The sequence below is a fragment of the Variovorax sp. YR266 genome (assembly GCF_900107295.1).
GTDB lineage: Bacteria > Pseudomonadota > Gammaproteobacteria > Burkholderiales > Burkholderiaceae_C > Variovorax.
In genome coordinates this window covers 278,676-332,934 of the sequence record NZ_FNPM01000007.1, presented here as the reverse complement: position 1 = coordinate 332,934, position 54,259 = coordinate 278,676, and the positions used below count along the sequence as shown (strand labels likewise).

General features: G+C 66.5%; 60 protein-coding genes (1 of these 60 running past the window's edge). 29 read left to right on the top strand and 31 right to left on the bottom strand.

Annotation, left to right across the window (positions count from 1 at the left end; all coding sequences use genetic code 11):
* From BLW48_RS20200 to BLW48_RS20175, 6 genes are all read left to right on the top strand, one after another.
* Positions 1-283, top strand: the 3' portion of a protein-coding gene (locus tag BLW48_RS20200) for a DUF1330 domain-containing protein (RefSeq protein WP_093050941.1). 8 nt of this gene lie to the left of the window's left edge; the window shows 283 of its 291 coding nt (coding positions 9-291); its start codon lies beyond the left edge, outside the window; the stop codon is at positions 281-283.
* A gap of 48 nt (positions 284-331) precedes the next feature.
* Positions 332-1,615, top strand: a complete 1,284-nt coding sequence (gene eno, locus BLW48_RS20195) for a phosphopyruvate hydratase (protein ID WP_093050943.1) — start codon at positions 332-334, stop codon at positions 1,613-1,615.
* 19 nt (positions 1,616-1,634) lie between these two features.
* Positions 1,635-1,913 (top strand): cell division protein FtsB, encoded by a 279-nt coding sequence (gene ftsB, locus BLW48_RS20190; protein WP_093050946.1) that lies wholly within the window; start codon positions 1,635-1,637, stop codon positions 1,911-1,913.
* A gap of 165 nt (positions 1,914-2,078) precedes the next feature.
* Positions 2,079-2,672: a nicotinamide riboside transporter PnuC gene (pnuC, locus tag BLW48_RS20185; RefSeq protein WP_371127352.1), complete on the top strand. Its 594-nt coding sequence runs from the start codon at positions 2,079-2,081 to the stop codon at positions 2,670-2,672.
* Positions 2,669-3,340 (top strand): AAA family ATPase, encoded by a 672-nt coding sequence (locus BLW48_RS20180; RefSeq protein WP_093177124.1) that lies wholly within the window; start codon positions 2,669-2,671, stop codon positions 3,338-3,340. The genes pnuC and BLW48_RS20180 overlap by 4 nt, the downstream gene beginning before the upstream one ends.
* A 30-nt stretch (positions 3,341-3,370) precedes the next feature.
* Positions 3,371-4,345 carry a hypothetical protein gene (locus tag BLW48_RS20175; protein ID WP_093177122.1) on the top strand — a complete coding sequence of 325 codons (975 nt, stop codon included), beginning with the start codon at positions 3,371-3,373 and terminating at the stop codon, positions 4,343-4,345.
* Between the two features lie 25 nt (positions 4,346-4,370).
* Here the strand turns inward: BLW48_RS20175 and BLW48_RS20170 are convergent, their stop codons facing one another.
* Together BLW48_RS20170 and BLW48_RS20165 are read right to left on the bottom strand one after the other, a co-directional pair.
* A complete protein-coding gene (locus BLW48_RS20170) occupies positions 4,371-5,369 on the bottom strand; it encodes an Hsp33 family molecular chaperone HslO (RefSeq protein ID WP_093050955.1) in 999 nt (332 codons plus the stop codon).
* A gap of 37 nt (positions 5,370-5,406) precedes the next feature.
* Positions 5,407-5,931 carry a gamma carbonic anhydrase family protein gene (locus BLW48_RS20165; protein WP_093177120.1) on the bottom strand — a complete coding sequence of 175 codons (525 nt, stop codon included), beginning with the start codon at positions 5,929-5,931 and terminating at the stop codon, positions 5,407-5,409.
* Positions 5,932-5,972: 41 nt separating this feature from the next.
* Here BLW48_RS20165 and BLW48_RS20160 point away from each other — a divergent pair, with 41 nt between their 5' ends.
* Together BLW48_RS20160 and BLW48_RS20155 are read left to right on the top strand one after the other, a co-directional pair.
* Positions 5,973-6,785: a ferritin-like domain-containing protein gene (locus BLW48_RS20160; RefSeq protein WP_093177119.1), complete on the top strand. Its 813-nt coding sequence runs from the start codon at positions 5,973-5,975 to the stop codon at positions 6,783-6,785.
* Positions 6,782-7,468: a pentapeptide repeat-containing protein gene (locus BLW48_RS20155; protein ID WP_093177117.1), complete on the top strand. Its 687-nt coding sequence runs from the start codon at positions 6,782-6,784 to the stop codon at positions 7,466-7,468. The genes BLW48_RS20160 and BLW48_RS20155 overlap by 4 nt, the downstream gene beginning before the upstream one ends.
* Positions 7,469-7,470: 2 nt before the next feature.
* On the opposite strand, the gene BLW48_RS20150 is transcribed toward BLW48_RS20155, so the two are convergent.
* The 6 genes from BLW48_RS20150 to BLW48_RS20125 all read right to left on the bottom strand — a co-directional run bounded on the left by BLW48_RS20150 (position 7,471) and on the right by BLW48_RS20125 (position 12,844).
* Complete coding sequence (locus tag BLW48_RS20150) at positions 7,471-7,950, bottom strand: MaoC family dehydratase (protein WP_093177116.1); 480 nt, start codon at positions 7,948-7,950, stop codon at positions 7,471-7,473.
* Positions 7,951-7,988: 38 nt separating this feature from the next.
* Positions 7,989-9,122 carry a thiolase family protein gene (locus tag BLW48_RS20145; protein WP_093177114.1) on the bottom strand — a complete coding sequence of 378 codons (1,134 nt, stop codon included), beginning with the start codon at positions 9,120-9,122 and terminating at the stop codon, positions 7,989-7,991.
* A gap of 94 nt (positions 9,123-9,216) precedes the next feature.
* A complete protein-coding gene (locus BLW48_RS20140; protein WP_093080027.1) occupies positions 9,217-9,792 on the bottom strand; it encodes a TetR/AcrR family transcriptional regulator in 576 nt (191 codons plus the stop codon).
* 55 nt (positions 9,793-9,847) lie between these two features.
* A complete protein-coding gene (locus tag BLW48_RS20135; RefSeq protein WP_093177113.1) occupies positions 9,848-10,840 on the bottom strand; it encodes a Bug family tripartite tricarboxylate transporter substrate binding protein in 993 nt (330 codons plus the stop codon).
* A gap of 50 nt (positions 10,841-10,890) precedes the next feature.
* Positions 10,891-11,799, bottom strand: a complete 909-nt coding sequence (xerD, locus tag BLW48_RS20130; protein ID WP_093177112.1) for a site-specific tyrosine recombinase XerD — start codon at positions 11,797-11,799, stop codon at positions 10,891-10,893.
* A gap of 70 nt (positions 11,800-11,869) precedes the next feature.
* Positions 11,870-12,844 (bottom strand): tripartite tricarboxylate transporter substrate binding protein BugE, encoded by a 975-nt coding sequence (locus tag BLW48_RS20125; RefSeq protein WP_093050982.1) that lies wholly within the window; start codon positions 12,842-12,844, stop codon positions 11,870-11,872.
* A gap of 107 nt (positions 12,845-12,951) precedes the next feature.
* On the opposite strand from BLW48_RS20125, the gene BLW48_RS20120 reads away from it, so the two are divergent.
* Entirely contained in the window at positions 12,952-13,869 is a 918-nt protein-coding gene (locus tag BLW48_RS20120; protein ID WP_177142369.1) for an AEC family transporter, read from the top strand.
* Positions 13,870-14,453: 584 nt separating this feature from the next.
* Here BLW48_RS20120 and BLW48_RS20110 read toward each other — a convergent pair.
* The gene (locus tag BLW48_RS20110) at positions 14,454-15,203 is read right to left on the bottom strand and encodes a sulfite exporter TauE/SafE family protein (RefSeq protein WP_093177110.1); all 750 of its coding nucleotides are present in this window, start codon (positions 15,201-15,203) and stop codon (positions 14,454-14,456) included.
* A 43-nt stretch (positions 15,204-15,246) separates the two neighbouring features.
* A complete protein-coding gene (locus tag BLW48_RS20105; RefSeq protein ID WP_093050988.1) occupies positions 15,247-16,509 on the bottom strand; it encodes an MFS transporter in 1,263 nt (420 codons plus the stop codon).
* An 89-nt stretch (positions 16,510-16,598) separates the two neighbouring features.
* Between BLW48_RS20105 and BLW48_RS20100 the strand changes: the two genes are divergently transcribed.
* The 4 genes from BLW48_RS20100 to BLW48_RS20085 all read left to right on the top strand — a co-directional run bounded on the left by BLW48_RS20100 (position 16,599) and on the right by BLW48_RS20085 (position 19,823).
* Complete coding sequence (locus BLW48_RS20100; RefSeq protein WP_093050991.1) at positions 16,599-17,480, top strand: AraC family transcriptional regulator; 882 nt, start codon at positions 16,599-16,601, stop codon at positions 17,478-17,480.
* An 87-nt stretch (positions 17,481-17,567) separates the two neighbouring features.
* On the top strand, positions 17,568-18,230 hold the full coding sequence (locus tag BLW48_RS20095; RefSeq protein ID WP_093177109.1) for a phosphatase PAP2 family protein: 663 nt from the start codon (positions 17,568-17,570) through the stop codon (positions 18,228-18,230).
* A 145-nt stretch (positions 18,231-18,375) separates the two neighbouring features.
* On the top strand, positions 18,376-18,618 hold the full coding sequence (locus BLW48_RS20090) for an acyl carrier protein (protein ID WP_093050999.1): 243 nt from the start codon (positions 18,376-18,378) through the stop codon (positions 18,616-18,618).
* Complete coding sequence (locus BLW48_RS20085) at positions 18,615-19,823, top strand: beta-ketoacyl-[acyl-carrier-protein] synthase family protein (RefSeq protein ID WP_093177107.1); 1,209 nt, start codon at positions 18,615-18,617, stop codon at positions 19,821-19,823. The genes BLW48_RS20090 and BLW48_RS20085 overlap by 4 nt, the downstream gene beginning before the upstream one ends.
* Here the strand turns inward: BLW48_RS20085 and BLW48_RS20080 are convergent.
* Positions 19,820-20,728, bottom strand: coding sequence for a LysR substrate-binding domain-containing protein (locus BLW48_RS20080; protein ID WP_093177106.1), 909 nt, complete (start codon positions 20,726-20,728; stop codon positions 19,820-19,822). The genes BLW48_RS20085 and BLW48_RS20080 overlap by 4 nt on opposite strands.
* 124 nt (positions 20,729-20,852) lie before the next feature.
* On the opposite strand from BLW48_RS20080, the gene BLW48_RS20075 reads away from it, so the two are divergent.
* The 4 genes from BLW48_RS20075 to BLW48_RS20060 all read left to right on the top strand — a co-directional run bounded on the left by BLW48_RS20075 (position 20,853) and on the right by BLW48_RS20060 (position 25,458).
* Entirely contained in the window at positions 20,853-22,208 is a 1,356-nt protein-coding gene (locus BLW48_RS20075) for a M20/M25/M40 family metallo-hydrolase (RefSeq protein ID WP_093177104.1), read from the top strand.
* Positions 22,209-22,303: 95 nt separating this feature from the next.
* Positions 22,304-22,756 carry a DUF2501 domain-containing protein gene (locus BLW48_RS20070; RefSeq protein WP_256216807.1) on the top strand — a complete coding sequence of 151 codons (453 nt, stop codon included), beginning with the start codon at positions 22,304-22,306 and terminating at the stop codon, positions 22,754-22,756.
* Between the two features lie 82 nt (positions 22,757-22,838).
* A complete protein-coding gene (locus tag BLW48_RS20065) occupies positions 22,839-24,560 on the top strand; it encodes a SulP family inorganic anion transporter (RefSeq protein ID WP_093177103.1) in 1,722 nt (573 codons plus the stop codon).
* A gap of 13 nt (positions 24,561-24,573) precedes the next feature.
* Positions 24,574-25,458: a LysR substrate-binding domain-containing protein gene (locus tag BLW48_RS20060; protein ID WP_093051019.1), complete on the top strand. Its 885-nt coding sequence runs from the start codon at positions 24,574-24,576 to the stop codon at positions 25,456-25,458.
* A 26-nt stretch (positions 25,459-25,484) separates the two neighbouring features.
* Here the strand turns inward: BLW48_RS20060 and BLW48_RS20055 are convergent, their stop codons facing one another.
* Positions 25,485-26,066 carry a DUF3299 domain-containing protein gene (locus BLW48_RS20055; protein ID WP_093177101.1) on the bottom strand — a complete coding sequence of 194 codons (582 nt, stop codon included), beginning with the start codon at positions 26,064-26,066 and terminating at the stop codon, positions 25,485-25,487.
* A gap of 128 nt (positions 26,067-26,194) precedes the next feature.
* Here BLW48_RS20055 and BLW48_RS20050 point away from each other — a divergent pair, with 128 nt between their 5' ends.
* Complete coding sequence (locus BLW48_RS20050; protein ID WP_093177100.1) at positions 26,195-26,728, top strand: DUF2306 domain-containing protein; 534 nt, start codon at positions 26,195-26,197, stop codon at positions 26,726-26,728.
* Here the strand turns inward: BLW48_RS20050 and arfB are convergent.
* The 4 genes from arfB to clpB form a co-directional block, all read right to left on the bottom strand.
* Complete coding sequence (gene arfB, locus BLW48_RS20045) at positions 26,697-27,104, bottom strand: alternative ribosome rescue aminoacyl-tRNA hydrolase ArfB (RefSeq protein ID WP_093177098.1); 408 nt, start codon at positions 27,102-27,104, stop codon at positions 26,697-26,699. The genes BLW48_RS20050 and arfB overlap by 32 nt on opposite strands.
* A 5-nt stretch (positions 27,105-27,109) precedes the next feature.
* A complete protein-coding gene (locus BLW48_RS20040; protein WP_093177097.1) occupies positions 27,110-28,294 on the bottom strand; it encodes an acetyl-CoA C-acyltransferase family protein in 1,185 nt (394 codons plus the stop codon).
* Between the two features lie 108 nt (positions 28,295-28,402).
* Positions 28,403-28,732 carry a hypothetical protein gene (locus BLW48_RS20035; protein WP_256216808.1) on the bottom strand — a complete coding sequence of 110 codons (330 nt, stop codon included), beginning with the start codon at positions 28,730-28,732 and terminating at the stop codon, positions 28,403-28,405.
* A 9-nt stretch (positions 28,733-28,741) separates the two neighbouring features.
* Positions 28,742-31,363, bottom strand: a complete 2,622-nt coding sequence (clpB, locus tag BLW48_RS20030; RefSeq protein ID WP_093177095.1) for an ATP-dependent chaperone ClpB — start codon at positions 31,361-31,363, stop codon at positions 28,742-28,744.
* Between the two features lie 140 nt (positions 31,364-31,503).
* Here clpB and BLW48_RS20025 point away from each other — a divergent pair, with 140 nt between their 5' ends.
* A complete protein-coding gene (locus BLW48_RS20025) occupies positions 31,504-32,499 on the top strand; it encodes a Bug family tripartite tricarboxylate transporter substrate binding protein (RefSeq protein WP_093077650.1) in 996 nt (331 codons plus the stop codon).
* Positions 32,500-32,505: 6 nt separating this feature from the next.
* Here BLW48_RS20025 and BLW48_RS20020 read toward each other — a convergent pair whose 3' ends face one another.
* Positions 32,506-32,982, bottom strand: coding sequence for a molybdenum cofactor biosynthesis protein MoaE (locus BLW48_RS20020; protein ID WP_093177094.1), 477 nt, complete (start codon positions 32,980-32,982; stop codon positions 32,506-32,508).
* Between the two features lie 258 nt (positions 32,983-33,240).
* Here BLW48_RS20020 and dapA point away from each other — a divergent pair, with 258 nt between their 5' ends.
* Positions 33,241-34,137, top strand: coding sequence for a 4-hydroxy-tetrahydrodipicolinate synthase (dapA, locus tag BLW48_RS20015; RefSeq protein WP_093177092.1), 897 nt, complete (start codon positions 33,241-33,243; stop codon positions 34,135-34,137).
* Here the strand turns inward: dapA and moaD are convergent.
* The 7 genes from moaD to BLW48_RS19980 are packed head-to-tail and all read right to left on the bottom strand — an operon-like array spanning position 34,124 to position 41,239.
* Positions 34,124-34,375, bottom strand: a complete 252-nt coding sequence (gene moaD, locus BLW48_RS20010) for a molybdopterin converting factor subunit 1 (RefSeq protein WP_093177091.1) — start codon at positions 34,373-34,375, stop codon at positions 34,124-34,126. The genes dapA and moaD overlap by 14 nt on opposite strands.
* 8 nt (positions 34,376-34,383) lie before the next feature.
* Complete coding sequence (gene glp, locus BLW48_RS20005) at positions 34,384-35,670, bottom strand: molybdopterin molybdotransferase MoeA (protein WP_093177090.1); 1,287 nt, start codon at positions 35,668-35,670, stop codon at positions 34,384-34,386.
* On the bottom strand, positions 35,663-36,208 hold the full coding sequence (mobB, locus tag BLW48_RS20000; RefSeq protein WP_093177088.1) for a molybdopterin-guanine dinucleotide biosynthesis protein B: 546 nt from the start codon (positions 36,206-36,208) through the stop codon (positions 35,663-35,665). Before mobB ends, glp begins: the two co-directional genes overlap by 8 nt.
* An 18-nt stretch (positions 36,209-36,226) precedes the next feature.
* A complete protein-coding gene (thrC, locus tag BLW48_RS19995) occupies positions 36,227-37,642 on the bottom strand; it encodes a threonine synthase (RefSeq protein WP_093177087.1) in 1,416 nt (471 codons plus the stop codon).
* Entirely contained in the window at positions 37,639-38,961 is a 1,323-nt protein-coding gene (locus BLW48_RS19990) for a homoserine dehydrogenase (protein WP_093077660.1), read from the bottom strand. The genes thrC and BLW48_RS19990 overlap by 4 nt, the downstream gene beginning before the upstream one ends.
* 14 nt (positions 38,962-38,975) lie before the next feature.
* Entirely contained in the window at positions 38,976-40,010 is a 1,035-nt protein-coding gene (locus tag BLW48_RS19985; protein WP_093051063.1) for a DUF1176 domain-containing protein, read from the bottom strand.
* A complete protein-coding gene (locus BLW48_RS19980; RefSeq protein WP_093177085.1) occupies positions 40,007-41,239 on the bottom strand; it encodes a pyridoxal phosphate-dependent aminotransferase in 1,233 nt (410 codons plus the stop codon). Before BLW48_RS19980 ends, BLW48_RS19985 begins: the two co-directional genes overlap by 4 nt.
* A gap of 133 nt (positions 41,240-41,372) precedes the next feature.
* Between BLW48_RS19980 and BLW48_RS19975 the strand changes: the two genes are divergently transcribed.
* From BLW48_RS19975 to BLW48_RS19940, 8 genes are all read left to right on the top strand, one after another.
* Positions 41,373-41,756, top strand: a complete 384-nt coding sequence (locus BLW48_RS19975) for an Mth938-like domain-containing protein (RefSeq protein WP_093077666.1) — start codon at positions 41,373-41,375, stop codon at positions 41,754-41,756.
* Between the two features lie 149 nt (positions 41,757-41,905).
* Entirely contained in the window at positions 41,906-42,382 is a 477-nt protein-coding gene (locus BLW48_RS19970) for a peroxiredoxin (RefSeq protein ID WP_007830801.1), read from the top strand.
* Positions 42,383-42,593: 211 nt separating this feature from the next.
* Entirely contained in the window at positions 42,594-44,375 is a 1,782-nt protein-coding gene (locus tag BLW48_RS19965; RefSeq protein WP_093177084.1) for a PhoH family protein, read from the top strand.
* Positions 44,376-44,528: 153 nt separating this feature from the next.
* Positions 44,529-44,906, top strand: a complete 378-nt coding sequence (locus BLW48_RS19960; RefSeq protein WP_093177082.1) for a VOC family protein — start codon at positions 44,529-44,531, stop codon at positions 44,904-44,906.
* A 7-nt stretch (positions 44,907-44,913) separates the two neighbouring features.
* The gene (locus BLW48_RS19955; protein WP_093177081.1) at positions 44,914-45,363 is read left to right on the top strand and encodes an EVE domain-containing protein; all 450 of its coding nucleotides are present in this window, start codon (positions 44,914-44,916) and stop codon (positions 45,361-45,363) included.
* A 13-nt stretch (positions 45,364-45,376) separates the two neighbouring features.
* A complete protein-coding gene (locus BLW48_RS19950) occupies positions 45,377-45,826 on the top strand; it encodes a GyrI-like domain-containing protein (protein ID WP_093077673.1) in 450 nt (149 codons plus the stop codon).
* Positions 45,823-46,290 carry an MGMT family protein gene (locus tag BLW48_RS19945; protein WP_093177079.1) on the top strand — a complete coding sequence of 156 codons (468 nt, stop codon included), beginning with the start codon at positions 45,823-45,825 and terminating at the stop codon, positions 46,288-46,290. Before BLW48_RS19950 ends, BLW48_RS19945 begins: the two co-directional genes overlap by 4 nt.
* Positions 46,290-47,039, top strand: coding sequence for a helix-turn-helix transcriptional regulator (locus BLW48_RS19940; RefSeq protein WP_093177078.1), 750 nt, complete (start codon positions 46,290-46,292; stop codon positions 47,037-47,039). The genes BLW48_RS19945 and BLW48_RS19940 overlap by 1 nt, the downstream gene beginning before the upstream one ends.
* 17 nt (positions 47,040-47,056) lie before the next feature.
* Here BLW48_RS19940 and dnaB read toward each other — a convergent pair whose 3' ends face one another.
* From dnaB to ppsA, 7 genes are all read right to left on the bottom strand, one after another.
* A complete protein-coding gene (dnaB, locus tag BLW48_RS19935) occupies positions 47,057-48,463 on the bottom strand; it encodes a replicative DNA helicase (protein ID WP_093051090.1) in 1,407 nt (468 codons plus the stop codon).
* A gap of 169 nt (positions 48,464-48,632) precedes the next feature.
* A complete protein-coding gene (gene rplI / locus BLW48_RS19930; RefSeq protein WP_093051094.1) occupies positions 48,633-49,085 on the bottom strand; it encodes a 50S ribosomal protein L9 in 453 nt (150 codons plus the stop codon).
* Positions 49,086-49,097: 12 nt separating this feature from the next.
* On the bottom strand, positions 49,098-49,379 hold the full coding sequence (rpsR, locus tag BLW48_RS19925) for a 30S ribosomal protein S18 (protein ID WP_007830781.1): 282 nt from the start codon (positions 49,377-49,379) through the stop codon (positions 49,098-49,100).
* A gap of 21 nt (positions 49,380-49,400) precedes the next feature.
* Positions 49,401-49,715: a primosomal replication protein N gene (priB, locus tag BLW48_RS19920; protein ID WP_093051097.1), complete on the bottom strand. Its 315-nt coding sequence runs from the start codon at positions 49,713-49,715 to the stop codon at positions 49,401-49,403.
* 4 nt (positions 49,716-49,719) lie between these two features.
* A complete protein-coding gene (gene rpsF, locus BLW48_RS19915; RefSeq protein WP_093051100.1) occupies positions 49,720-50,094 on the bottom strand; it encodes a 30S ribosomal protein S6 in 375 nt (124 codons plus the stop codon).
* 116 nt (positions 50,095-50,210) lie between these two features.
* On the bottom strand, positions 50,211-50,708 hold the full coding sequence (locus BLW48_RS19910) for a hypothetical protein (protein WP_093177076.1): 498 nt from the start codon (positions 50,706-50,708) through the stop codon (positions 50,211-50,213).
* 123 nt (positions 50,709-50,831) lie between these two features.
* Positions 50,832-53,225 carry a phosphoenolpyruvate synthase gene (ppsA, locus tag BLW48_RS19905; RefSeq protein WP_093177075.1) on the bottom strand — a complete coding sequence of 798 codons (2,394 nt, stop codon included), beginning with the start codon at positions 53,223-53,225 and terminating at the stop codon, positions 50,832-50,834.
* Between the two features lie 177 nt (positions 53,226-53,402).
* Here ppsA and BLW48_RS19900 point away from each other — a divergent pair, with 177 nt between their 5' ends.
* The gene (locus BLW48_RS19900; RefSeq protein WP_093051109.1) at positions 53,403-54,230 is read left to right on the top strand and encodes a posphoenolpyruvate synthetase regulatory kinase/phosphorylase PpsR; all 828 of its coding nucleotides are present in this window, start codon (positions 53,403-53,405) and stop codon (positions 54,228-54,230) included.
* Positions 54,231-54,259 lie beyond the last annotated feature (29 nt).

The following is a 54,259-nucleotide window of genomic DNA, read 5'->3' as shown; positions in this document are numbered from 1 at the left end:
CGGCTACGTCATCGCCCACGTCGAGGTGACCAACCCGACGCAGTACGAGGAATACAAGAAGTGGTCGACCGTCGCCATGCAGGCGCACGGCGCCGAAGTGTGCGTGCGGGGCGGCCAGATTCAACCGCTCGAAGGCGATTGGAAGCCCACGCGCATCGTCATCCTCAAGTTCGCCAGCTTCGAGAAGGCCAAGGCCTTCTACGAGACACCCGAGTACCTCAAGGCACGCGAAGCGCGTGCCGGCGCGGCAATCATGAACATGATCGCCGTCGAAGGCCTCTGATCCCAATTTGTTCATCCGCCAAAGAGACCAGAAAGAGAAAGACAAAAGATGAGTGCAATCGTTGACATCGTCGGCCGCGAAATTCTCGACAGCCGAGGCAACCCCACCGTCGAATGCGACGTGCTGCTCGAATCGGGCACCATGGGCCGCGCAGCCGTGCCTTCGGGCGCATCGACCGGTTCGCGCGAAGCCATCGAGCTGCGCGACGGCGACAAGAGCCGCTACCTCGGCAAGGGCGTGCTCAAGGCCGTGGAGAACATCAACACCGAGATCTCGGAAGCCGTGCTCGGCCTCGACGCCAGCGAACAGGCCTTCCTCGATCGCACGATGATCGACCTCGACGGCACCGACAACAAGGGCCGCCTGGGCGCCAACGCCACCCTCGCCGTCTCGATGGCCGTGGCCCGCGCAGCAGCCGAAGAGTCGGGCCTGCCGCTGTACCGCTACTTCGGCGGCATGGGCGGCATGCAGATGCCGGTGCCGATGATGAACGTCATCAACGGCGGCGCGCACGCCAACAACAGCCTCGACCTGCAGGAATTCATGATCATCCCCGTGGGCGCCAAGAGCTTCCGCGAGGCCGTGCGCTATGGCGCCGAAGTGTTCCATGCACTGAAGAAGATCCTGGGCGACCGCGGCATCAGCACGGCGGTTGGCGACGAAGGCGGCTTCGCCCCCAGCGTCGAGAGCCACGAAGCGGCCATCCAGCTGATCCTCGAAGCCATCGACAAGGCCGGCTACACCGCCGGCGAGCAGATCGCCCTGGGCCTGGACTGCGCGGCCAGCGAGTTCTACAAGGACGGCAAGTACGTGCTGTCGGGCGAAAACCTCTCGCTCACGGCCGAAAGCTGGACCGACATGCTCGCGACCTGGGTCGACAAGTACCCGATCATCAGCATCGAAGACGGCATGCACGAAGGCGACTGGGACGGCTGGAAGCACCTGACCGAACGCCTGGGCAAGCGCGTGCAGCTGGTGGGCGACGACCTGTTCGTCACCAACACCAAGATCCTGCAGGAAGGCATCGAGAAGGGCATCGCCAACTCGATCCTGATCAAGATCAACCAGATCGGCACGCTGACCGAGACCTTCGCTGCCATCGAGATGGCCAAGCGCGCGGGCTACACGGCCGTCATTTCGCACCGCTCGGGCGAAACCGAAGACAGCACCATCGCCGACATCGCCGTGGGCACCAACGCCGGCCAGATCAAGACCGGCTCGCTGTCGCGTTCGGACCGCATCGCCAAGTACAACCAGCTGCTGCGCATCGAAGAAGACCTCGGCGACATCGCCGTCTACCCGGGCCGCGGCGCGTTCTACAACCTGAAGTAACGCCCGGACGCCACGCGGCATGCGCGCCCGCCTCGTTCCACCGATCGTCCTGCTGCTCCTGTTGGCCATCCTGCAGTGGCAGCTGTGGAACGGGCGCGGCAGCGTGCGCGACGTGACGCAATTGCGCACCAAGCTGGCCGACCAGAAGGAAGCCAACGCCAAGGCTGCGCTGACCAACGAGCGCCTGACCTCCGAGGTCAACGACCTCAAGGACGGCCTAGAAATGGTCGAGGAGCGTGCACGCGCGGAACTCGGCATGGTGAAGCCGAACGAAGTGTTCGTACAGATCGCACATTAGGATGACCCCCAGTCTTCGCGCACTTCGTGTCGCTTCGCCAAACCCCTTCCAGGGGGCGACACCAGCGGCCCGGCAAAGCCGGTTCCGCGGTGTCCCACGCACAGACTGCGACGGTGCCCTCCGGGGGAGAACCTGATCCTCGAGCTTCTCTCGGCCCCTGCATTTCTGCTGTGGGGCTCTCCTGTCAGCTGGCTCGAGCTCGTGGCCTCGCTCCTGGCGCTCGCCATGGTCGGCTGCAACATGCGCGAGATTCACTGGGGATGGCCGCTGGCCATCGTCAGTTCACTGCTCTACGTGGCGGTATTCGCCAAGGCGCGCATCTACGGCGACGCCTCGCTCCAGGTCTTCTTCGCTTTCGTCGCGCTATGGGGCTGGTCGCAATGGCTGCGTGGCCATCGTGCCGACGGCAGCGCCTTGCATGTCACCCGGCTCTCGCCGCGCGGCATCGCGCTCACACTTGCTGCCTGCGCACTGGCGTGGCCGGCCGTCGCCCTCTTCCTGCGCCGCTTCACCGACACCGACGTGCCCTGGTGGGATGGTTTCGCCACCGGCCTGAGCCTTGTCGGGCAGTTCCTGCTCGGGCGCAAGTTCATCGAGAACTGGCTGATCTGGCTGGCCGTGAATGTTGTGAGCGTGGGCCTGTTCATCCACAAGGGGCTGTGGCTCACCGTGGGCCTGTATGCGGTGTTCGCCGTGCTCAGCGTGGCCGGCTACATCGCGTGGCGGCAGCGCATGCCCGCGCAGGCGGTACGCGCATGACGCCCACGCTTCCGACCGGCTGCGTCATCGCACTCGTGGGCGCCGAGAGCACCGGCAAGACCGAGCTGGCCCGTGCCATCGCGCAGCGCCTGCAGGACCGCGGCACGCCGGCCACGCTGGTGGGCGAGTACCTGCGGGAGTGGTGCGAGCGTGAAGGCCGCACGCCACGCCCCGACGAGCAGCAGGCCATCGCCGACGAGCAGACCCGCCGTATCGACGCCGCGGCCGCCACCGGCGTGGTGGTGGCCGACACCACCGCACTCATGACTGCGGTCTACAGCGAGCAGCTGTTCGCCGACACCAAGCTCTACGAAAGCGCCCTGGCCGCGCAACGGCGCTATGCCATCACGCTGCTCACCGCGCTCGACCTGCCCTGGGTGGCCGACGACATGCGCGACGGCCCGCATGCTCGCCAGCCGACCGACACACTGGTGCGCGCCGCGCTCACGGGCGCGAAGCTCTCGTATGCCGTGGTGCACGGCATGGGCGGCGAACGGCTTGCCAATGCCTGGAACGCCATCAATTCCATCGCGGGCAGCGAAGGCCGTCCGCGTACGCGCGTCCAGTCCGACGCGAAGCCCGCCTCATGGTCGTGGCCTTGCGAGAAATGCTCCGACCCGGAATGCGAACATAAGCTCTTCAGCGACCTGATCGCGCGCCGCGAGTAGCAGCGCGCCTCACCTCTTACCGGAGACCCGATGCCCCTTTCGACCGTCGCACGCGTCACGCTTCTTCCCGGCGCTCTGGCCGCCCTGCTGCTGGCCGCTGGCCAGGCTACCGCAGCCCCCGTTGCCGCCACCGTCGAGAACGGCACCACCACCACCGCCTGCGCCGAGGAAGACAACGTCTCGCTGACCCTGCGCGGCGACGGCATCCGCCACATGCGCATCGAGGCGCTGCAGCCTGACTATCTCGACAAGATCGGCAACGACGTCACCAAACCCGACTTCTCGGGCTGCAATTTCGACGGCGGCGCGCACCCGACCGACCCGGCACACCGCTTCCGCAAGCGCACCGTGGTGCTGATGGACAACGCCCAGTGGCGCATCGTCGGCATGACGCTGCCGACCTTCTGGCGGCCGCAGCGCGTGCCTGTGCAGGTGGGCAAGCGCAAGGACAGCGGCTTTCACCTGCTGCAGGTGTTCAAGAAGGAAAACGGCAAGGCGCTCGAAGCGATCGTGCTCTACCCGTCCGACGGCTACTGGCGCATCAAGCCGCTGCCCGAAGCCCGCTTCGGCGATGGCGTGTACGGCTCGTCGTTCCTGCTCGGCCCGGTCGAGGCGGCCGCGCGGCCGGTGGTGAACATCGCGTCGATCCGCATCGTGCCGCGGCCGCTGGCCATTAACGTGCGCTTCACCGACGGCGGCAGCGCCGCGGTGCGCGTGGACGAAATCAGCCGCGCGCGCACCGCGCTTGACGTGACGCTGTCGAAGCCCACCGCGAGCGCACAGCCCTTCGCTGTGCTGCGCTCGATGTACGTCACGCCCGACAACGCCGACGTGAGCGAAGTGCGCTGGCAGGCATCGCCTCAAGCGGCGCTGCAGGTGCTGCCGTTGCCCGAGGTGAAGACGCTGCAGGCCACGCAAGTGCGCTTCGGCCGCAGCCTGCCGTCGAAGCACAACACGAGCGCGCCCGACATAGCTTTCAGCGAATTCGACGACGGCGCGCGCTGAGCCTGCCCAGCCCGGGCACCCAGGACTACTGAACGACCGGACTACCCGGAATCTGGTCGCCCAGCGGCTTGAACAGCTGCGCCGCATCGACCGCGTCGAAGCGGTACTGCTTGCCGCAGAAGTCACAGCCCACCTCGATGTCGCCGCGCTCGGCGAGGATGCTCTCGGCCTCCTCGACGCCCAGCCCGCGAATCATCTGCGCCACGCGCTCGCGGCCGCAGGTGCACGCGAAGTGCGGGCCCAGCAGGCCGGCCTGCGGCTCGAAGCGCAGCAGCTTTTCTTCCCAGAACAGGCGGCGCAGGATGGTCTCGATGTCGAGCGTCAGCAGCTCGTCGCGCGTCAGGCTAGACGCGAGGATCGAGATGCGGTTGTAGTCCTCGTTGCGGCCGATCTGGTCTTCGTTGGCCTGGTCGTGATCCTTGTCGGAGGTGCCTTCGAGGTTGCCCTCGCCCTTCACAGGCAGGCGCTGGATCAGCAGGCCGGCAGCCACCTTGTCGTCGGCTGCGAGCACCAGCGTGGTGTCGAGCTGCTCGCTCTGCAGCATGTAGTGCTGCAGCACGTCGCTGAGCTTGCCGAGCTTCTCGCCCTCGTCGCCGAAGAGCGGCACCACGCCCTGGTAGGGGGTGGCGCCCGGCAGCTTGTCCTTGGGGTCGAGCGTGATGGCGCAGCGGCCCTTGTTGTTCACGTTGACCATGTCGGGCAGGCGCGCATCGGCCGGCAGGTCGCCGATCACCTTGGCGGTGGCGCGCAGGCTCAGGTCGGGTTTGGCCTCGGCCACCGCGACCTTCACGGGACCGTCGCCGAAGATCTGCAGGATCAGCGCGCCATTGAACTTGATGTTGGCCTGCATCAGCGTGGCGGCAGCCGTCATCTCGCCGAGCAGTTCGGCCACGGGCGGCGGGTAGGCGCCGGTGGCGGTGTTGGAGGCGCGCCGCGCAAGGATCTCCTGCCACGCATCTGTCAGGCGCACGATCATGCCGCGCACCGGCAGGCCATCGAACAGGAATTTGTGCAGCTCGCTCAAAACGTCTTCTTTCTCTGTGTGCCTGCCACCGGGGCGGTCAGGCGATCTTTTTCAGGCCCTTCGCGAAGCGACGGGCGTTCAACACATAGTGCTCGGCGCCCTGTCGCAGCTTGGCGGCCGCCGCGTCGTCGAGGGTGCGCACCACCTTGGCTGGCGAGCCCATGATGAGCGAGTTGTCCGGGAACTCCTTGCCCTCGGTCACGACGCTGCCGGCGCCAACGATCGAATTGCGGCCAATCCTCGCGTTATTCAAGACCACCGCCTGGATGCCGATCAGCGTGTTGTCGCCGATGGTGCAGCCGTGCAGCATCACCTGGTGGCCGATGGTCACGTTGTCGCCAACGATCAGCGGGCAGCCGATGTCGGCGTGCAGCACCGACAGGTCCTGGATGTTGCTGTTGCGCCCGACGGTCAGCAGCTCGGTGTCGCCGCGCAGCACGGCGCCAAACCACACGTTGGCGTTGTCCGCCAGCTTGACGTTGCCCATGACCTCAGCGCTGTCGGCCACCCATGCTCCTTCGCCCATCTGGGGGGCCACGCCGTCGAGTTCGTAGAGCGCCATTGCTTTCAGTCCATGGAAGGTCAAAACCTAGAATTGTAGGGATGCACCCCCGATTGAGCGCGCTCGCCGCGCTACGCCTGACAGACCCCGACGAAAAGGTGGCCGCAACGCGCGCCATATCTTTGTCCGGCGCTACCGATTCCATAGCAACCGACCCGATCCGCACCGCCGGCGACGATGTTGGCGTGCCGGGCCGCCCCGAACGGCCGCTGCGCGTGGCCGCCACCGCCGTGCAAAAGCGCTCGCCCTTCACCACCGAAGGCCGTGCCGCGCTGATCCATTCGATCTGCCACATCGAGTTCAACGCGATCAACCTCGCGCTCGACGCCGTGTGGCGCTACGACGGCATGCCCGAGACCTACTACCGCGACTGGCTGCGCGTGGCCGACGAAGAGGCGCTGCACTTCACCCTGCTGCACACGCACCTGCAGGACATGGGCTGGCGCTACGGCGACTTCCCCGGCCACGACGGCCTGTGGAACATGTGCGAGAAAACGAAGGACGACGTGCTCGCCCGCATGGCGCTGGTGCCGCGCACGCTGGAGGCACGCGGCCTCGACGCCACGCCGCTCATCCAGGGCAAGCTCAAGCGCGTGAACACGCCCGATGCGCTGCGCGCGGTGGAGATCCTCGACATCATCCTGCGCGACGAAGTGGGCCACGTGGCCATCGGCAACCACTGGTACCGCTGGCTGTGCGATGGCGCGGGCCTCGATGCGGAGGCGACCTACCCCGCGCTTGTGGCGCGCTATGACGCACCGCGCCACAAGCCGCCTTTCAACCTCGAGGCACGCAGCCGGGCGGGCTTCAGCCCCGAAGAATTGCGTGCGCTGACCGACTCGCGCCCCGAATGAGCAATGTGATTTCCGACCAGACCTGGTCACGCCCCGACCTGCTGGCCTGCCTGCAAAACCGCAAGGGCGCCGAGCCGCTGCATTTTGAACGCTGCGATTTCGACGAGGCCGACCTGTCCCGCCTCGACCTGCGCGGCGCGCAGTTCACGCTCTGCAACTTCGCCGAAACCTCGTTCGACCGCGCACTGCTGTCGGAAACCCGCTGGGCCGGATGCAGGGCACGCCAGGCCGACTTCGGCCTCGCGGACCTGACGAACGCGCGCTTCCAGGACTGCGACCTGAACAACACGCAGTGGACGCGCACCAAGCTGGCATCGGCGTTCTTCACCGGCGTGAAGCTCACGGGCGCGCACTTCGGTGAAGTCTCAGCGCTGGGCATCGGCTTCAAGGATTCGCTGCTGGTGGATGCGCACCTGCGCGGCATGTCGTTCCGCAAGCAGAAGCTCGAACAACTCGACTTCTCCGAGGCCGACCTGTCGGGCTGCGATTTCCGCGAGGCGGTATTCGAGGGTGGCAGCCTGCGCAACGCACACCTGAAGCTTGCGCGCTTCGAAGGCGCGGACTTGCGCGAGGTCGACTTGGGCGGGCTGCGGCTCGCGAACGCGGCCCAGTTCAAGGGCGCCACCATCTCACACCGGCAGGCCGCCTCGCTGGTCGAGGAACTGGGCCTGCGCGTGGTCTGAACTCAGGCCGATGCTGGCCTGCTGTGCACCACCAGCTTCGGCGTGAAGGCCTGAAGCACTTCGCCGCGCTGGTTGAGCGTCTGGCAGCGCATCGTCACCATCGCGCGGCCAGGCTTGGAGCGCGAGGGCGTGATCTCGACCACCTCGCTCACCACGTGCAGCACGTCGCCGGGGCGCGTCGGCCTGGGCCATTGGAGCTCGCCGCCCGAACCGATGATGCCGTCGGCCAGGGGGATGCCGCTGTCGACCAGCAGCTTCATCGTGAGGGCGGCCGTGTGCCAGCCGCTCGCGGCGAGGCCGCCAAAGAAGGTGGCTTTGGCGGCCTCTTCGTCGGTGTGGAAAGGCTGCGGGTCGAACTGCTGCGCGAAGGCCTTGATCTGCGCCACGTCCAGCACGTGCTCGCCGCTCTGGAAGCGGTCGCCTACCGCCAGGTCTTCCAGGTACAGCTTGCGCTTCGCGCCGGCTTCAGTGCTTGCCGTCATCGGGTCTCCTTGTGGTTTCTGCCCGCATTCTCGGACGCTCAGACCCGCTCGAGAATCGTCGCGATGCCCTGCCCGCCGCCGATGCATTGCGTGGCCAGCGCATAGCGGCCCTTCTCGCGCGCCAACAGCGATGCAGCCTTGCCGGTGATACGCGCACCCGTCGCGCCCAGCGGATGGCCGATCGAAAGCCCACCGCCGTCGAGGTTGATCTTCGCCGGGTCGAGCCCGAGGTCGCGGATGCAAGCCAGCGCTTGCGAGGAGAAGGCCTCGTTGATCTCGATCACATCAAGGTCGGCCGCGCTCAGGCCGGCGCGCGCCAGCGCCTTGCGGGTCGCGGGAATCGGGCCGATGCCCATGATGGCCGGGTCGACGCCCACGGTCGCGAACGACCTGATGCGCGCCAACGCCTGCAGGCCATGCTTCGCCGCGAAGGCATCGCTGGTGACGAGCACCACGGCCGCGCCGTCGGTCAGCGGCGACGAGGTGCCGGCCGTCACGACGCCATCGGGGCGAAATGCGGGCTTGAGGTTCGCCAGTGCCTCGGCCGAAGTCGTGGGCCGGATGCAGCCGTCGGCATCGACGATGTCGCCCGATGCCAGGCGCACGGGCACGATCTCGCCTGCCAGGCGCCCCTGCGCGCGCGCCTCGGCCGCCTTGCGGTGCGACTCGACCGCAAAGGCATCCTGGTCGGCGCGGCTCACGTTCCAGCGCTGCGCCACGTTCTCGGCCGTCTCGCCCATCGAGATGTAGGCGTCGGTGTTCTCCTTCAGCTCGGGGTTCGGCGAGAAGTTGAAGCCGCCCTGCGGCACCATCGTCATCGACTCCACGCCGACGCACAGGAAAGCGTCGCCCATGCCCGCCTCGATCTGCGCGGCGGCGATGTGCACGGCCTGCATCGACGAGCCGCAGAAGCGGTTCACCGTCATGCCGCCCACCTCGTGCGGCAGGCCGGCCAGCAACCCGACGATGCGCGCGAGGTTGTTGCCCTGCGAGGCCTCGGGGTACGCGCAGCCGAGGATGACGTCTTCGAGCAGTGCAGGGTCGAGGTCGGTGCGCTGCAGCAGGCCGCGCACCACGCCGGCGGCGAGCGTGTCGGGCCGCACTTCGGCGAGTGCGCCTTTCTTCGAGAAGTGGAAGGGGGAACGGGCGTAGGCGGAAATGACGGCTTTCATGGGTGTGCTCCAACAGGTTTGTCTACCATCCAATCGGTAGGCTACGAGGTCAAAAAATAGGCACGCCGAAACGTGCCTGCATCAGGCCTGGCGGTCAGCCGGGCAGTGAACTCCTGAGTTGCGCGACGGCTTCGTCGAAGTCGTCCACGCGCCCTGTCATGCGCGCCGACAGCAGCGCGCCTTGGCAGACCGAAAACACATAGGCGGCCAGCGAAGCGACCGACGCGCCCTTTTTCCGCGCCGGCATCAGCGCGCCCAGCACACCGGTGAGCCACGTCACCTGCGTGTTGCGCAACTCCTGCACGGCCTGGCGCAGTTCGTCGTTGATGACGCCCCAGCCGGGCGCCAGCGCACCGGCGGGACACATGCCCGAGCCGGCCCTCAGCGTGTTGCGGTACATGCGGAAATACGATTCGAGCGCGTCCTTCGGCTCGCGCGCCCGGGCGGCGTCCCAGTCCTTGAAGCCCTGCGTGGCCGCGCGGATCACCGCGACACCCAGCGCCTCCTTGGTCGGGAAGTGGTGGTACAGGCTGGCTTTGCGCACGCCGACCGCGTCGGCCACGTCCTGGAAGCTGAAGCCCAGGTAGGAGCGCGTTTCGATGAACCCGCGCGCCACCGCGAGGATCTGCTCGCGGGTGCTGCCGGTGGCAAGGGCTGTGGCGCTGGTCATCCACCTACTATAAGGTAGGGAAATTCACACTGCAAGCCGAGGTGTCATCCAGGCGTCAGTCGGCCTTGATGCCCGCGGCCTTCACGATGCGGCCGTTGCTTTCGAACTCGCTGGCGATCTCTTTCGCGAACGCAGCCGCGGTGCCGCCGGTCGGCACGTTGTCGGTGGCCGTGAGCTTGGCGCGCAGCTCGGGGCTGGCCAGCGCCTTGTTGATCTCGGCGTTGTACTTCGCAACCAGAGCGCTCGGCGTGGCTGCGGGCGCGAACACGCCGAACAGTGAATTGATGTTGGCCGCCTTGTAGCCCAGCTCGTCCAGCGTGGGCACCTGGGGCAGGCTCTCGAGGCGCGCGGGGGCGCCCACCGCCAGCGGACGCAGCTTGCCCGACTGGATGTGCGACGACAGCGTCGGGCTCGCGTTGGTCGACAGGATCTCGAACTGCCCGCCGATCGCATCGTTGAGCTGCTGGCCGCCGCCCTTGTAGGGCACGTGCGTGATGTCGACGCCCGCCGCCGCACGCAGCTGCTCCAGCACGATGTGCCCGAGCGAAGCCGGCCCCGACGTGGCCCAGCGCACCGCACCCGGATGCGCCTTGGCGTCGTCGATCAGCGCGCGGAAATCCTTCGCCTTGCTGGCCGGCGTAGCGATCAGCAGCACCGGCGAATACATCACGCTGGCCACCGGTGCCACGTCTTTCAGCGGGTCGAAGGGCAGCTTGCCCAGGTGCGGGCTCAGCACCAGCGGGCTGATGGCCGAGAAGCCCAGCGTTGCGCCGTCGGGCGCGGCCTTGGCGACGGCGTCCATGCCGATGGCACCGCTCGCGCCGGCGCGGTTGTCCACGATCACCGTGATGCCCATCTGCGCGGCGAGCCGGTCGCCCAGTGCGCGCGCGACCACGTCGCTGACGCCGCCCGCCGGGTAGGCAACGATGAGCCGAACCGTCTTGGGCAGGGCCTGCGCGTGCGCGCCGGAAGCGGCGCACAGCGCGGCGGCAGCAAGAAGGCGGGTCGCCATGCGGTGCGAGGGCTTCGAGGAAGCAAGGAAATTCATGGTGTCTGTCGTTCGTCTGCGAGGGTTGCGTCGCTTCTCATTGTCCGCCTTCATCCACGCGGATGGTGCTGCGCATGCAGCTGCTTCAGGCGCTCGCGCGCCACGTGCGTGTAGATCGTCGTCGTCGAGATGTCGGCATGCCCCAGCAGCAACTGCACCGCGCGCAGGTCGACCCCGTGGTTCAGCAAGTGCGTGGCGAAGGCATGGCGCAGCGTGTGCGGCGACAGCGGCACGTGGATGCCGGCCGCGGTGGCGTGCTTCTTCACGATGATCCAGAACATCACGCGCGTCATGCCCGCACCGCGCGCGGTCACGAACAGGTCGGGCGTCTGCTGCCCATCGAGGATGGCGGGTCGCGACTCCTCCAGGTAGCGCTCGATCCAGCGCCGCGCTTCGCCGCCGAAGGGCACGAGCCGCTCCTTGTTGCCCTTGCCCAGCACGCGCAGCACACCGTCGTTCAGGCTCATGTCGATGGCCTTGAGCGCCACCAGCTCGCTCACGCGCAGGCCGCTCGCATACATCAGCTCCAGCATCGCGCGATCACGCAGGCCGAGCGGCGACTCGACGTCGGGCGCGGCCAGCAGGTCGTCGACCTGCTTTTCCGACAGCGTCTTGATGGCGCGCGGCATCTGCCGCGCGGGCGCGAGCCGGATGCTCGGGTCGGCCACGATGCGGCGCTCGCGCAGCGCCCAGCGGTAGTAGCGCTTGAACACGGTGAGGCGGCGGTTGGCCGAAGTGGCCTTGCCCTTGGTGGACAGGCGCGCGCCCATGTAGGCCTGCAGGTCGGACTCCTTCGCGGCATCGAGCCCGGCGCCGCTGCGCTGCGCGTGCAGCCACTGCGCGAACAGCGCGAGGTCGCGGCGGTAGGCGGCCAGCGTGTTCTTCGACAGCCCGTCTTCGAGCCAGAGGGCGTCGATGAAGTCGTCGATGTCGGGTGTCTGCGTGGCTGCCTCGGTCATGCCTTGCAAGATAACAAAAGAAAAAGCCGCCCGGCATGCGAGCGGCTTTCTTTCGTGCGAAGAAGAGTTATCAGTCGAGCTTCAGGTTCTGCTTCTTCACGACCTGCTTGTAGACCTCGTACTCGGCCTTGATCTGCGCGGCGAACTGCTCGGGCGAGTTGGCCACGATCAGCGAGCCCGTGTCCTCGATGCGCTTGCGGACCGCCGGTTCTTCCACGGCCTTCTTCACGCCAGCGCTGATCTTTTCGACCACTTCCTTCGGCAGGCCCTTGGGGCCGAGGATGCCGTAGTAGGCCATGCGGTTCACCGGCTCCAGGCCCACTTCCTTGAAGGTCGGCACATTGGGCAGCGCGGCCAGGCGCTGCGGCGCCGACACCACGATGGGGATCAGCCGGCCGCTGGTGATGAAGGGCATGGCCGAGGGAATGTTGTCGAACATGATCGGCACCTGGCCGGCCACCACGTCGTTCAGCGCCGGGCCCGCGCCGCGGTAGGGGATGTGCGTGACGAAGGTGTTGGTCAGGCTCTTGTAGAGCTCCATCAGCAGGTGGCCGATGCCGCCCGTGCCCGACGAGGCGTACGAATACTTGCCGGGGTTCTTCTTCAGCTCGGCCACGAACTCGGCGTAGTTCTTGGCCGGAAAGCTCGGGTTGACCGCAATGATGTTCGGCGTGGCCGCGATGTTGATGATCGGCGTGAAGTCGTTGATCGGGTCGTACGGCGTCTTCGGGTTGATGGCCGGGTTGGCCGCCGTGCTCGACACGGTGGCAATGCCGAGCTTGTAGCCGTCGGGAGTGGCACGCGCCGTTTCGGCCGCGCCCACGATGCCGCCGCCACCGGCGCGGTTGATCACCACCACGGGCTGGCCCAGCACCTTGCCCAGCGGATCGGAGATCACGCGCGCCACGATGTCCGTCGTGCCGCCCGGTGCAAAGGGCACGCTCAACTCGACGGGCTTGTTGGGGTACCCCTGCGCAAAGCTCTGACCCGCGATGGCGACCAGTGCGGCGCCTCCCACCAGCGCGCTCCATTGACGACGTTGCATCGAAAACTCCTTGGTATTTGAATGAATGATGTCGAAAAACGAAGCCCGGATGCTAGCGGTTCAGGAGCGCTCTCCATGCTGTGGATTACCCATGGTCAAGCGGGTTTATCCTCGAAGCGGTGAATTACGCTCAGCTGCTTTTCCCCGACTTCTCCCTCATCGCCATCGGCTGGCTCCTGTGCCGCTACACCGCGCTCGACCGCCGCGTGTGGGATCAGGTCGAGAGCCTCGTTTACTACTTTCTTTTTCCCGTACTGCTGTTCCATTCGATCGTGCGCAGCCCGCTCGACTTCGGTGCGACGTCGAGCCTGCTCACGGCGGGCGTCGGCGTCGGTGCCTGCGGCATCGCAATGGCCTATGCCCTGCCCTTCGTTCCGGGCCTGCGCACGCACATCGACCGACGCGACCACGCGGCCAGTGCGCAGGTCGCGTTCCGCTTCAACTCGTTCATTTGCCTGGCGTTGGCGGAGCGGCTGGCCGGGGCCGAGGGCCTGCTGCTGATCGCGGTGCTGATCGGTGTGTGCGTGCCCATCTTCAACATCGCGGCCGTGTGGCCGATGACGCGGCATGCGCAGACCGGGTTCGTGCGGCAACTGGTGCGCAACCCGCTGATCGTCGCGACGGTGGCAGGGCTGCTGGCGAATGTGCTGGGCCTGGCTGTGCCTGCCTGGGCGACGCCTACGTTGACGCGTATCGGGGCTGCGTCGCTGGCGTTGGGGTTGCTGGCCGCGGGGGCTGGGATGAAGTTCTCCACGCTGGGGGCGGGGAAGGTGCTGGCTGTTTCGGTACTGGCGATACGGCATCTGTTCTTGCCGCTGGTCGCATGGGGGTTGGCGCTTTGGTTGCGGCTGGATGCGACGCATGCGGCCGTGTTGATGGCTTTTTCTGCTGTGCCTACGGCTTCCAGTGCTTATGTGCTGGCTGCTCGGATGGGGTACAACGGGCCTTATGTGGCGGGGTTGGTGACGTTGTCTACCTTGCTGGGGGTTGTTAGTTTGCCGTTTGCCTTGGCGCTGCCTCGGTGAAGCCTTGCTGGTTTAGTGCGTTCCGGGGCCGGGTCTCGGCCCGGCGGCCGACTCACTTTCTTTTGCTTCGCCAAAAGAAAGTAAGCAAAGAAAAGGCGACCCTGCTGTCTGCGTCCCTCCGCTTCGCTACGGGCAACCTGCGGTGCTCGACGTAGACGGGGGTCCGCAGAACTCGCTTCGCTCAAACAGCTGCGGCCCTGATCCCGTCTACGTCTGCGCTCCTCGGCGCAGCCAGAAGGGATTGGGGAGCCCAACAGGCCATCGCTGCGCTCGGCCTCTGAACAGCCGACACCAAGCCGAGCGAAGCAAAGGCCCGTTCCGTCTCCCCTCCCCTCTGGCTGCGCCGAGGAGCGCAGCGTTTCGCGGATAAGGGCTCGCCCTTGTCTGAGCGAAGCGAGTTTGGGCGAGACCCCGCGAAACGCGAGCACCGCAGGTTGCCCCTTCGCTACGCGAAGGGGTCGCAGACAGTGGGGTCGCCTTTCTTTTGCCTACTTTTCTTTGGCGAAGCAAAGAAAAGTAGGTCGCCCGCCGGGGCGAGTCCCGGCCCCGGGGAAACAACCCCTCATCACCACTCAAAAAGAACTTCAGCGCCGCAACAAAGCAGGCACTGCAGAAGCCAACAAAGCCACCCCAGAAGCAGTCAACAACCCCAACACCAGCTTCCGAAACGCCACCTCACTGATCCCGATATAAAGCCGAGCCCCCAGCAACACAGGCACAGCAACAGCCAGAGCAACAAGCCCCAGCAGAGGCACCACAGAACGCCCGATGCTCCCGCTGAAAACATGAATGGCAAACGCCACCATCAACATCGACAGATTGAAGTTCTGGATCACAGCCCGCTGCGTATCGCGCTGAAAGCCGCGCAACGTGCACCACAACGTGGGAAGGGTCCCCGAGAACCCGCCGATGCCCGCCATCGCACCACCCATGGCACCCACCACGCCATCAGCCCAACGCCCACCGAACGAAACCTTCGGCAGATGCTGCGACATCAGCATCGCCGGGCACCACAGCACCAGCAGCACGCCAAGACACAGCTTGAAGACGACAAGATCGAGGTGCGGCAGCAGCCAGACACCGAACGGCACCCCGACCAGCCCACCGAGCACAAAGGGCCAGAGAACACTCTTGTCGAAAGACCGCCGCACCGTGACCGCCGCGATCACCTGCCCCGTCAACGCGCCAAAGAGAGCAAGCACCGCCGCGAGTTGCGGCTCCAGTGTCCACGCCCAGACTGACATGGCCACCAGCCCGAACGCAAAGCCCGACAGGCCCTGCACGAAACCCGCCAATACAGCACCGGCGATCACATAGACATACAAGGCTTGCATGCGGCCGATGATATCGACCGCACTTCGATCAAAAAGAAGGGACTCAGGCCGAGGCAGGCACCAGCGCCGTGCGCCGCACACGGCGCACGTTGAACGCGCTGGCGATCAGGACACCCTGCACCAGCGCCAGCCCCACGATCACGCTCGTGTACTGCCCATGGTCCATCAGTCGCCCGAACACCAGCGGCGCCAGGGCCTGTCCGATGTCGAGCCCCGCATACACCACGCCGTAGACGCGCCCGGTCGCATTGGGCGGCGTCGACTTCTTCACCAGCAGGTCGCGCGACGGCCCGGCGACACCCGAGACGAAACCCATGGCCCCGAACAGCACCGGCACCACGACCGGCGGAAAGCTCGCGAACGCCAGCACCAGCGCCAGCGCGGCCGCAATGCCGAAGCCCGCGCCCACGATGCGCTCGCAGCGCGTCGGATCGGAGGCCAGGAAGCCACCCACCACCATCCCCGCGGCGCTCGCCACCATGTAGACCGTGAGGCACACCGCCACCAGCGCCACCGGCACCGCATGCAGGTGTCCCGCGGCCACCGGGGCGAAGGTCTGCACCACGCTGATCACCGCTGCATAGAAGAAGAAGAAACCGAAGCACATCCACACGGCCGGAATGCGCAGGAAGTCGAACTCGCCGCCGACGGGTGCGGGCTCGCCCTGCCCCGTGGCCTTGTGCACGGCGGCCGCGTCGAGCGACAGCACGCTGCGATACGCCCACAGCACCAGCAGCACCACGAGAGCCACCACGCCCGCCGAAGCCAGCGCCACGCGCCACGAGAAGGCGATGGCGATCGGCACCACGAAGGCCGGCGCCAGCGCCCAGCCCAGGCTGCCGGTGATGCCGTGCACGCTGTAGGCATGGCCCAGCCGCGTCGGCGCGACCTTGCGGTTGAACAGTGTGTAGTCCACCGGATGGAACACGCCGTTGCCGATGCCGCCGACCACCGCGCACAACAGCAGCATCCAGTAGCTCTGCGCCGCGGCGTAGCCGAAAGCCGCCAGCCCCAGTGCCCCGAGCCCGACGAACAGCACCGGCCGCGGGCCCAGCTTGTCGACGATGAAGCCCGAGGCCGCCTGCACGATGCACGAGACCACGAAGAACACCGTGAGCACCGCGCCCAGCTCCACATAGCTCACGTTGAACGCGTCCTTCAGCCACGGGAACAGCGGCGCCAGGATGAGCTGGCTGAAATGGCTGACCGCATGGGCCAGGCCGACCAGCCCGATCAGCTTGGCGTCGGTGCGCAAGGTGTTGTTGTGAGGAGGAGAACCAGCGCTCGCGGACGAAGTGGAAGACATGGATTGCTACAAAAAAACGGGGCAGGCATCGATGCTATGCGCCGGGGACGCGGCAGAATGGCGATACAGCGACAACATTTGTCGAAACCATGCCAAGCGCCGCCTCACCCACCTCCAGGAGCGCCGCGCCCGCCAGGCCGCGCGGCGCGCTCCCCGCCCCGATCACCAGCGTTGCCTCTCTCACGCCGCACCTCTACGCCCCCGACGCGGTGCGTCCGCTGCGCGCCAAGGAGCATTTCCTGAGCGCGGACACGCTGGTCGAACTGCACGAGCACCCGTGGCCGCAGCTCACTTTTTCCACACGCGGCGTGATCCGCCTGAGCACGCAGGACGGCAGCTACATCGTGCCGCCCTCGCGCGCGCTCTGGGTGCCGGCCAACATGCCGCACAGCATCACGCTGATCGAAGACGCCGAACTGCGTACCGTCTACCTGCACGCCTGGATCGCGCCCACCTGGGAAAAGTGCGAAGTGCTGGAAATCAGCCCGCTGCTGCGCGCGCTGATGCTGGCTCTCGACACCACGCCCGACGGCCTGCCGCCGACCGATCCGCACGCACCGCAGCGCGAGCGCATGATCGCGCCGCTGCTGGTCGACGAGGTGGAGCGCGCCACGCAGATCCGCATCGATGTGCCGCTACCCACCGACAAGCGCCTGCGCCAGCTGTGCGAGGCGCTGCTGCGCAACCCGGCCGACCGCGCCACGCTGGCCGAGCGCGCCGCCACCATCGGCGCCAGCGAGCGCACGGTGGCGCGCCTGTTCCGCGACCAGCTCGGCATGAGCTGGCAGCAGTGGCGCCAGCAGGCCGTGATGGCACATGCGCTGCCGCTGCTGGCGCGCGGCATGGCCGTGAGCCAGGTGGCGGCCGCCAGCGGCTATGCCACCGACAGCGCGTTCTGTGCGATGTTCAAGGCCGCCACGGGCCGCTCACCCACTTCGTTCCAGCACCGCAAGCGGCCCACCACCCCCTGATGCAGCGGGGCATCGCGGGGGATGCTTCATGGTGCTCTGGCAAGATCGGCGACCGACAACACCATGCACTCACCGATCCCCCTGCACATGGCGCCCGACGCCCGGCCCCCCACGTGGACCGCCGAGATCTGGTTGCGCGTGCGCCGCCATTTCCTGCTGAAAGCGGTCGGCACCACCGTCTTCACTTGGCTGTTCTTCATCGGCTACTTCCACCTGCTGCGCAACCCGGCCTTTCCGGTGGCGGTGATGCCGCTGACGCCGCTGGACCACCTGATTCCGTTTCAGCCCTACACGCTGGGCGCGTACCTCTCGCTCTGGGTGTACGTGGGCATCGCGCCGGGGCTGCAGCTCACGTTCCGCGAACTGGTGGTCTACGGGCTGTGGATCGGCGCGCTGTGCATCACCGGCCTGAGCCTCTTCTACTTCTGGCCGACCCAGATACCCCCTATGGCCATCGACGGCATCGGCTACCCCGGTTTCGCGATGCTGCAGGGCGTGGACGCGGCGGGCAACGCCTGCCCCTCGATGCACGTGGCCGTGGCCATCTTCACCGCCATCCGCGTCGAACACGTGCTGCGCGAGGCGCGCACGCCGGCCCTGTGGCGCGTGCTGAACTGGGCCTGGTTCGCCGCCATCGCCTATTCGACGCTGGCGGTCAAGCAGCACGTGGCACTGGACGTGGCGGCCGGCGCGCTGCTGGGTATGGCCTTCGCACTACCCTCGTTGCGCTGGCGCCCGGGGGCGCGTTAGCGAGGGGATGCCCCTCGGGTCGGAGCGGATATCATCTGCAATCACTGACCACACTCACCACTGGCCGACGAGGAAGGGATCGATTCAATGGCAACCACCACACGGTGGCAATCGATCAACGGCACATGACGACAGGCATTGCACGATGAGTTCGCTGAAGGAATTGCAGGACCTGATCCACGAGAAGTACGGCATCGAACCGTCGAAGCTCGACCCCCACGCCTCGATGCGGGAAACCGGCGGACTCGATTCGCTGGCCCTCGCCGAGTTTCTGTTCGCCATCGAAGACCACTTCGGCATCACCATGCCCGACGAGGACGCGAGCATCGACACCCTGGCCGAACTCGCGCTGCTGGTCGACAAGGTACGAGCCGCGAAAGTCGCGTGAACCACGAGGTCGCAGTCACCGGACTGGGCGTCATGGCGCCGCACGGCGGCGAGCCCGACGCGCTGTTCCAGGCCCTGCTGCAGGGCCGATCGGCCATCCAGCCCATCTTTGCGGATCTGCCCAAGCCGGCCGCCGCAGCCACCGTGGCCTTCGATGAAACCCGCTGGTTCACCAAGCTGCAGCTGGCGGGTGTCGACCGCGTGAGCCAGCTGGCCGTGGCCGCCGCCGACATGGCGATGCGCGACGCGGGCCTGGCCGTTGCCGACGCCGACGCGGAGCGCGTGGGCGTCTTTGCCGGCTGCGGCATGGGTGGCGCCGCAGCGCTCGAAGCGGCCTACCGCGGCAATGGCCGCGTGTCGCCGCTCACCATTCCCGCCTTCATGCCCAACGCGCCGGCCGCCCATGTGGCAATGCGCCAGGGTGTTCAGGGCCCGGTGCTCACCTACTCGGTCGCCTGCGCTTCTTCTTCGGCGGCGATTGCCGAAGCGGCCAAGGCCGTGCAGCGCGGCGAGGTCGACATCGCCATCGCCGGCGGCAGCGAAGCGCTGATCGTGCCGGGCGTGGTCGTGGCCTGGCAGGCCATGCAGACGCTGGCCACCTTCCAGCCCGGCGAAGCTGCGGGCGCGGTACGGCCCTTTGCCGCCGACCGCAGCGGCTTTGCGCTCGGCGAAGGCGCGGCCTTCCTGATCCTCGAATCCGCCGAGCGGGCACGCGCACGCGGCGCCCGCAGCTACGCCACGCTGGCCGGCTGGGGGCTGAGCAGCGACGCCACCCACCTCACCAAGCCCGATGCACCGGGCCAGGCCCGAGCGCTGCGCACCGCCCTGCGCCAGGCCGGCCTGCAGCCGCGCGACGTGGGCTATTGCAACGCCCACGGCACGGCCACGCGCATCGGCGACGTGGTCGAGCGCAATGCGCTGGCCGATGTATGGGGCGACGAGCTCGACACGCTGCGCGTGAGTTCGACCAAGGCACTGCATGGCCACCTGCTGGGCGCGGCGGGCGCGCTCGAAGCGCTCATCACCGTGCTGGCTCTGCACCAGCGGCAACTGCCGCCCAACGCCAACTGCCGCGAGACCGATGCAGACTGCAGGCTGAACCTGGTGACGCAGGACGACGCGGCGGCGCCGTCGCTCGAAGCTGCCATCAGCAACTCGTTCGCCTTCGGCGGCACGAACTCAGTGCTTCTCTTCCGCCGCGCCTAGGCAGGCAAAGTTTCTGGCAGTGCGGCCGCCGCGCACAGCCATGCCACGAAAGCGCTGACCAACGGATCGTCCGTGCGGCTCGGCGCCACGAACACGCTGTAGCCCCGGCTCGACGGCGCCCGATGCGGACATGCCAGCACCAGTTCGCCCGAACGCAACTCGCGCTCGACGAAGTACTCGGGCACCAGCCCCACGCCCAGGTCGGCACGCACCGCTGCAACCAGCGACGAGAACAGGTCGAAGCGGTGCCCCGTCACCAGGTTTTCGGGCCGCTGCGCATGTGCCGTCTGCCCAAACCACTCTTCCCAGGCGCCCACACGCGTGCGCAGTTGCAGCAGCGACGCTGCGCGGAAATCGCCCCGCGCCATGGCCGCTCGCCCCTTTGCCTGTGGCGAGCACACCACCACGCAGGACTCGCCCATCAACGGCAGCGCATTCGCGCCGGGCCACACCGCATCGTCGTACTGCACGCCCACGTCGAAGGACATGTCTTCCATGTAGAGGTGCGTCGGGAACACCTGAAGGTGCAGGCTGCAGCCCGGGTGCCGCGCGATGAATTCCGGCAGCCGCGGCGTCAGCCAGCCCTCGGCCAGCACCGGCACCGCACCCACCAGCAGGCGCAGGCCGTCGGTGCGCTGTGCCATGGCTTCGAGCGTGTGGTTCTGCAGCCGCAGCAGGTCGCCTGAAATCTGCCCGTGGTAGCGCCGCCCGGCTTCGGTGAGCTCGGTGCCGCGCGCCGTGCGCTGCACCAGCCGCACGCCGATCTGGGTTTCCAGCAGCCGCAGCTGCTGGCTCACCGCGCTGTGAGTGAGGCACAGCTCCTCCGCGGCCTTGCCCACGCCATGGTGGCGGGCCACCGCGTCGAAGATCAGCAGCGCTCGGGTGCTGGGGATGTGGCGGCGCATGGCGGGCATTGTTAGAAAAACTGACGACGCCGAAGATTAAACCAGAGCGCACGGCTAACACAGCCGTAAGAATCGCTGAAGACGCCGCGTCGGCGTTGCTCGCCTACAAGGACATCCCCGCACCATGCCCCGCCTCGTGTCGCTTCGCCTCGCCCCGCTCGTTATTGCCCTGGCCTCCGCAGCCGCCGGCCTCGTGCACGCCCAGAGCGGCAGCGTCGCGGCCACGCCCACGCAGGTGCGGCCCGATGTGGATAAGGCCTACACACAGCTGATGGCCTCCCCCGCTATCCAGAAGCTGCTCGACGCGGTCAAGGCCGACCACGATCGCTCGGTCGAAGACCTGAAGATGCTGACCGAGATCGAGGCGCCCCCCTTCAAGGAACAGAAGCGCGCCGAAGCCTTTCTCGCCCGCATGAAGGCCCTGGGCCTGACGGACGCGAAGATCGACGCCGAAGGCAACGTCGTCGGCCTGCGCAAGGGCACGGGCAACGGCCCGAAGCTGCTGATCTCCGCCCACCTCGACACCGTGTTCCCCGCCGGCACCGACGTGAAGGTGAAGGAGCGCGACGGCAAGCTCTATGCGCCCGGCATCTCCGACGACACGCGCGGCCTGTCGGTGCTGCTGTCGTGGCTCAAGGTGCTGAACGACAACAAGATCCAGACGGTGGGCGATCTGCTGTTCGTGGGCAACGTGGGCGAAGAGGAACTCGGCAACCTGCGCGGCATCAAGGCCATCTTCCGCGACAACCTCGACATCGACGGCATGGTCGGCCTGGAGCCTGCGCCGGACGGCTCGGTGCTGATGCTGGGCACGGGCAGCCACCGCTACGAAGTGACCTTCAAGGGCCCGGGCGGCCACAGCTACGGTGCCTTCGGCCAGGTGCCCAGCGCCATCCACGGCATGGGCCGTGCCATCGCCAAGATCGCCGATATCCGCACGCCGAGCTTCCCGAAGACCACCTTCACCGTCGGCACCGTGGGCGGTGGCACCTCGGTCAACACCATCGCGCCGGATGCCCGCATGGCGGTCGACATCCGCTCCGACGAAATGGCGCCGCTGCTCGAAACCGAAAAGAAGATCCTGGCCGCCATCGACGAAGCAGTGGTCGAAGAAAACAAGCGCTGGAACGTGAGCACGCTGAGCGTGAGCACCAAGCTCATCGGCGATCGCCCGGGTGGCCGCACGCAATCAGACACCGTCATCGTCGAAGCCGCCACGCGCGCGAACAGCGCCTTCGGCCACAAGACGCTGCTGACGGGCGCGAGCACCGACGCCAATGTGCCGATGTCGCTGGGCATCCCGGCGATCATCATCGGCGGCGGCGGCAAGACCGGCGGCTTCCATGCGCTGTCCGAGTGGATCGACGTGACCGACGGCTGGAAGGGTGCGCAGAACTCGCTGGTGACGGTGCTCGGCCTGGTCGGCGTGCAAGGCACCAGCGCGCCGTTGCTCGAGAAGCGACCGCCCCGCGCGAAGTAAGCAGGCAAGCGGGCGTGCACCGAGGGGGTGCGCCCATGGAAGTCTCCGGTATGCTGGTGGCCGCTTTCCATCACGCTGACCGACAGGAGGACACCATGCACGCTCGTTCCACCCTCATCGCCCTGGCTCTGCTTGCGGCAGGCGCCTCGGCGCAAGCCAACGACCTGCTCGACCAATTGAAGGAAAAGGCCGGCGAAGCGGCTACCTCCAACTCGCAAGGCAGCGCAGGCGGATCTGCGCTCGGCAGCCTCGGCAGCAACCTGGGCTTCAAGATGCCCGCCATCGGCTCCAGCACCATGGGCAACGCAGCCGGCGTGCTGCAGTACTGCGTGAAGAACAACTACCTGGGCGGCGACGCGGCCTCGGTGAAAGACAAGCTGCTCGCCAGGATCACCGGGCAGAAGAAGCAGGAAACCGGCTTCGCCAGCGGCGCCAAGGGCCTGCTGCAGGGCGGCGACGGCAAGTCGCTGAACTTCAAGGGCCTGTCGTCGAAGGTGAAGGAAAAGGCTTGCGACTACGTTCTGAAGAACGCGAGTTCGCTGATCTGATCCCGACCCGCATTCCACATCGCTCCCGCGCGGCGCACCGCGCATGCGTTTGCAGTTTTCCCCAGTGCGCCCGCAAATCTCCATGACCCCGGCTGCCCCCTCTCCCTCCCTGCGCCAGCGCCTCGCGCGCTGGGTTCCCTGTCTCGCCTGGCCGCGCCCTTCCGCCGCGCTGCTGCGCAACGAGGCGATGGCTGGCATCACCGTGGCGCTGATGGTCATTCCGCAAGGCGTGGCGTATGCGGCACTGGCGGGCATGCCGCTGGTCACGGGCGTGTACGCGGCGCTGTTCCCGGCGCTGATCGCGGTGATGTTCAGCTCGTCGCAGCGGCTGTCGGTCGGGCCCACGGCGCTCACCAGCCTGCTGGTCGGCGCCTCGCTCGCGCCGCTGGCGGTGGCGGGCAGTGCCGAGTGGGTGGCAATGGCGGTGTGGCTCACGCTGATGTCGGGCACGATCCAGATCGTGCTCGGCGCGGGGCGCTTCGGCTGGCTGCTGCGGCTGGTCAATTCGCCGGTGCTCATCGGCTTCACGCAGGGCGCGGCGGTGCTGATCGCCATCTCGCAATTGCCCGCGCTGCTCGGCTTCACGGGGCGCACCATTCCGCAAGTGCTGCAGGGCGGACCGCTGCCCGATCTCGTGGCCATCGCCTTCGGGCTCGGCAGCATCGCGGTGCTATGGCTGGGCAAGCGCGCACTGCCGCGCTTTCCGACCACGATGGCGCTGGTGGCCGGCGCTGCCGCCATCAGCTGGGTCATCGACTACGCGCTGCGCGGCGGCGCGGTGGTGGGCAGCCTGCCTTCGGGCCTGCCCTCGTTCTACTGGCCCGGCTTGCTGCCGGTGAGCACCTTCAGCGCGCTGGTGCTGCCGGCGCTGATGATCACGCTGGTGAGCTTTCTTGAAACCGCATCGAGCGCCAAGGTCGACAACGCGCGTGCCGGCACGCTGTGGAACGAAAACCAGGACCTGATCGGCCAGGGCCTGGCCAAGCTGGCCTCGGGCTTCACGGGTGCGTTTCCCACCAGCTCGTCTTTCTCGCGCTCGGCCATCACGCTCTATGCGGGCGCGCAGACCGGCTGGGCCACGCTGTTCAGCGTGGTCGTCGTGGCCGGCGCACTGCTGTGGCTGATGCCGCTGCTGTATCACGTGCCGCAGGCGGTGCTGGCTGCGGTGGTGGTCACGGCCATCCTCGGGCTGGTGAAGCCGGCGAGCTTCACCGCGCTGTGGCGCATCTCACGCATCGAGGCGGGCATTGCCTTCGGCACCTTCGTGCTGACCATCGCGACCGCACCCAGCATCTACTGGGGCGTGCTCGGCGGGCTGCTGGCCGCCCTGGCGCACTACATGTACCGGCACCTGCACCCGCGCATCATCGAAGTGGGCCTGCACCCCGACGGCAGCCTGCGCGACCGCAACCTCTGGAAGCTGCCGCCGCTGGCGCCGCAGCTCTATGCGCTGCGCATGGATGCCGAGCTCGACTTCGCCTCGGCCTCCACGCTCGAACGCGCGCTCACCGTGGCGCTGGCCGAGCGGCCCGAGCTCACCGACGTGTGCCTGTTCGCGCAGCCCATCAACCGAATCGACATCACCGGCGCGGAGGTGTTCGGCTCGATCCGCCGGATGATGGAATCCAAGGGCATACGCCTGCACCTGAGCGGCCTGAAGCTGCCCGCGATGCAGGTGCTGGAGCGCGCCGGCCTGCTGGCGCCGGGGCCGATGCTGTTCAGCTACCGCACCGACGGCGAAGCGCTCGCGGCGCTGATGCCGCGCATCGACGGCATACCCGCGGTGCAGGAAGCAGAAGCCTGACCCGCCAGCGCCCATGAAGACCACCATCGAAGAACTGGTCGCGTTCCGTACGGTGGTGGACACGGGCTCGATCACGGCCGCGTCCGAACAGCTGGCGCAAACGGTCTCGGGCATCAGCCGCGCCCTGAGCCGGCTCGAACAGAAGCTCGACACCACGCTGCTTCGCCGCACCACGCGGCGGCTCGAACTCACGGAAGAAGGCGCGGCCTTCCTGCAGCGCACGCGCGCCATCCTCGATGCCATCGATGACGCCGAAGAGCAAATGGCCGCGCGCCGCCAGCAGCCGGCCGGCCGGCTGCGCGTGAACGCGGCCTCGCCCTTCATGCTGCATGCCATCGTGCCTCTGGTGCCGGAGTTTCGAAGGCTCTACCCGCAGATCAGCCTCGAACTCGACACCGACGACCTGCCCATCGACCTGCTGGAGCGCCGCACCGACATCGCGATCCGCATCGGCCCGCTGCGCGATTCCACGCTGCATGCGCGGCCACTGGGCACGCACCGGCTGCGCGTGCTCGCGAGCCCGGCATACCTCGAAGCGCACGGCAAGCCGCGCAAGGTGGCCGACCTGGCCGAGCACGCGCTGCTGGGCTTCACCCAGCCCGAGTCGCTGAACCGCTGGCCCCTGCGCGGCGTGCATGGCGACGAATGGAACATCGCGCCGACGCTGATGGCGTCGAGCGGCGAAACGCTGCGCCAGCTGGCGCTGGCCGGCGTAGGCATCGTCTGCCTGTCGGATTTCATGACGGGTGCCGACCGCGCCAGCGGCGCGCTGGTGCAAGTGCTGGCAAAAGAAACGGCGGACGTGCGCCAGCCGGTCAACGCGGTGTACTACCGCAACACGCAGTTGACAGCGCGGATCACGTCGTTCCTGGACTTTCTGTCGCAGCGCATGGCCTGAGCTGCGCGGCCGGCAATTACCGCGGCTTACTGCGGCTGCTTGGCCACGAAGCGCTCGACCGCGGCCGACTTGATCTCGTAGCCGCTCACGCCCATGTCCACCGACGAATAGCGCGCCGCCTTCAGCGTGCCGCTGACGTACACCGTGTCCATCGCGTGCAGGTCCTTCACGGTGGTGGCCGCGATCACGTGAACGATCTGATTGGCGGGCGGCGGCGGGGTGTGGATGCAGGCGCCGAAATACGGCACCAGCAGGAATTCGCGGATGCCGTCCTGCGTGCTGTCGAGTGGCACGACGAAGCCCGCCAGCTTGGCCGGCTTGTCGTCCAGCGCCACGTTGACCGGTGCGTTGTCCCAGACGGCGCGCATCTCGTCGAGCATCTGGATCGCGCGCGGGTCGTTGTCGCGCAGCGCTTCGAGGCTGATATTGCGGTAGCGCTTGGTCGGGTCCCAGCTCTTGGGAATCAGCTCTTCCCACTTGAGCTCGGGGGCCGGCGCGGCGCTCGCGGTCTGCTGCGCCGCCACTCCCGGACCGCAGCCGGTCAGGAGCGCCGCGGCCGGCACAAGCAGGAGCGCAGCCAGCACGGCGCGCGAAAAGAGCCTTCTCATGACCACGATTGTGCTTGGGAGATGTTTCAGGCCCGTAAAGCAGAGCCTTTTGCACTCATTTCATCCCAGATTCCACAAATTTGATGCAACGCGCCAAAATGCCGCACCACGATAACGAGGGGATCCGCATGGCACCGACAGGATGGCTGGGACTCACGTCCCTGGGCACAGTTCATACCGCGATCAGCCTGATCGCCGTCGCCGCAGGGCTGCTGGCCCTGTTCCGCTACAAGGAGATCACGATGCGCACCGGGCTCGGCCAGGTCTTCGTGTGGACCACCGTGCTCACCTGCCTCACGGGCTTCGGCATCTTCCAGCACGGCGGCTTCGGCAAGCCGCATGCGCTGGGCATCATTACGCTGCTGGCGCTGGCCGTGGGCACGCTCGCGGGCCGGGGCGTGCTCTTCGGCAAGTCGGCGCGCTATGTCGAGGCCATCGCGTTCTCGGCCAGCTTCCTGTTCCACTGGATTCCGGCCTTCACCGAAACGCTGACGCGCCTGCCGCTCAGCACCCCGCTGCTGCCGAACGCCGACGCGCCGGAGCTCAAGGCGATCACCGGCGTGCTGTTCGTGCTGTACCTGATCGGCGTCGGCCTGCAGATCCGCCGGCTGCGCGGCAGCGCTGGCGCGCTCAGTCCCGCACCGGTCCGCGCAGGTTCTTGATCTGCGCGCGCTGGCTCTTGCCTTCGAGCCGGCGCTGCTTCGAGCCGTAGGTCGGCTTGGTGGCGCGCCGCACGCGCGGCGGCGTGGCCACGCTGTCAATCACCGCCTGCAGGCGCGCGAGCGCGTCGGCGCGGTTCATCTCCTGCGTGCGGTGCTGCTGCGCCTTCAGCACGAACACGCCTTCCTGCGTGATGCGGCTGTCGCGCAGCGCGAGCAGCCGCTCCTTCACGTCGGCCGGCAGCGAACTGGCGTGGATGTCGTAGCGCAGGTGCACCGCGCTCGACACCTTGTTGACGTTCTGCCCGCCCGCACCCTGCGCACGGATGGCGCTGAAGTCGACCTCGTCGGGGTCGATCAGGATGGGCGGACGGAGCATGTGGGTCAGACTCTTTCGAGGACGGCGGCAATGCCCTGGCCGCCGCCGATGCACATCGTCACCAGCGCGTAGCGGCCGCCCGTGCGATGCAGTTCGGCAATCGCCTTCGTCGTGATGATCGCGCCGGTCGCGCCGACGGGGTGACCCAGTGAAATGCCCGAGCCGTTCGGGTTCACCTTGGCCGGATCGAAGCCCAGCTCCTTGATGACCGCACAGGCCTGCGCCGCGAAGGCTTCGTTCGACTCGATCACGTCGAAGTCGCTCACCTTCAGGCCGGTGCGCTCCAGCACCTTGCGCGTGGCCGGCACCGGGCCGATGCCCATGTATGCGGGCTCGACACCGGCGTGTGCGTAGCCGACCAGCCGCGCCAGTGGCTTCAGGCCCCGCGCCTTGACGCTCTCGCCGCTCGCCAGCACCACCGCGGCGGCGCCGTCGTTAATGCCCGAGGCGTTGCCGGCGGTGACGAGGCCGTCCTTCTTGAAAGCGGGCTTCATCTTCGAGAGCGCGTCGACGGTGGTGTCGGCGCGCACGTGCTCGTCGGTGTCGAACAAGACGATGCCCTTGCGCGTCTTCACTTCGACCGGAACGATCTGCTCTTTGAAGCGTCCTGCCTCGATGGCGGCTGCCGCGCGCTGCTGGCTGCTTACGGCCAGTTCGTCCATCTGCCCGCGCGTGATGCCGTAGCGGGCAGCCACGTTCTCTGCAGTGATGCCCATGTGGATCTTCTCCCACGGGTCGTGCAGGATGCCCAGCATGTAGTCGACCAACACCGCATCGCCCATGCGCGCGCCGTAGCGCGCCGAGGTGTCGAAGTACGGGCCGCGGCTCATCGATTCCGAGCCGCCGCCAATGGCGATGTCGCAGTCGCCCAGCGCGATGGCCTGCGCCGCCGACACGATGGCTTGCAGGCCCGAGCCGCAGAGGCGGTTGACGTTGAAGGCCGGCGTCTCGATGGGGCAGCCGGCGTCAATGGCGGCCACGCGGCTGAGGTACGCATCCTTCACGTCGGTGGGAATCACGTTGCCCATGACCACATGCCCAATGGCATCGGCGGCGAGACCGCTGCGCTCGATGGCGGCCTTGACGGCGGTGGTGGCAAGCTGGGTATTGGGCACGTCCTTCAGCGCGCCGCCGAAGGTGCCGATGGCGGTGCGGGCAGTGCCGACCACGAAGATGTCGCGCGATGTCATGGAATGTCTCTCCTGATGAAAGCGAAAGCCGCACTCAGCGGCGGCTGCAGGAGGACGATTCTGACGGCGAAAGGCGCGACGGGTTGTCGCGCCTGAAATAGCAGTGGCTCAGCCGCGCGAGACCGATTTCGGCGACACGTCGGTCACGTCGCTGGCGCTGCCGCGAATGCGCACCGGACGCTCCACCGATTCGCCGCGTGCCCGCGCGTTGGCCACGTCGGCGGCGGTCGGTTCGGCCGGCTGTGCCGCATTACGAAATTTATCGAAGCCGGAGCGGGGATTGAAGCGCATGACCCAAGGCGTCACGGGCTTGCCCGTGAGACGCCCCCAGGCGTAGCGCACACCCCACACAGCCGCCAGCAGCATGACCGCCACGGCCAGGCTGGCCGCGAAAACCAGCCCCAGGAGCAGAAGAATGACGCGAAAAATGAAGTTCATCATCCAACTTTAGGCCGAAGCCGCCGCCGTTGGTTCCCCGGCCTTGGCGAACGAGAACTTGCCCGGCGACTGGATCGGGTCGGTCGTGACCTCGATCGTGTCCTTCGGCCCGAAACTGCCGTCGAGCAGCAGCTTCGAGAGCGGGTTCTCGATGCGCTGCTGAATGGCACGCTTCAGCGGACGCGCGCCGAACACCGGGTCGAAGCCAACCTTGGCGATCTCGGCCAGCGCTGCCGGCGACACCTCCAGGCCCAGATCCATCTTCGCGAGCCGCGCCTTCAGCACCTTGAGCTGGATCGCCGCGATCGATTCGATGTTCTTCGCGTCGAGCGCATGGAACACGACCGTCTCGTCGATGCGGTTCAGGAACTCGGGGCGGAAGTAGTTCTTCAGCTCGTCCCACACCGCTTCCTTGATCTCTTCCGAAGGCTTGCCCACCATGGCCTGGATGATGGGCGAGCCGATGTTGCTCGTCATCACGATCACGGTGTTCTTGAAGTCCACGGTGCGGCCCTGGCCGTCGGTAAGGCGGCCATCGTCGAGCACCTGCAGCAGCACGTTGAACACGTCGGGGTGGGCCTTCTCGACCTCGTCGAGCAGCACCACGCTGTAGGGCTTGCGGCGCACGGCTTCGGTGAGGTAGCCGCCCTCCTCGTAGCCCACGTAGCCCGGCGGCGCGCCGATCAGGCGCGCGACCGAATGCTTCTCCATGAACTCGCTCATGTCGATGCGGATCAGGTGGTCTTCGCTGTCGAACAGGAAGCCCGCGAGCGCCTTGCACAGCTCGGTCTTGCCCACGCCCGTCGGGCCCAGGAACAGGAACGAACCGGTCGGGCGGTTCGGGTCGGAAAGGCCCGAGCGCGAGCGGCGGATCGCGTTGGCGACCGCACCGATGGCCTCGTCCTGGCCGACCACGCGCTCGTGCAGCTTGTCTTCCATCACGAGCAGCTTGTCGCGCTCGCCCTGCATCAGCTTGGCGACCGGAATGCCGGTGGCGCGCGCCACGACCTCGGCGATTTCTTCCGCGCCGACCTGGGTGCGCAGCAGCGTGGGCGCGCTGGACTTGCCCTTGTTCGCCTCGCTGGCCTCGGCCTCCTTCAAGCGCTTTTCGAGCGCGGGCAGCTGGCCGTACTGGAGCTCGGCGACCTTGTTGAAGTCGCCCTTGCGCTTCCACTCTTCGATCTGGAACTTGATCTTGTCGACGTCTTCGCGCACTTGTGCGCTGCCCTGGGCCTGGGCCTTCTCGGCCTGCCAGATCTCGTCGTAGTCGGCAATTTCCTTCTGCAGCTTCTCGATCTCGTCCTCGATCAGGCCGAAGCGCTTCTGCGAGGCCTCGTCCTTTTCGCGGCGCACGGCTTCGCGCTCGATCTGCAGCTGGATGAGGCGGCGATCGAGGCGGTCCATGACCTCGGGCTTGGAGTCCATCTCGATCTTGATCTTGGCCGCGGCCTCGTCGATCAGGTCGATGGCCTTGTCGGGCAGGAAGCGGTCGGTGATGTAGCGGTCAGACAGCTCGGCCGCGGCCACGATGGCCGGGTCGGTGATCTGCACGCCATGGTGCACTTCGTATTTTTCCTGCAGGCCGCGCAGGATGGCGATGGTGGCCTCGACGCTGGGCTCGCCCACGATGATCTTCTGGAAGCGGCGCTCCAGCGCGGCATCTTTCTCGATGTACTTGCGGTATTCGTCGAGCGTGGTGGCGCCCACGCAGTGCAGCTCGCCGCGAGCGAGTGCGGGCTTGAGCATGTTGCCGGCGTCCATCGCGCCTTCGGCCTTGCCGGCGCCGACCATGGTGTGCAGCTCGTCGATGAAGACGATGGTCTGGCCTTCGTCCTTCGCGAGTTCGTTCAAGACGGTCTTCAGGCGCTCTTCGAACTCGCCGCGGAACTTGGCGCCCGCCAGGAGCGCGGCCATGTCGAGAGACAGCACCCGCTTGCCCTTGAGCGAATCGGGCACTTCGCCCGCAACGATGCGCTGTGCGAGGCCTTCGACGATGGCGGTCTTGCCCACGCCGGGTTCGCCGATGAGCACGGGGTTGTTCTTGGTGCGGCGTTGCAGCACCTGGATGGCGCGGCGGATTTCCTCGTCGCGGCCGATGACCGGGTCGAGCTTGCCCAGGCGGGCGCGCTCGGTCAGGTCCATGGTGTATTTCTTGAGCGCTTCGCGCTGGCCTTCCGCATCGGCGCTGTTCACGCCCTGCCCGCCGCGCACGGCGTCGATGGCGGCTTCGAGCGACTTGCGGCTCAGGCCGTTTTCGCGGGCGGTCTTGCCGATGTCGGCCTTGCTGTCGGCCAGCGCGAGCAGGAAGAGTTCGCCGGCAATGAACTGGTCATTGCGCTTGAGGGCTTCCTTTTCGGTGGCCTGCAGCAGCTTGCCCAGTTCGGGGCCGACCTGAACGATGTCGTGGCCCTGCACCTGCGGCAGCCTCTTGATGGCGGCCTCGGCCGCCTGCGTCAGGCCAGGTACGTTGACGCCGGCACGCTCCAGCAGGGCGCGTGGGCCGTCGTCCTGGCGCAGCATCGCGACCAGCAGGTGGGCCGGTTCGATGTAGGCGTTGTCGCTGCCCAGCGCGAGCGTCTGGGCATCGCCCAGCGCTTCCTGAAATTTGGTGGTGAGTTTGTCTTGTCGCATGGTGGTATTCCTGCATCCAAAATAGGGCTGTTCGGGCACGATTCAAGGCTGCCGGCTACGCCGGTGCCGTGGGCACGGCTATTGCACAAGATCCGTTTCCCCTGCCCGTAGGCATTTCCCTCTCTCGAATGGAGTCGATCATGGTTTTTTCAATGCAGCGCGTTCAACCGGTGCGCCGGGCGATCAGCGTGGGCCTCTTTCTAGCCGCCATGGGCCTGTCCGGCCTTGCGCAAGCGCAAAGCGGCACCCCCATCCGCCTGCTCGTGGGCTTCCCCGCCGGCGCCGGCACCGACGCCATTGCACGCACGCTGGGCGAAAAACTCAAGGACGTGCTGGGCGTGCCCGTGGTGGTCGAGAACCGCGCCGGTGCGGGTGGGCAGATTGCCGCAACGGTGCTGAAGTCCTCCCCGGCCGATGGCCACACGCTGTTCCTGTCGCACGACCACACCATCTCGATCCTGCCGCAGGTGGTGAAGAACCCGGGCTTCAACCCCGCCACCGACTTCGTGCCCGTGGCCGGCTTCGCCACCTTCGCCAACGTGCTGGCGGTGTCGGGCGGCACGCCGGCCAAGAGCATCGACGAGTATGTGAAGTGGGTCCGCACGCAGAAGGGCGGCAAGGAAACCATCGGCATCCCGGCGCCGGCCTCGATCCCCGAGTTCCTCGTGAAGATGATTTCGGACAAGTACAAGATCGACGTGCAACCCGCGCCCTACCGCGGCAGCGCGCCCATGACGGCCGACATGCTGGGCAACCAGATCACCGCAGGCATCGCCTCGGTGCCTGACTTCATCGAGAACCACAAGGCGGGCAAGGTGCGCATCGTGGCCTCCATCGGCGCCAAGCGCCAGGCCGTGATTCCGAACGTGCCGACCTTCACCGAACTGGGCTTCTCGAACCTGGAAGACCTGCCCTACTACGGCATCTTCGCGCCGGTGGGCACGCCGCAGCCGATCATCGACAAGTACGGCGATGCGCTGCAGAAGGTGCTGGCGATGCCTGACGTGAAGCAGAAGCTCACGACGATGGGGCTGACGGTCGGCTACGAGCCGCAGGGCCAGTTCGCGGGCCGCGTGCGCACGTACACGCAGACCTGGGAGCGGATCATCCAGGCGAGCGGCTTCAAGCCCCTCTGAGCGTCTTCAGGCATTCGGGGCGCTGATGCCCCAGCGCGCCAGCGCCGCGTCGTCGGCCACGCGCGCATCGACCCAGCGGGCGCCTTCGGGCGTCTGCTCTTTCTTCCAGAACGGCGCCTGAGTCTTGAGATAGTCCATCAGGAACTCGCAGGCCTCGAAGCTCTGGCCGCGGTGCGCCGACACCACCGCCACCATCATGATCTGGTCCAGCGGCTGCAGCAGCCCGACGCGATGGATCACGCGCGCGCCGAGGATGTCGAAGCGCCTGTGCGCCTCGTCGATCATGGCCTCGATGGCCTTTTCGGTCATGCCGGGGTAGTGCTCCAGCTCCATCGAGGCGACGGTGCTGCCGTCGTTGCGGTCGCGCACGGTGCCCACGAAGCTGCAGACGGCGCCCACGCGTTTGTCGCCGTCGCGCAACGCAGCAACCTCCTGCGAAAGGTCGAAATCGGCCGTCTGGATCGAAACACGCGCAACGCTCATGTCCGAATTGTGGCATCGCGATAGACTGCCGCAATGCCTTGTCTCGCCACGCTCTTCCCGGTGCCTTCGCACCCCGAAGGCCGCCGCGCGCGCCAAGGCAGCAACAAAGCCAAAAAACCAAAGCTCGTCTGACCGGAGCCGAGGTTCCGTCGTCGGATGAGCGACGGAACCTGCCAAGGTTTTTTTGGCCCTCTCATGGGTTTCGCGCGCATCGGACGGTGGTTCTTTCCATCGGTCGATTCCTGAAAGGAAACCCGCGTGCCTCATCAACAACCAAGCTCCACCACCCCTGACTTCTCCGGCTTCTGGGTGGCCCTCGTCACACCGTTCCGCGACGGCGCGGTAGACCATGCCGCCCTCGCCGCGCTGACCCGGCGGCTCGCCGACGACGGCGTGACGGGCTTCGTGCCCTGCGGCTCCACTGGCGAGGCCGCCGCGCTCGACGAGGCCGAGCAACTGGCCGTGCTCGACACCGTGCTGGCCGCGGCCGGCGGGCTGCCGGTCGTCATGGGCATCTCCGGCTACCACCTGGGCAAGGCCACGGCCTGGGCGCGCAAGCTCTCGGAACGCCCGCTGGCGGGCCTTCTGGTGTCCGCGCCGAACTACATCCGCCCGTCGCAGGCCGGCCTGCTCGAATGGTTCCGCGCCATCGCCGATGCGAGCACGGTGCCGGTGCTGGTCTACGACATTCCCTATCGCACGGGCGTCACCATCGCCCGCGACACGCTGCTGGCGCTGGCCGGGCATCCGCGCATTCACGGCATCAAGGACTGCGGCGGCGACATGGCCAAGACGCGCGCGGTGATCGCCGATGGGCGGCTGCAGGTGCTGACAGGCGAAGACCACCAGATCTTCGGCACCATGGCCGAAGGCGGCGTGGGCGCCATCGCGGCCAGCGGAAACGTGCAGACGCGCCGCTTCGTCCGGCTGGTACGCCTGCTTGCGGAAAACCGGCTGCCCGAGGCGCGCGCCGAATGGCAGGCGCTGCAACCGCTGGTGGAGATGCTGTTTGCCGAGCCGAACCCGGGCCCGCTGAAGGCATTGCTGGCGCACATGGGTGAAATGCGCGACGAGTTGCGCTCGCCGATGACCCGCGCGTCCGACGGCCTGCGCGAGCGCCTCGTGGCGCTGGATGCCCGGCTCAACCGCCCGTGACAGGCGGAAAGAAAGCGACTTCGCAGCCTTCGCTCAAGGCGGCGGCCTCGTCGCTCATGGACTGATCGAGCGCCATCCGCACCGCCTTGCCGCGCGCAAGCGCGGTGGCGTAGGCGCTGCCCCTGGCGATGAGTTCGTCGCGCAGGGCCGACAGCGTTTCGGCTTGCGTGTCGACGGTTTCGCCGCTGCTGGAAAGTGCCTCGCGCACCGAGGCGAAATAACGGACCTGGATCTTCATGACGGGATTCAGCCCAGCAGCGATGCGAACGGAATGAAGTTGACGGTGTCGCCCGACTTGATCGTCTGGCCCGACGGGTTGTCGACCACGCCGTCGCCCCAGACCATCGACGTGAGCACGCCCGAACTCTGGTTGCCGAACAGGTCGAGGCCGCCGGCCGCATTGCGCCGCGCGCGCAGGAACTCGCGGCGCTTGTCGGCACGCAGCCAGTCGAAATCGGCGCGCATCTTCACCGCCTCCGGCGCGACGCGCGTGGCACCCTGCAGCGTCAGCAGGAAGGGCCGCACCAGCATCAGGAAGGTGAGGAAGCTCGACACCGGATTGCCTGGCAGCCCCGTCACATGGCATGCGCCCTGCCCGTAGCTGCGCGCAATGGAGCCATAGGCAAAAGGCTTGCCGGGCTTCATCGACAGCGACCAGAGCTGCAGCTCGCCAAGCGACTGCAGCGCCGCGCGGATATGGTCTTCTTCGCCGACGGAGACGCCGCCGGTGGTGATGATCAGATCGCTGGCCTCAGCCGCGTTGCGCAACGCGGCGATGGTGGCTTCGCGGTCGTCGGGCACGATGCCCAGGTCGTTCACCTCGCAGCCCAGGCGGTGCAGCAGGGCCCGCATGAAGAAACGGTTCGAGTTGTAGATGGCGCCGGGCTTCATCGCGTCGGGCGCAACCTCGCCGGGCATCACCAGCTCGTCGCCGGTGGAGAGCATGGCCACGCGCGGCTTGCGGGCCACCTGCAGCTTGTGAAAGCCGACGCTGGCCGCGAGGCCGAGTGCGGCTGGCGTGAGGCGTTCGCCCTGCTTCAGTACGACGTCACCGGAGGCCACGTCTTCGCCGGCACGGCGAATCCACTGCCCGGCCGCCGGAACGATGGCGATGCGCACCGAGCCCAGGCTGCCTTCCTGCGGCGTGGCCGTGGTGTCTTCCTGCATCACGACCGCGTCGGCCCCCTCCGGGATCTGTGCACCCGTGAAGATGCGCGCCGCGGTGCCGGTCGCGAGCGGCGTGCCGACCGTGCCTGCAGGAATGCGCTGCGCCACTGTCAGCTCGGCGCCCGGCGCGACGCAGTCGGCGATGCGCACGGCATAGCCGTCCATCGCGCTGTTGTCGCGCGGCGGCACCGTGAGGCCGGAGACGAGGTCTTGCGCCAGCACGCGGCCGTCGGCGTCGAAGGTGCCGACGCTTTCGGTGGGCAGCTTCGGCTGCGCCTTCGCGAGCAGGACCGCGATGGCCTCGTCCAAAGGCATCAGCGGCGGGCGCGAAGAAGAAGCGGAAAAAGGAACGGGGGATTCAGCCATGGTGATCGGGGTTGTATTCGAAGCGGTCGCCGCTGTCGATCAACCACTTCGCAATGGCCTCGGCGTCGTTGAGGTCGAACAGCGGCCGTTCGGTCGGCGACGGCAGGCTGGCCGGCGCGTCGGTGGCCACGGCGGTGACGAAGGGATCGTTGGTGTACAGCACGGGCCGCGAAGGCTCGCCCGCTTCCGGCTCGCGCCAGACCTCGATCTTGAGCACGTCGCTGTGCCGGAAGCCTTCGACCAGCACCCAGTCGGCCGCCGGGTGCACCTCGGCCAGCAACTGGTGCACGCTGAGTTCAACGGAAACTTCGAATTCGCGCATCACGGCCAGCCGCTTGTCCGACGCCACGACCACCTCGAAGGCGCCGGCCTCGCGATGGCGGTAGGTGTCCTTGCCCGGATGGTCGATGTCGAACTTGTGGTGCGCATGCTTGACCACCGACACGCGCTGGCCGAGCCGCTTGAGTGCCGGAATCAGGCGCTCGAGCAGCGTGGTCTTGCCCGCGCCCGAATAGCCGGCAAAACCGACGACCTTCATGCGGGAGCCCGGCCGTGATCAGTCACAGTTCTCTGCGATGTAGGCCTTGACGGCCTCCGCGTCGGCCGGCAGCTTGACGACGCGCTTGGGCAGCGCCTCGATGCCTTCGAATTTCTTCGGCCGCGCGGGCTCTTCGCCGAGCGCCTCGACCAGCGTCGCGGCGAACTTGATCGGCAGCGCGGTTTCGAGCACCACCATCGGCACGCCGGGCGTGATCTGCTCGCGCGCGGCCTTGAGGCCGTCGGCCGTATGCGGATCGATCAGCGTGGCAAAGCGCTTCTCGGTGTCGCGGATGGTGGCCAGGCGATCGGCGTGCGTGCTGCGGCCGCTGCGGAAGCCGAAGCGCCCCGCGGCCTGCTTGAACGCCGGGTCAGCGCTCAGGTCGAAGCTGCCCTGCAGGCCCAGGTCGTCCACGAACAGCTGGCGCAGCCTGGCGGGGTCGCGGCCCACCAGGTCGAACACGAAGCGCTCGAAGTTGCTGGCCTTGCTGATGTCCATCGACGGACTGGAGGTTTCGTGCGTATCGACGGCCGCGCGCACGCGGTACACGCCGGTGCGGAAGAACTCGTCGAGCACGTCGTTCTCGTTGGTGGCGACCACCAGCGTCTGGATCGGCAGGCCCATCATGCGCGCCACGTGGCCCGCGCAGACGTTGCCGAAGTTGCCCGAGGGCACGGTGAAGCTCACCGGCTTGTCGTTGCCCGCCGTGGCCTGGAAGTAGCCCGCGAAGTAGTAGACGACCTGCGCCAGAAGGCGCGCCCAGTTGATCGAGTTGACCGTGCCGATGCGGTACTTGCGCTTGAAGCCCAGGTCATTCGACACCGCCTTGACGATGTCCTGGCAGTCGTCGAACACGCCGGTGATGGCGATGTTGTGGATGTTGGCGTCCTGCAGGCTGAACATCTGCGCCTGCTGGAACGGGCTCATGCGGCCGTCGGGCGAGGTCATGAAGACGCGCACGCCCTTCTTGCCGCGCATGGCGTATTCGGCCGCGCTGCCGGTGTCGCCGCTGGTGGCGCCGAGGATGTTGAGCTCGGAGCCGCGGCGGGCCAGTTCGTACTCGAACAGGTTGCCCAGCAACTGCATTGCCATGTCCTTGAAGGCCAGCGTGGGGCCGTTGGACAGGGCTTCGAGGTACACGCCGTCTTCGAGCTCGCGCAGCGGCACGATCTCGTCGGTGCCGAACACTTCGGCTGTATAGGTCTTCGCGCAGATCGCCTTCAGGTCGGCCGGCGGAATGTCGTCGATGTAGAGCGAGAGGATCTCGAAGGCCAGCTCGGCGTACGGCAGCGCGCGCCACTTGGCGAGCGTGGCGGTGTCGACCTGCGGATACGTTTCGGGCAGATAGAGGCCGCCGTCGGGCGCGAGGCCTTCAAGAAGGATTTCGCAGAAGCGCTTGCGGTCGGGGTGGCCGCGGGTGCTCAGGTAGTTCACTTCAGCTCTTCCTTGCGGATGCGCACGATGGGTTCGAGCACGGTCGGCAGCGCCTGCAGCTCGGCAATGACGTCATTGACGGTGCCTTCGCGCGCATCGTGCGTGAGGATGATGAGGTCGGTCTGCGTGGAGCCCTCGCCGCCCACTTCGTCGGCTTCGCGCTGCAGCACGGCGTCGATGCTGATACCGGCGGTGGCCAGCAGGCCAGTGACCTTGGCGAGCACGCCGGCCTGGTCGGCCACGCGCAGGCGCAGGTAGTAGCTGGTGACGACTTCCGACATCGGCAGCACCTTCAGGTCGCTCATCGCGTCGGGGTGGAAGGCCAGGTGCGGCACGCGGTGCGCGGCGTCGGCGGTGTGCAGGCGGGTGATGTCGACCAGGTCGGCGATCACGGCGCTGGCCGTGGGCTCGCTGCCGGCGCCCTTGCCGTAGTAGAGCGTGGTGCCGACGGCGTCGCCGTGCACCACCACCGCGTTCATCGCGCCTTCGACGTTGGCCAGCAGGCGCTTCGACGGCACGAGCGACGGATGCACGCGCAGCTCGATGCCCTTGGCGGTGCGCTTGGTAACGCCCAGCAGCTTGATGCGGTAGCCCAGCTGTTCGGCGTACTTGATGTCCTGCGCGGCGAGCTTGGTGATGCCTTCGATGTGGGCCTTGTCGAACTGCACCGGAATGCCGAAGGCAATGGCGCTCATCAGCGTAACCTTGTGGCCGGCGTCCACGCCTTCGATATCGAAGGTCGGGTCGGCTTCGGCGTAGCCCAGGCGTTGCGCCTCCTTGAGCACGGTCGCGAAGTCCAGGCCCTTGTCGCGCATCTCGGACAGGATGAAGTTGGTGGTGCCGTTGATGATGCCGGCCAGCCACTGGATGCTGTTGGCAGTGAGGCCTTCGCGCAGCGCCTTGATGATCGGGATGCCGCCGGCCACCGCAGCCTCGAAGGCCACCATCACGCCCTTGGCGTGCGCGGCCGCGAAGATCTCGGTGCCGTGCACCGCGAGCAGCGCCTTGTTGGCCGTAACCACGTGCTTGCCGGCCGCGATGGCCTCGAGCACCAGTTGCTTGGCAATGCCATAGCCGCCGATGAGCTCGATGACGATGTCGATGTCGGGGTTGGCGATGACTTCGCGCGCGTCGCTGACCACCTTGACGCCTTCGCCGACCACTTCGCGGGCGCGGGCGGTGTCGAGGTCGGCCACCATGGTGATCTCGATGCCACGGCCGGCGCGGCGCTTGATTTCTTCCTGGTTGCGCTGGAGCACCTTGAAGGTGCCGCTGCCGACCGTGCCTGCGCCGAGCAGGCCTACTTGGATGGGTTTCATTGGGAGAGTCGCGTTCATGGTTTGGATGGGGTGGCTGACGGCGTGGAAGTCACGACGCGGCTGACGTAGCGGGGCAAGGTCCAGGCGCCGCCGGCAAAGCCGCGGCACATGCCGTCGCCTGTGGAGCCGGTGCGCACGAAGTCCTTGCCGTTGAAATGCCAGGTCTCGCTCGACCAGCAGTCGCCGATGCCTCGGCCTTTCATGGCAGAAGTGACGCTGCCTTCCTTCTCGTCGAAGTCGCCATTCGCCTCGATGGACACCGGCGCATAGGGCGGTTTGTCGTTGGCGATCCAGAGCAGGCTGGAATAGTTGTAGGCGCCCATGCCGCAGCCCAGCGACAGCAGCACCTTCCGGTCGGTCAGGCGCGAGACGGTCAGCGACTTGGCGTTGATGTCTTCGCGGTTGTTGCAGTCTTCCTTGGCGCTGTCCAGCTTCAGGAACGGGAAGATGCGCGCGGCGAGTGCGTCGTCGCCGGGGTGCGCCTTCGGCGGCACGACCACGTTCACGACGGGGGCCGTCACCGGCGGCAGCACCGAAGACTCGGGCTTGCTGCCGCGGCGCACCAGCGCACCCGGCGTGCCGACGCGGCCCTGGGCTTCGTCCATCTTCAGCAGCACGGCGTTGAGGCCGGCGAGCGAAAGAGTCCACTTCTTGCCGCCGTTGGCGGTCACCGTGGCGTCGTCGCCCTTGAGCAGCTCGGGCAGGACGGTACGGACCTGGCTGTCGTCGAAGCTGGCGGTGCCCGCAGCCAGGCCCGAGACGGTGGCCTTGCCGACCTTGAAGCGCAGCGGGCCCTTGACGCCGTCGTCATCGCCGATCTGCAGCTGGATGTCTATTGCCGTGCCGGGCCCGGCCTTGCGGGTGATGAGCATCGACACCGGCTCGCTCGCCCCGCTGTCCGGCTGGTAGCCGGCGGCGCGGCAGGTGCGCGTGTTGTCGCAGGCCAGCTCCCAGTCGTTGTGCGAGAACGAGACAAGCTCCTTGTCGGCGGCTCCGGCGGACAACGCGGCGAGCGACAGCGCCGCAGCAGCGATGCAGGCAGATTTCATGAGCGCGACTTGCGGCGCAAACGGTACTGCTCCAGGAACTTCGCGATGCGGTTGATGGCCTCGCGCAGGTCGTCTTCATGGGGCAGGAACACGATGCGGAAGTGGTCCGGCGTGGCCCAGTTGAAGCCGGTGCCCTGCACCAGCATCACGCGGGTTTCCTTCAGCAGCTCGAGGAAGAACTGGCGGTCGTCCTCGATCGGATAGACCTCGGGGTCGAGCTTGGGGAACATGTAGAGCGCTGCGCTCGGCTTGACGCAACTCACGCCCGGAATGGCGGTGATCAGCTCGTAGGCCAGGTCGCGCTGGCGGCGCAGGCGACCGCCCTCGCACACGAGGTCGTTGATGCTCTGGTAGCCGCCGAGCGCGGTCTGGATGGCCCACTGGCCCGGCACGTTGGCGCACAGGCGCATGTTCGAGAGCATGTTCAGGCCCTCGATGTAGTCCTGCGCGCTGCGCTTGTCGCCCGACACCACGAGCCAGCCGGCGCGGTAGCCGCACGAACGGTAGCTCTTGGACAGCGAATTGAAGGTGAGCGTGAGCACGTCGGTCGACAGGCTGGCAATGGCCGTGTGCTTGACGCCGTCGTACAGCACCTTGTCGTAGACCTCGTCGGCAAAGATCACGAGGCCATGCTCGCGCGCGATGGCAACGATGCTCTTGAGCAGGTCGTTCGAGTACAGCGCGCCGGTCGGGTTGTTCGGGTTGATGACCACGATGCCCTTGGTGCGCGGCGTGATCTTGGCGCGGATGTCGTCGAGGTTGGGCATCCAGCCGTTGGCCTCGTCGCACAGGTAGTGCACCGGCGTGCCGCCCGACAGGCTCGTGGAAGCAGTCCACAGCGGGTAATCAGGGGCCGGCAGCAGCAGTTCGTCGCCGTCGTTGAGAAGCGCGTTGGTGGACATGGCGATCAGCTCGCTGGCGCCGTTGCCAAGGTAGATGTCGTCGAGGGTGACGCCCGCAATGCCCTGCTTCTGCGTCTCGTGCATCACCGCCTTGCGCGCGGCGAAGACGCCCTTGCTGTCCGAATAACCGGCCGAGGCGGGCAGGTTGCGGATCATGTCCTGCTGGATTTCCTCGGGGGCATCGAAGCCGAACACGGCCAGATTGCCGATGTTGAGCTTGATGATCTTCTGGCCGTCCTCTTCCATCTGCTTGGCGGCGTCCATGATGGGACCGCGGATGTCATAAAGAACGTTGGCCAGCTTGGCCGATTTCTTGAGCTGCTTCAAAAGGCCCTCCCGGGCGCGGGTTACGGAGTTGCTTGGATGCGCTTGATGCGGGGTCACCGCGGAGTCAAAGGCCCTTGCGAGCCCCGTGGCACTAGGGAAAACCTATAATTTGACCACAGTTCCCAGTGCCCAGATGAAGCTCCAGCCCGACAAATCCGACGCTCAGTCCCTCACCGCACACGGCCCCGGCTGGGTGGCAATCAACAACGAAAAAGTCGAAGGCAGCGTAGTGGTTGGCTCGCGCGGCGAGCGCTTCGAATGGAATTGTTCAAGCTTCGACCAGCTCGGCGCCGAACATTTCGCGCAATTGGCGACCCTGGGTGCGGAATTGATCATTTTCGGCAGCGGAAACCGTATCCGCTTCCCCCAGCCCGCATGGCTGAAGCCCCTGATGGCTCAGCGCACCGGCGTCGAGACCATGGACACCGCAGCGGCCTGCAGAACCTACAACATCCTGGCCGGAGAAGGCCGGCACGTGATTGCCGCCCTGCTGGTCGAGAGCCCGGCGGGTGGCTGAGAGAGGTATTTTCGGGGTAAAATACCGGGTTGCGAACAGGCCCGCTACCCCAAAGTTAGCAACGACCAATCCTCCATTCCTTGAGCAAGTCCCGTCCGAAACGGGACGAGAGGGCTCGGGAACGGAATCTAACGGAGAAAACAAGTTTCATGGCGATCGTTGTCAACAAACCCATTCCTGAATTCGACGCCAACGCCACGGGCGGCCTCAAGGTCTCGAATACCTCGCATCTCGGCCACGTGCTGGTCATGTATTTTTACCCGAAAGATAACACTCCGGGTTGCACCACCGAAGCCATGCAGTTTCGCGACCGCTACAAGGACTTCGAAAAGGCCGGTGCCACGGTGTTCGGCGTGTCCCGCGACAACATGAAGTCGCACGACGAATTCAAGGCCAAGCTCGAGCTGCCCTTCGAGCTCATCGCCGACACGGAAGAAAAGATGTGCCACATGTTCGGCGTGGTCAAGAACAAGATCATGTACGGCAAGAAGGTCAAGGGCATCGAGCGCAGCACCTTCCTGATCGGCGCCGACGGCATCCTGAAGGCCGAATGGCGCGGGCTCAAGGTTCCCGGCCATGTCGACGACGTGCTCAAGGCCGTCAAGGCGCTCAAGAAAGCTGCCTGACCGCCGCCCGGCGAGCCGGCCGTGCACTTTTCCGCTCTGGCGTGGGGAATGCCCAACGCAGCGCGTAAAGAGCCTCCGGCGCGTCATCTGCGGTGTGCATAATGGTTTCATGCCGTTGAGCTCCACGACCGCATCCCCCGAACAAAGCCGCCTTGGTCTTCAGGCGGCTTTTTCGTTTTCTGGTTCCCACTTTCTGCGAGCGATCTGACACATGCCACTGCCCCCCGCCCCCACGAAACGCGCTGCATTGCTCTCGCCGGACGCACTCGATGCGCCTGCCCGGTCCTCGCACAGGGGCTCGCGCCGTTCCGGCGATTCGCGCGCTGACGAAGCCACGGTGCACAGCCCGCAGCCGCTGGAATTGTTCGACAGCCTCAGCACTGAAGGCGCCGGCGGCGCCACCACGCGCCCGACGCGCCGGGCCAGATCCAAACCTGCGCCGGCACTGGCGCCCGTGAGCGCACCGCAGCCGGAGGCCATGGTGCAGGTCGAGACGAGGAAGGCGCCGGTCGTCGAAGTCGCACCGGCTCCCGCCCCAGCGCCGCAAGCGCCGACGCGCCCCAAACGCAACAAGTCCACCGGCCCGGCCAAGCTGTTCGTGCTCGACACGAACGTGCTGCTGCACGACCCCATGTGCCTGTTCCGCTTCGAGGAGCACGACATCTTCCTGCCGATGATCGTGCTGGAAGAGCTCGACGGCCACAAGAAAGGCACCACCGAAGTCGCGCGCAACGGCCGCCAGACCAGCCGCACGCTCGATGCGCTGGCCGGCGCCCAGGACGCCGACATCGACAAGGGCCTGAAGCTCGACACCACGGGCCACCGCGAGGCCGGTGGCCGGCTGTTCTTCCAGACCGCCCCGCTCGACTACTCGCTGCCGATCAGCCTGCCCCAGGGCAAGGCCGACAACCAGATCCTCGGCGTGGTGCACGCGCTGCGCGACGAGTACGCCAAGGACCGCCCGGGCAAGCCGAAGCAGGAAGTGGTGCTGGTGTCGAAAGACATCAACATGCGCGTCAAGGCGCGCGCGCTGGGCCTGGCCGCCGACGACTACCAGAACGACAAGACGCTGGAAGACGGCGACCTGCTCTACGCCGGTTCGCTCGCACTGCCGCCCGACTTCTGGACCCGCCAGAGCAAGACGGTCGAAAGCTGGCAGAGCGGCAGCAACACCTTCTACCGGATCAGCGGTCCGCTGGTGCCCAACCTGTACATCAACCAGTTCGTGTACTTCGAGGCGCCCGGCGAGCCGAGCATGTACGCCCGCGTCACCGAAATCCGCGACAAGACCGCGGTGCTCAAGACGCTCAAGGACTACAGCTCGGGCAAGAACGCGGTCTGGGGCGTCAACACGCGCAACCGCGAGCAGAACTTCGCGATGAACCTGCTGATGGACCCGGAGATCGACTTCGTCACGCTGACCGGCACCGCCGGCACCGGCAAGACCCTGATGGCACTGGCTTCCGGCCTCACGCAGGTGCTCGACGACCGCCGCTACACCGAGATCATCATGACCCGCGCCACCGTGAGCGTGGGTGAAGACATCGGCTTTCTGCCCGGCACGGAAGAGGAAAAGATGGGCCCCTGGATGGGTGCGCTCGACGACAACCTCGAGTTCCTGGCCAAGGGCGATGGCGGCGGTGCCGGCGAGTGGGGCCGCGCGGCCACCAACGAGTTGATCCGCAGCCGCATCAAGGTCAAGAGCATGAACTTCATGCGCGGACGCACCTTCCTCAACAAGTACGTGATCATCGACGAGGCGCAGAACCTCACGCCCAAGCAGATGAAGACGCTGATCACCCGCGCCGGCCCCGGCACGAAGATCATCTGCATGGGCAACCTCGCGCAGATCGACACGCCGTACCTGACGGAAGGCTCCTCGGGCCTGACCTTCGCGGTCGACAAGTTCAAGGGCTGGCCGCACGGTGGGCACATCACGCTGGCGCGCGGCGAACGCTCGCGGTTGGCGGATTTCGCAAGCGACGTGCTCTAAAACCAGCGGCACCGGCCGACACAAGCCCGCGCATGCTCCCCGGAGCATCGCGGGCTTTTTTTCGCCTGCGGTGACAGGCTACTGACAAGACGTTGTCAGTAGGCGGCTCGCACCATCAGGGCTCCTTCAACCGACACGAAAGAGAGCCCCAGAATGCAAAAACAGAACGCCATCAGCTGGTTCGAGATCCCGGTCGCCAACATGGACCGCGCCCAGGCCTTCTACGAAACCGTGCTGGCCCGCAAGCTGCGCCGCGAGAACTTCGGCGGCGAGACGCTGGCCGTGTTCCCCTACGACGATCCCGCCACGGGCGGTGCCCTGCAGGCCGGTGCCAACGCCAGCGCGCGCGCCGGCACGGGCATCCGTATCTACCTCGACTGCAACCCCGGCATCGACGCCGTGCTGGCGCGGGTCGAAGCCGCCGGCGGGCAGATCGTGGCGCCAAAGTCTGCGCTGCCTCCCGGCATGGGCTTCATCGCCCACATGCGCGACACCGAAGGCAACGAAGTCGGCCTGCACGCGCTGGATTGATCCCGTCATGACGCAACGCAACTGGATTGCCGTGGCCAGCGCCGAGCACGCGCGGCTCGGCCGCGACCACCGGCCGCTCGGCTTCATGCAGGTCGGCCACGGCAAGCATTCGCCGCTCAAGCGGCTCGCAGCGGGCGACCGCGTCGCCTACTATTCACCGTCCACGGTGTTCGGTGGCACGGACAGGCTGCAGAGCTTCGTGTCGATCGGCGTCGTGCAACCCGGCGAGCCGTATGAGTTCGACATGGGCAACGGCTTCGTGCCGTGGCGGCGCGACGTGAGCTATGCAGCCGGGCACGAGGCGCCAATCGCACCACTGATCGAGCGCCTGACCTTCATCGAGAACCCCAAGCAATGGGGCTACAAGTTTCGCTTTGGCATGTTCGACGTCACCGACGCCGACATGAAACAGATCGCCCAGGCCATGAAGGCCGATCTGAAAACACTGTCGCTTTGAGGAGAAGCCCCCCATGGAACCTACCCGTCAACATCAGGACGCCTTTCACGTCGCGGGCCTCACCATCCGCACCACCAACCGTGAGGAGAACGAGCCCGCAACCGCCCGCATCGGCAAGCTGTGGGGCCGCTTCTTCGGCGAAGAGACTTACGCATCGACGCCGGACCGCACCGGCGACGCTCGCATCTTCAGCGTCTACTCGGCCTACGAATCCGACGCCCACGGCGCCTTCGACGTGACGGCGGGTGTCGCCGTCACGGGCAGCGAGGGCAGCCGCGCCGTCGAGGCCGGCGACTACCTCGTGTTCACCGGCCAGGGAGAGATGCCGCAGATGGTCATCGCCACATGGCAGCGCATCTGGCAGTATTTCGAGGCGCACCCGGAAGTCGCGCGCCGCTACCGCAGCGATTTCGAAGCCTACGAAGGGCCGGACAAGGTGGCGATCCACATCGGAGTTTCATGAGCCCCAAGAAGAGCTGGCGCGACCGGCTGGCCAGCTACCCTCACCTGCCGAACGTCAAGGAGATTCCCGTCGCCATGCGCTCCCGGCGCGGCGAAGGGACCATCGCCACGCCGTCGCCGCAGGAGGTGCAAGCCGCGATGCGCAGCATTCCAGAAGGCCGGCTCGCAACGGTGATGGGCATCGGCGAGGACATCGCACTGCGCCACCAGGCGACCATCGGCTGCACCGTGACCACGGCGATCTTTGCGCACATGGTCGCGCATGCGGCCGAGGAGGCAGAGAGGACGGAAGAACGAACGCCCTACTGGCGCACCCTCAAGATCGGTGGCGAACTCAATGCCAAGTACCCCGGCGGCATCGAGGCGCAGATGTCGAAGCTCGAAGCCGAAGGCCACACGGTCGTGCAGCGCGGCAAGCGCTACTTCGTCGAAGACTTCGCGAAGAAGCTCACCGGAACACGCTGATGCGCCGCGCAGACCGCCTGTTCCAACTTGTGCAGCTCATTCGCGGGCGCCGGCTGACCACGGCCGCGTTCCTGGCGCAGCGCCTCGAAGTGTCGGAGCGCACCGTGTACCGCGACGTGGCCGATCTGCAGCATCAAGGCGTGCCCATCGAGGGCGAGGCAGGCGTGGGCTACCGGCTGGGCGCGGGCTTCGAGCTGCCGCCGCTGATGTTCACGCAGGACGAGGCCTCGGCCCTGGTGGCCGCAGCGCGGCTCGCGCAGAGCTGGGTCGATCCGGCACTGGGACGCGACATCGAGACCGGGCTGGGCAAGATCCTGTCGGTGCTGCCACCGGCGGCGCGGGTCTCGGCCGAGGCCCTGGCGCTCTACGCACCCGCAATGGGCCTGGACGACACCTTGCGCGCGCGGCTGCAGACGCTGCGCGAGGCGGTGCAGTCGCACAACAAGCTGCTGCTGCAGTACCACGACGTATCGGGCGATGCCAGCGAGCGCACGGTGCGGCCGCTCGGCTGCTTCTATTGGGGCAAGGTCTGGACGCTCTCGACCTGGTGCGAGCTGCGCAATGACTTCCGGGGTTTTCGCCTGGATCGCATGGATGCGATCACGGTGCTGCCCGAGCGCTTTCGTGACGAGCCGGGCAAGACGCTGGCCGACATGCTGCGGCAGTTGAAGGCCAAGACGGAGCAGGGCAAGGTGGTGCCCCAGGAGCCGCCGGCCTCGCCGCCCTGGTCCGGCAACGGCGCCAGCTGACGACCTTCCGCGCCGGCTCAGTACTCGTCGTTGTGGCTGTAGCCCACCAGGTTCTCGAACTTGGTGATCGGCTTCAGGAAGGCCAGCTTGATGGTGCCGGTCGGGCCGTTCCGGTGCTTGCTGATGATCACCTCGGCCACGCCCGGCTCCTTCGACTCCTTGTTGTAGTAGTCGTCGCGGTAGATGAACATGATGATGTCCGCGTCCTGCTCAATGGCGCCGGATTCGCGCAAGTCGCTCATCATGGGACGCTTGTCGGTGCGGCTTTCAACGCCGCGGCTGAGCTGGGACAGCGCGATCACCGGGCACTTCAGCTCCTTGGCCAGCATCTTCAGGCCGCGCGAGATTTCGCCCACGGCGGTGGCGCGGTTCTCGTCGCCCGAAGTGCTGGTCGACATCAGCTGCAGGTAGTCGACCACGATCAGGCCCAGGCGCCCGTACTGGCGCGCGAGGCGGCGCGCGTTGGCGCGCAATTCGCTGGTCGAGAGGCCCGGCGTTTCGTCGATGTGCAGCGACACGGTGCGCAGCTTCTCGATGGCCTCGGTCAGGCGCGGCCACTCTTCGTCGCTGAGCTTGCCGGTACGCAGGTGACCCTGGTCGATGCGGCCGATGGAGCCCACGATACGCACCGCCAACTGCGCGGCGCCCATTTCCATCGAGAACACCGCCACCGGCAGACCTTCTTCAAGCGCCACGTGCTCGGCGATGTTGATCGCGAGCGACGTCTTCCCCATCGAGGGACGAGCAGCCAGCACGATCATGTCGCCCGGCTGCAGGCCCGAGGTCATCTTGTCGAAGTCGTTGAAGCCGGTGCGCACGCCCGTGATGTCGTTCGGGTTCTCGGCCATTTCCGTCACGCGGTCGAGCAGTTCGACCACCAGGGCATCCATGCTCTGGAAGCCCTGCTTCATCCGCGTGCCTTCTTCGCCGATGTTGAAGATCTTCTGTTCGGCTTCGTCGAGGATCTTGTCGACCGCCTTGCCCTGCGGATTGAAGGCGTTGGTCGCGATCTCGTCGCTGGCGGAAACCAGTTTGCGCAGGATCGAGCGCTCGCGCACGATCTCGGCGTAGCGGCGGATGTTGCTCGCGCTGGGCACGTACTGCGCGAGCGAATTCAGGTACACCAGCCCGCCGATGTCGTCGGCCTTGCCGAGGTTCTGCAGCTGCTCGTAGACGGTGATCACGTCGGCCGGCTTGCTGGCGTTGATCAGCCCGCCGATGGCGGCATAGATCAGCTTGTGTTCATGGCGGTAGAAGTCGCCGTCGACCAGCAGGTCGCCCATGCGGTCCCAGGCGCCGTTGTCGAGCAGCAGGCCACCGAGCACGCTGGATTCGGCCTCGATGGAATGAGGCGGAATGCGCAGTTGGGCAACTTGGCGATCGGCCGACGGGTCATTGTCGGCATAGGAGAAAACGGCGGACATGGACTTCCCTTGCAACCCTGCATGCTAAGCCGCGCGCGCCGATGCGCGTGTGGACAAGGTTGTGAATAAACGGTGATCTTCCAGTGCAATCGACTGGAAAACTCAGGCGCAGAAAAAGAAAAGCCGCCCGAAGGCGGCTTTTGCTGCAGCGCACAGGCGCCGTGGACGATCAGGCGGTTTCGCCGTAGACCGTCACGGTGATGTCGACCACCACGTCGGTGTGCAGGGCCACGCTCACGGTGCTGTCGCCAACGACCTTGATCGGGCCGTTGGGCAGGCGCACTTGCGACTTGGCAACCTTGTAGCCTTGCTTGCCCAGTTCTTCGGCGATGTCGCCGTTGGTGACCGAGCCGAACAGACGGCCGTCGACGCCAGCCTTTTGCGTCAGCTTGATGGTCGTGCCACCGAGCTTTTCGCCTTGAGCTTGCGATTCGGCCAGCTTGGCGGCCGCAGCCTTTTCGAGTTCGGCGCGCTTGGCTTCGAATTCGGCCTTGTTGGCGGCGGTGGCGCGGCGGGCGCGGCCCGTCGGGATCAGGAAGTTGCGTGCGTAGCCGTCCTTGACCTTGACGATGTCGCCCAAGCCGCCGACGTTGACAACCTTGTCCAGAAGAATGATTTGCATGGTGTCGACTCCTTAGACGCGGTGCTGGTCGCTGTACGGCACCATGGCCAGGAAGCGCGCGCGCTTGATGGCGGTGTTCAGCTGGCGTTGGTAGATCGCGCGCGTGCCGGTCAGGCGGGCGGGGATGATCTTGCCGTTTTCGCTGATGAAGTCACGCAGCGTGTCGATGTCCTTGTAGTCGATTTCCTCGACGCCAGCGACGGTGAAGCGGCAGAAGCGCTTGCGCTTGAACAGCAGCGACTGGGTGTTGCGCTTCGGGCGCTTGTCTTTGTTGAATTTCTTGAACGTGGCCATTTGGGGACCTCTTGTCGAAAATTAATCTTGCTGAAAATCCTGGATGTGCAGGACCGGATGCTTGCCGTTGCCCGGTGTCGCGAGAAAGCCCTGAAAACGCCAGAGACTTCCCATCGACTGCTTTGCGAGCCGTTCGGCGATGGCGCCGAAGGCAACGGCCTTGAGGGCCGTCTTCACCTGCCTGGGTTTACCTGCCTCCTGAAGCGTCGACTCGTGTTCGAGCTTCAGGTCTATGGCGGGCAAGCCGGCTGGTGTGAATCGCAATGCTCCGAGTTCGGCAACGGAGGCGGTCAGCAGAAGCTGGTTGACCCCGGTTGCCGCAGCGGCAGCAGTCACGCCATCAGTTGTTGTTGGCGGCGTATTCGGCCTGCTGGGCCTTGCGAGCCTCTTCGCGCTCGACCGTCTTCATCATCGACGAAGGACCGGTTTCGGCCTTCTTCTTCTGAACGGTCAGGTGGCGCAGCACGGCGTCGTTGAACTTGAACGCGTGTTCGAGTTCGCCCATCACGGTTTGCTCAGCTTCGATGTTGACGCACAGGTAGTGGGCCTTGTTGAGCTTGTTGATCTGGTAAGCCAGCTGACGACGGCCCCAGTCTTCAACGCGGTGGATCTTGCCGCCGCCGGCCGTGATCAGGCCCTTGTAGCGCTCCAGCATGGCCGGAACTTGTTCGCTCTGATCCGGGTGGATCAGCAAAATGATTTCGTAGTGACGCATGGCACTCCTTGTGGATTCTTCCGAAGAAGAGGAAAAGCCACCTGCAGCGTCGGGCGCAGTGTGGCAAGGCAAAGCCGGCGATTATAGCCCTGTCGCGCGCACTTCGGCAAGCCACCTCAGTCGTTGAGGGCCTTGTCCAGGGCAGCGGCCTTCTCTGGGCCCACCGCGGCGCGGATCTTGGGCGCCAGCGCCAGGAGGTCTTCGTAGCTCGTCGTGCCCTCGACCTGCAGGTTGAGCCGGAACCCCATCAGGCCCAGGCTACCGGTGAGTTGCGTGGCGATGGGATAGGCGTCCTTGTAGCGCTGCTGCTTGCTGCGCCCGGAGGAGCTCACAGCGGGAGCAGCGGGTGCGGCCGGCGCGACCGGTTTCGCCACTGCCTCAGCGGATGCGCCTCCGGCGGCCGGCGATGCTGCACTGCCCTCCGCCGGCTCGAGCAGGCCCAACGCCACCATCTGGTCGATGTCTTCGCGGGCAATGCCCATGCCGTTGGCCAGCACCTCATCGACCGAGCGCTTGCCGTCGAACAGGATGAAGGCCGAGCGCTGGCGCGGCGATAGAGGGACCGAGCGGTCCTTTAGAACCTGATGGCCCGTTTGCGTCTTGACAAGAATCATGGTGGTCTTCCCTTCCGGGATGCGCCCGTGAATCTCACAAGTCTGGCATCAATTACGCAATTCGTTTCAATAACACCCCACCGTCGCGGGAATCCCCCCATGGGGATTTCCGCAGTCCGGGCTTCAGCGCTTGGCGAGTTGCTGCCAAGTGTCGATCACGCTGTCGGGGTTCAGGGAAATCGATTCGATCCCCTCCTCCGCCAGCCACAGCGCGAAGTCCGGGTGGTCGCTGGGGCCCTGGCCGCAGATGCCAACATACTTGCCCTCGGCCTTGCACGCCTTGATGACGCGGCTCAGCAGCGCCTTGATGGCCGGGTCGCGCTCGTCGAAGTCGGCTGCCAACAGCTCGAGGCCCGAGTCGCGGTCCAGGCCCAGCGTGAGCTGGGTCAGGTCGTTCGAGCCGATCGAGAAGCCGTCGAAGAACTTCAGGAACTCCTCGGGCAGGATGGCGTTGCTCGGCACCTCGCACATCATGATCAGCTTGAGGTCGTTCTCACCGCGCTTCAGGCCATGCTCGCCCAGCAGCGTGGTCACGCGCTCGGCCTGGCCCAGGGTGCGCACGAAGGGCACCATGATCTGCACGTTGGTCAGGCCCATGTCGTTGCGCACGCGCTTCAGCGCTTCGCACTCCATGGCGAAGGCCTCGCCGAAATCGGCGCTCAGGTAGCGTGCGGCGCCACGGAAGCCCAGCATCGGGTTTTCTTCTTCCGGCTCGTAGCGGCTGCCGCCGATCAGCTTGCGGTACTCGTTCGACTTGAAGTCCGAGAGGCGCACGATGACCTTCTTGGGCCAGAAGGCCGCCGCGATGGTCGCGATGCCTTCGGCAACCTTGTCGACGTAGAAGGCGCGCGGCGAGGCGTGGCCGCGTGCCACCGACTCGACAGCCTTCTTCAGGTCGTTGTCGACGTTCGGGTAGTCGAGGATCGCCTTCGGGTGCACGCCGATGTTGTTGTTGATGATGAACTCGAGCCGCGCGAGGCCCACGCCATGGTTCGGCAGCTGCGCGAAATCGAAGGCGAGCTGGGGGTTGCCCACGTTCATCATCAGCTGGATGTCGATCTCGGGCATCACACCGCGCTGCACTTCGGTCACTTCGGTTTCGAGCAGGCCGTCGTAGATGAAGCCGGTGTCGCCCTCGGCGCAGCTCACCGTGACCAGCGTGCCGTCCTTCAGCAGGTCGGTGGCGTCGCCGCAGCCGACCACGGCCGGAATGCCCAGTTCGCGCGCGATGATGGCCGCGTGGCAGGTGCGCCCGCCGCGGTTGGTGACGATGGCGGCGGCGCGCTTCATCACCGGTTCCCAGTTGGGGTCCGTCATGTCGGTGACGAGCACGTCGCCGGCCTGGACCTTGTCCATCTCGCTGATGTTGTGCACCAGCCGCACGGGGCCGGTGCCGATCTTCTGGCCGATGGCACGGCCCTCGGCCAGCACGGCACCTTTGCCCAGCAGCTTGTAGCGCTGCTCGGCCTTGCCCTGCTGCTGGCTCTTCACCGTCTCGGGACGTGCCTGCAGGATATAGAGGTGGCCGTCGGTGCCGTCCTTGCCCCACTCGATGTCCATCGGGCGGCCATAGTGCTCCTCGATGACCAGGGCGTACCTGGCGAGCTGCTCGACATCGGCGTCGCTCAGCGAGTAGCGGTTGCGCTGCTCGGCCTTGACGTCGGTGGTCTTCACCAGCTTGCCGCTCGCCTTTTTCTCTTCGGGTGTGGCGAACTCCATCTGGATCAGCTTGGAGCCGAGGTTGCGGCGGATGACGGCCTTCTTGCCGGCGCGCAGCGTCGGCTTGTGCACGTAGAACTCGTCAGGGTTCACGGCGCCCTGCACCACCGTTTCGCCCAGGCCGTAGCTGGAGGTGATGAACACCACGTCTTCGAAGCCGGACTCGGTGTCGATGGTGAACATCACGCCGGCGGCGCCGAGGTCGGAGCGCACCATGCGCTGCACGCCGGCCGACAACGCGACCACGTCGTGCTCGAAGCCCTTGTGCACGCGGTAGCTGATGGCGCGGTCGTTGTAGAGGGAGGCGAACACCTCCTTCATCTTGTGCAGCACGTCATCGATGCCGACCACGTTCAGGAAGGTTTCCTGCTGGCCCGCGAAGGAGGCGTCGGGCAGATCTTCGGCGGTGGCCGACGAGCGCACGGCGAACGAGGCGGCCGGGTTGCCGGCACTCAGCGTGGCGAAGGCCTCGCCAATGGCTTTCTGCAGGTCGGCCGGGAACGGCTGGGCCTCGACCATGGCGCGGATCTCGGCGCCGGCGGTGGCCAGCGCGCGCACATCCTCGGTGTCCAGCGCTGCGAGCCGCTTGCTGATCTTGTCGGCCAGGCCGTCGTGGGCCAGGAACTGGCGGAATGCGTGCGCCGTGGTCGCGAAACCGGTGGGCACCCGCACGCCCTGCGGCAGCTGCGAGATCATTTCGCCGAGGCTGGCGTTCTTGCCGCCAACCGCCTCGACGTCGGTCATTCTCAGGTTTTCAAACGGTACGACCAGGGCGGTCGCGTCGAAAAGTGCAGACATGGGGAAGCTCCAGAAGTTGAAACCGATGCCGCATGCAGACGGCGCGGCACGATCGTTGTCGTTGCTTTGGGTGCGGGCGCGGTGTGCATGGAAAGAATTGGGGCTGGGAAGCGGATTCCCGATAATGGCCCGGATTGTAGGCGTGGCAAGGTTGCCCGCGCCGCAGGACAAGGCCGCATGACCACGCATTCACGCACTGTTTTCTTCATTTCCGACGGCACCGGCATCACCGCCGAAACCTTCGGTAACGCCGTTCTGGCCCAGTTCGAGATGAAACCGCGCCATGTCCGACTACCTTTTACCGACACGGTCGACAAGGCCCACCAGGCGGTGCGACAGATCAACCACACGGCCGAACTCGAGGGCGTGCGCCCCATCGTCTTCACCACGCTGGCCAACATGGACGTGCTGGAAGTGATCGAAACCGGCTGCAAGGGCATGCTGCTGGACATGTTCGGCACCTTCGTGCGGCCGCTCGAAATCGAGCTGGCCGTGAAGTCGAACCACCGGATCGGCCGCTTCAGCGACGTCAGCAAGAGCAAGGAATACAACGACCGCATCGCCGCGATCGACTTCAGCCTGCAGCACGACGACGGCCAGAGCAACCGCGACCTCGAGGGCGCCGACGTGATCCTGGTGGGCGTCAGCCGCAGCGGCAAGACGCCGACCTCGCTCTACCTGGCGATGCAGCATGGCCTGAAGGCGGCCAACTACCCGCTGATTCCAGAAGATTTCGACCGCCGGCAGCTGCCGCCGGCCTTGATTCCGCATCGCAAGAAGATCTTCGGCCTGACCATCCAGCCCGAGCGGCTCAGCGAGATCCGCAACGAGCGCCGGCCGAATTCGCGCTACGCCAGCCTCGAGAACTGCCGCCACGAGGTGAGCGAGGCCGAGGCGATGATGCGGCGCGCCGGCATCCGCTGGCTGTCGACGACCACCAAGTCGATCGAAGAGATCGCGACCACGATCCTGCAGGAGCTGCGGCCCGAGCGGCTGGTCTATTGAGGTCGCTATCGTCTAGAGACCCGAAGACC

Excerpts from the sequence above, each read along its gene's own strand:
- eno (WP_093050943.1), top strand. The coding sequence starts at position 332 with ATGAGTGCAATCGTTGACATCGTCGGCCGCGAAATTCTCGACAGCCGA.
- ftsB (WP_093050946.1), top strand. The coding sequence starts at position 1,635 with ATGCGCGCCCGCCTCGTTCCACCGATCGTCCTGCTGCTCCTGTTGGCC.
- BLW48_RS20180 (WP_093177124.1), top strand. The coding sequence starts at position 2,669 with ATGACGCCCACGCTTCCGACCGGCTGCGTCATCGCACTCGTGGGCGCC.
- BLW48_RS20175 (WP_093177122.1), top strand. The coding sequence starts at position 3,371 with ATGCCCCTTTCGACCGTCGCACGCGTCACGCTTCTTCCCGGCGCTCTG.
- BLW48_RS20165 (WP_093177120.1), bottom strand. The coding sequence starts at position 5,931 with ATGGCGCTCTACGAACTCGACGGCGTGGCCCCCCAGATGGGCGAAGGA.
- BLW48_RS20160 (WP_093177119.1), top strand. The coding sequence starts at position 5,973 with ATGCACCCCCGATTGAGCGCGCTCGCCGCGCTACGCCTGACAGACCCC.
- BLW48_RS20155 (WP_093177117.1), top strand. The coding sequence starts at position 6,782 with ATGAGCAATGTGATTTCCGACCAGACCTGGTCACGCCCCGACCTGCTG.
- BLW48_RS20150 (WP_093177116.1), bottom strand. The coding sequence starts at position 7,950 with ATGACGGCAAGCACTGAAGCCGGCGCGAAGCGCAAGCTGTACCTGGAA.
- BLW48_RS20145 (WP_093177114.1), bottom strand. The coding sequence starts at position 9,122 with ATGAAAGCCGTCATTTCCGCCTACGCCCGTTCCCCCTTCCACTTCTCG.
- BLW48_RS20140 (WP_093080027.1), bottom strand. The coding sequence starts at position 9,792 with ATGACCAGCGCCACAGCCCTTGCCACCGGCAGCACCCGCGAGCAGATC.
- BLW48_RS20135 (WP_093177113.1), bottom strand. The coding sequence starts at position 10,840 with ATGAATTTCCTTGCTTCCTCGAAGCCCTCGCACCGCATGGCGACCCGC.
- xerD (WP_093177112.1), bottom strand. The coding sequence starts at position 11,799 with ATGACCGAGGCAGCCACGCAGACACCCGACATCGACGACTTCATCGAC.
- BLW48_RS20125 (WP_093050982.1), bottom strand. The coding sequence starts at position 12,844 with ATGCAACGTCGTCAATGGAGCGCGCTGGTGGGAGGCGCCGCACTGGTC.
- BLW48_RS20110 (WP_093177110.1), bottom strand. The coding sequence starts at position 15,203 with ATGCAAGCCTTGTATGTCTATGTGATCGCCGGTGCTGTATTGGCGGGT.
- BLW48_RS20105 (WP_093050988.1), bottom strand. The coding sequence starts at position 16,509 with ATGTCTTCCACTTCGTCCGCGAGCGCTGGTTCTCCTCCTCACAACAAC.
- BLW48_RS20100 (WP_093050991.1), top strand. The coding sequence starts at position 16,599 with ATGCCAAGCGCCGCCTCACCCACCTCCAGGAGCGCCGCGCCCGCCAGG.
- BLW48_RS20095 (WP_093177109.1), top strand. The coding sequence starts at position 17,568 with ATGGCGCCCGACGCCCGGCCCCCCACGTGGACCGCCGAGATCTGGTTG.
- BLW48_RS20090 (WP_093050999.1), top strand. The coding sequence starts at position 18,376 with ATGAGTTCGCTGAAGGAATTGCAGGACCTGATCCACGAGAAGTACGGC.
- BLW48_RS20080 (WP_093177106.1), bottom strand. The coding sequence starts at position 20,728 with ATGCGCCGCCACATCCCCAGCACCCGAGCGCTGCTGATCTTCGACGCG.
- BLW48_RS20075 (WP_093177104.1), top strand. The coding sequence starts at position 20,853 with ATGCCCCGCCTCGTGTCGCTTCGCCTCGCCCCGCTCGTTATTGCCCTG.
- BLW48_RS20070 (WP_256216807.1), top strand. The coding sequence starts at position 22,304 with ATGCACGCTCGTTCCACCCTCATCGCCCTGGCTCTGCTTGCGGCAGGC.
- BLW48_RS20065 (WP_093177103.1), top strand. The coding sequence starts at position 22,839 with ATGACCCCGGCTGCCCCCTCTCCCTCCCTGCGCCAGCGCCTCGCGCGC.
- BLW48_RS20060 (WP_093051019.1), top strand. The coding sequence starts at position 24,574 with ATGAAGACCACCATCGAAGAACTGGTCGCGTTCCGTACGGTGGTGGAC.
- BLW48_RS20055 (WP_093177101.1), bottom strand. The coding sequence starts at position 26,066 with ATGAGAAGGCTCTTTTCGCGCGCCGTGCTGGCTGCGCTCCTGCTTGTG.
- BLW48_RS20050 (WP_093177100.1), top strand. The coding sequence starts at position 26,195 with ATGGCACCGACAGGATGGCTGGGACTCACGTCCCTGGGCACAGTTCAT.
- arfB (WP_093177098.1), bottom strand. The coding sequence starts at position 27,104 with ATGCTCCGTCCGCCCATCCTGATCGACCCCGACGAGGTCGACTTCAGC.
- BLW48_RS20040 (WP_093177097.1), bottom strand. The coding sequence starts at position 28,294 with ATGACATCGCGCGACATCTTCGTGGTCGGCACTGCCCGCACCGCCATC.
- BLW48_RS20035 (WP_256216808.1), bottom strand. The coding sequence starts at position 28,732 with ATGAACTTCATTTTTCGCGTCATTCTTCTGCTCCTGGGGCTGGTTTTC.
- clpB (WP_093177095.1), bottom strand. The coding sequence starts at position 31,363 with ATGCGACAAGACAAACTCACCACCAAATTTCAGGAAGCGCTGGGCGAT.
- BLW48_RS20025 (WP_093077650.1), top strand. The coding sequence starts at position 31,504 with ATGGTTTTTTCAATGCAGCGCGTTCAACCGGTGCGCCGGGCGATCAGC.
- BLW48_RS20020 (WP_093177094.1), bottom strand. The coding sequence starts at position 32,982 with ATGAGCGTTGCGCGTGTTTCGATCCAGACGGCCGATTTCGACCTTTCG.
- moaD (WP_093177091.1), bottom strand. The coding sequence starts at position 34,375 with ATGAAGATCCAGGTCCGTTATTTCGCCTCGGTGCGCGAGGCACTTTCC.
- glp (WP_093177090.1), bottom strand. The coding sequence starts at position 35,670 with ATGGCTGAATCCCCCGTTCCTTTTTCCGCTTCTTCTTCGCGCCCGCCG.
- mobB (WP_093177088.1), bottom strand. The coding sequence starts at position 36,208 with ATGAAGGTCGTCGGTTTTGCCGGCTATTCGGGCGCGGGCAAGACCACG.
- BLW48_RS19990 (WP_093077660.1), bottom strand. The coding sequence starts at position 38,961 with ATGAAACCCATCCAAGTAGGCCTGCTCGGCGCAGGCACGGTCGGCAGC.
- BLW48_RS19985 (WP_093051063.1), bottom strand. The coding sequence starts at position 40,010 with ATGAAATCTGCCTGCATCGCTGCTGCGGCGCTGTCGCTCGCCGCGTTG.
- BLW48_RS19975 (WP_093077666.1), top strand. The coding sequence starts at position 41,373 with ATGAAGCTCCAGCCCGACAAATCCGACGCTCAGTCCCTCACCGCACAC.
- BLW48_RS19970 (WP_007830801.1), top strand. The coding sequence starts at position 41,906 with ATGGCGATCGTTGTCAACAAACCCATTCCTGAATTCGACGCCAACGCC.
- BLW48_RS19965 (WP_093177084.1), top strand. The coding sequence starts at position 42,594 with ATGCCACTGCCCCCCGCCCCCACGAAACGCGCTGCATTGCTCTCGCCG.
- BLW48_RS19960 (WP_093177082.1), top strand. The coding sequence starts at position 44,529 with ATGCAAAAACAGAACGCCATCAGCTGGTTCGAGATCCCGGTCGCCAAC.
- BLW48_RS19955 (WP_093177081.1), top strand. The coding sequence starts at position 44,914 with ATGACGCAACGCAACTGGATTGCCGTGGCCAGCGCCGAGCACGCGCGG.
- BLW48_RS19950 (WP_093077673.1), top strand. The coding sequence starts at position 45,377 with ATGGAACCTACCCGTCAACATCAGGACGCCTTTCACGTCGCGGGCCTC.
- BLW48_RS19945 (WP_093177079.1), top strand. The coding sequence starts at position 45,823 with ATGAGCCCCAAGAAGAGCTGGCGCGACCGGCTGGCCAGCTACCCTCAC.
- BLW48_RS19940 (WP_093177078.1), top strand. The coding sequence starts at position 46,290 with ATGCGCCGCGCAGACCGCCTGTTCCAACTTGTGCAGCTCATTCGCGGG.
- dnaB (WP_093051090.1), bottom strand. The coding sequence starts at position 48,463 with ATGTCCGCCGTTTTCTCCTATGCCGACAATGACCCGTCGGCCGATCGC.
- rplI (WP_093051094.1), bottom strand. The coding sequence starts at position 49,085 with ATGCAAATCATTCTTCTGGACAAGGTTGTCAACGTCGGCGGCTTGGGC.
- rpsR (WP_007830781.1), bottom strand. The coding sequence starts at position 49,379 with ATGGCCACGTTCAAGAAATTCAACAAAGACAAGCGCCCGAAGCGCAAC.
- rpsF (WP_093051100.1), bottom strand. The coding sequence starts at position 50,094 with ATGCGTCACTACGAAATCATTTTGCTGATCCACCCGGATCAGAGCGAA.
- BLW48_RS19910 (WP_093177076.1), bottom strand. The coding sequence starts at position 50,708 with ATGATTCTTGTCAAGACGCAAACGGGCCATCAGGTTCTAAAGGACCGC.
- ppsA (WP_093177075.1), bottom strand. The coding sequence starts at position 53,225 with ATGTCTGCACTTTTCGACGCGACCGCCCTGGTCGTACCGTTTGAAAAC.
- BLW48_RS19900 (WP_093051109.1), top strand. The coding sequence starts at position 53,403 with ATGACCACGCATTCACGCACTGTTTTCTTCATTTCCGACGGCACCGGC.